At 38.4% G+C, this 56654-nt stretch carries 61 protein-coding genes and 6 pseudogenes (1 of these 67 running past the window's edge); 37 read left to right on the top strand and 30 right to left on the bottom strand.

Features of this window, described 5'->3' with window-relative positions; translation table 11 throughout:
* From KHB02_RS05135 to lspA, 4 genes are all read right to left on the bottom strand, one after another.
* Positions 1 to 62: the 5' portion of a hypothetical protein gene (locus KHB02_RS05135; RefSeq protein WP_213146190.1), read on the bottom strand. 244 nt of this gene lie to the left of the window's left edge; only the first 62 of its 306 coding nucleotides appear in the window; it begins with the start codon at positions 60 to 62; its stop codon lies beyond the left edge, outside the window.
* Positions 63 to 233: 171 nt separating this feature from the next.
* The gene (locus KHB02_RS05130; RefSeq protein WP_213146191.1) at positions 234 to 500 is read right to left on the bottom strand and encodes a hypothetical protein; all 267 of its coding nucleotides are present in this window, start codon (positions 498 to 500) and stop codon (positions 234 to 236) included.
* 100 nt (positions 501 to 600) lie between these two features.
* The gene (locus KHB02_RS05125) at positions 601 to 780 is read right to left on the bottom strand and encodes a hypothetical protein (protein ID WP_213146192.1); all 180 of its coding nucleotides are present in this window, start codon (positions 778 to 780) and stop codon (positions 601 to 603) included.
* Positions 759 to 1196, bottom strand: a complete 438-nt coding sequence (gene lspA / locus KHB02_RS05120; protein WP_213146193.1) for a signal peptidase II — start codon at positions 1194 to 1196, stop codon at positions 759 to 761. The genes KHB02_RS05125 and lspA overlap by 22 nt, the downstream gene beginning before the upstream one ends.
* A 370-nt stretch (positions 1197 to 1566) precedes the next feature.
* On the opposite strand from lspA, the gene KHB02_RS05115 reads away from it, so the two are divergent.
* Positions 1567 to 3144 (top strand): phytoene desaturase family protein, encoded by a 1578-nt coding sequence (locus KHB02_RS05115; RefSeq protein ID WP_213146194.1) that lies wholly within the window; start codon positions 1567 to 1569, stop codon positions 3142 to 3144.
* A 1079-nt stretch (positions 3145 to 4223) separates the two neighbouring features.
* Here KHB02_RS05115 and KHB02_RS05110 read toward each other — a convergent pair.
* Together KHB02_RS05110 and KHB02_RS05105 are read right to left on the bottom strand one after the other, a co-directional pair.
* Complete coding sequence (locus KHB02_RS05110; protein WP_241113729.1) at positions 4224 to 4586, bottom strand: hypothetical protein; 363 nt, start codon at positions 4584 to 4586, stop codon at positions 4224 to 4226.
* Between the two features lie 587 nt (positions 4587 to 5173).
* Positions 5174 to 5404: a hypothetical protein gene (locus KHB02_RS05105; protein ID WP_241113728.1), complete on the bottom strand. Its 231-nt coding sequence runs from the start codon at positions 5402 to 5404 to the stop codon at positions 5174 to 5176.
* A gap of 325 nt (positions 5405 to 5729) precedes the next feature.
* Between KHB02_RS05105 and KHB02_RS05100 the strand changes: the two genes are divergently transcribed.
* The 4 genes from KHB02_RS05100 to KHB02_RS05085 all read left to right on the top strand — a co-directional run bounded on the left by KHB02_RS05100 (position 5730) and on the right by KHB02_RS05085 (position 11348).
* The gene (locus KHB02_RS05100) at positions 5730 to 8315 is read left to right on the top strand and encodes a penicillin-binding protein 1A (protein WP_213146196.1); all 2586 of its coding nucleotides are present in this window, start codon (positions 5730 to 5732) and stop codon (positions 8313 to 8315) included.
* A gap of 433 nt (positions 8316 to 8748) precedes the next feature.
* The gene (locus tag KHB02_RS05095) at positions 8749 to 9234 is read left to right on the top strand and encodes a DinB family protein (RefSeq protein ID WP_213146197.1); all 486 of its coding nucleotides are present in this window, start codon (positions 8749 to 8751) and stop codon (positions 9232 to 9234) included.
* Between the two features lie 420 nt (positions 9235 to 9654).
* A complete protein-coding gene (locus tag KHB02_RS05090) occupies positions 9655 to 10704 on the top strand; it encodes a DUF3231 family protein (protein ID WP_241113727.1) in 1050 nt (349 codons plus the stop codon).
* A gap of 224 nt (positions 10705 to 10928) precedes the next feature.
* Positions 10929 to 11348, top strand: a complete 420-nt coding sequence (locus KHB02_RS05085) for a VOC family protein (protein ID WP_213146198.1) — start codon at positions 10929 to 10931, stop codon at positions 11346 to 11348.
* A 68-nt stretch (positions 11349 to 11416) separates the two neighbouring features.
* Here KHB02_RS05085 and KHB02_RS05080 read toward each other — a convergent pair whose 3' ends face one another.
* Positions 11417 to 11695, bottom strand: a complete 279-nt coding sequence (locus KHB02_RS05080) for an HU family DNA-binding protein (protein ID WP_213146199.1) — start codon at positions 11693 to 11695, stop codon at positions 11417 to 11419.
* Positions 11696 to 11907: 212 nt separating this feature from the next.
* Here KHB02_RS05080 and KHB02_RS05075 point away from each other — a divergent pair, with 212 nt between their 5' ends.
* The 4 genes from KHB02_RS05075 (at position 11908) to KHB02_RS05060 (ending at position 14949) form a co-directional block, all read left to right on the top strand.
* On the top strand, positions 11908 to 12696 hold the full coding sequence (locus tag KHB02_RS05075; RefSeq protein WP_213146200.1) for a hypothetical protein: 789 nt from the start codon (positions 11908 to 11910) through the stop codon (positions 12694 to 12696).
* Between the two features lie 5 nt (positions 12697 to 12701).
* Entirely contained in the window at positions 12702 to 13160 is a 459-nt protein-coding gene (locus KHB02_RS05070; protein ID WP_213146730.1) for a hypothetical protein, read from the top strand.
* 214 nt (positions 13161 to 13374) lie between these two features.
* A complete protein-coding gene (locus KHB02_RS05065) occupies positions 13375 to 13971 on the top strand; it encodes a DJ-1/PfpI family protein (protein ID WP_213146201.1) in 597 nt (198 codons plus the stop codon).
* A 231-nt stretch (positions 13972 to 14202) separates the two neighbouring features.
* Positions 14203 to 14949, top strand: coding sequence for an alpha/beta fold hydrolase (locus KHB02_RS05060; protein WP_213146202.1), 747 nt, complete (start codon positions 14203 to 14205; stop codon positions 14947 to 14949).
* Positions 14950 to 15727: 778 nt separating this feature from the next.
* Here the strand turns inward: KHB02_RS05060 and KHB02_RS05055 are convergent.
* On the bottom strand, positions 15728 to 16609 hold the full coding sequence (locus tag KHB02_RS05055) for a LysR family transcriptional regulator (RefSeq protein ID WP_213146203.1): 882 nt from the start codon (positions 16607 to 16609) through the stop codon (positions 15728 to 15730).
* A gap of 138 nt (positions 16610 to 16747) precedes the next feature.
* Between KHB02_RS05055 and KHB02_RS05050 the strand changes: the two genes are divergently transcribed.
* From KHB02_RS05050 to KHB02_RS05040, 3 genes and pseudogenes are all read left to right on the top strand, one after another.
* Positions 16748 to 18133, top strand: a complete 1386-nt coding sequence (locus tag KHB02_RS05050) for an MFS transporter (RefSeq protein WP_213146204.1) — start codon at positions 16748 to 16750, stop codon at positions 18131 to 18133.
* 22 nt (positions 18134 to 18155) lie between these two features.
* Positions 18156 to 19100: an NADP-dependent oxidoreductase gene (locus tag KHB02_RS05045; protein WP_213146205.1), complete on the top strand. Its 945-nt coding sequence runs from the start codon at positions 18156 to 18158 to the stop codon at positions 19098 to 19100.
* A 202-nt stretch (positions 19101 to 19302) separates the two neighbouring features.
* Positions 19303 to 19476, top strand: a pseudogene (locus KHB02_RS05040) (GNAT family N-acetyltransferase); the annotation flags it as partial.
* Positions 19477 to 19627: 151 nt separating this feature from the next.
* Here KHB02_RS05040 and KHB02_RS05035 read toward each other — a convergent pair.
* From KHB02_RS05035 to KHB02_RS05015, 5 genes are all read right to left on the bottom strand, one after another.
* A complete protein-coding gene (locus KHB02_RS05035; RefSeq protein ID WP_241113726.1) occupies positions 19628 to 19780 on the bottom strand; it encodes a hypothetical protein in 153 nt (50 codons plus the stop codon).
* A 15-nt stretch (positions 19781 to 19795) separates the two neighbouring features.
* A complete protein-coding gene (locus KHB02_RS05030) occupies positions 19796 to 20458 on the bottom strand; it encodes a DUF3995 domain-containing protein (RefSeq protein WP_213146731.1) in 663 nt (220 codons plus the stop codon).
* 19 nt (positions 20459 to 20477) lie between these two features.
* Positions 20478 to 21566 carry a hypothetical protein gene (locus tag KHB02_RS05025; RefSeq protein WP_213146206.1) on the bottom strand — a complete coding sequence of 363 codons (1089 nt, stop codon included), beginning with the start codon at positions 21564 to 21566 and terminating at the stop codon, positions 20478 to 20480.
* A gap of 70 nt (positions 21567 to 21636) precedes the next feature.
* Entirely contained in the window at positions 21637 to 22986 is a 1350-nt protein-coding gene (locus KHB02_RS05020) for a sensor histidine kinase (protein ID WP_213146207.1), read from the bottom strand.
* The gene (locus KHB02_RS05015) at positions 22983 to 23657 is read right to left on the bottom strand and encodes a response regulator transcription factor (protein WP_213146208.1); all 675 of its coding nucleotides are present in this window, start codon (positions 23655 to 23657) and stop codon (positions 22983 to 22985) included. Before KHB02_RS05015 ends, KHB02_RS05020 begins: the two co-directional genes overlap by 4 nt.
* A gap of 295 nt (positions 23658 to 23952) precedes the next feature.
* Here KHB02_RS05015 and KHB02_RS05010 point away from each other — a divergent pair, with 295 nt between their 5' ends.
* The 4 genes from KHB02_RS05010 (at position 23953) to KHB02_RS04995 (ending at position 26228) form a co-directional block, all read left to right on the top strand.
* Complete coding sequence (locus KHB02_RS05010) at positions 23953 to 24393, top strand: hypothetical protein (RefSeq protein ID WP_213146209.1); 441 nt, start codon at positions 23953 to 23955, stop codon at positions 24391 to 24393.
* A gap of 221 nt (positions 24394 to 24614) precedes the next feature.
* Positions 24615 to 24815: a cold-shock protein gene (locus KHB02_RS05005; protein WP_027322326.1), complete on the top strand. Its 201-nt coding sequence runs from the start codon at positions 24615 to 24617 to the stop codon at positions 24813 to 24815.
* 223 nt (positions 24816 to 25038) lie between these two features.
* Positions 25039 to 25200 (top strand): DUF3934 family protein, encoded by a 162-nt coding sequence (locus KHB02_RS05000; RefSeq protein ID WP_213146210.1) that lies wholly within the window; start codon positions 25039 to 25041, stop codon positions 25198 to 25200.
* A gap of 68 nt (positions 25201 to 25268) precedes the next feature.
* Positions 25269 to 26228: an ATP-grasp domain-containing protein gene (locus KHB02_RS04995; protein ID WP_213146211.1), complete on the top strand. Its 960-nt coding sequence runs from the start codon at positions 25269 to 25271 to the stop codon at positions 26226 to 26228.
* A gap of 344 nt (positions 26229 to 26572) precedes the next feature.
* Here the strand turns inward: KHB02_RS04995 and KHB02_RS04990 are convergent, their stop codons facing one another.
* A complete protein-coding gene (locus tag KHB02_RS04990; protein ID WP_213146212.1) occupies positions 26573 to 27238 on the bottom strand; it encodes a DNA-binding response regulator in 666 nt (221 codons plus the stop codon).
* 1111 nt (positions 27239 to 28349) lie between these two features.
* Positions 28350 to 29312: a helix-turn-helix transcriptional regulator gene (locus KHB02_RS04985; RefSeq protein WP_213146213.1), complete on the bottom strand. Its 963-nt coding sequence runs from the start codon at positions 29310 to 29312 to the stop codon at positions 28350 to 28352.
* A gap of 109 nt (positions 29313 to 29421) precedes the next feature.
* On the opposite strand from KHB02_RS04985, the gene KHB02_RS04980 reads away from it, so the two are divergent.
* Positions 29422 to 29901 carry a GyrI-like domain-containing protein gene (locus KHB02_RS04980; protein ID WP_213146214.1) on the top strand — a complete coding sequence of 160 codons (480 nt, stop codon included), beginning with the start codon at positions 29422 to 29424 and terminating at the stop codon, positions 29899 to 29901.
* Positions 29902 to 30094: 193 nt separating this feature from the next.
* Here the strand turns inward: KHB02_RS04980 and KHB02_RS04975 are convergent, their stop codons facing one another.
* On the bottom strand, positions 30095 to 31012 hold the full coding sequence (locus KHB02_RS04975) for a LysR family transcriptional regulator (RefSeq protein ID WP_213146215.1): 918 nt from the start codon (positions 31010 to 31012) through the stop codon (positions 30095 to 30097).
* A 234-nt stretch (positions 31013 to 31246) separates the two neighbouring features.
* Here KHB02_RS04975 and KHB02_RS04970 point away from each other — a divergent pair, with 234 nt between their 5' ends.
* The 3 genes from KHB02_RS04970 (at position 31247) to KHB02_RS04960 (ending at position 33781) form a co-directional block, all read left to right on the top strand.
* Positions 31247 to 32455, top strand: coding sequence for an MFS transporter (locus KHB02_RS04970; protein ID WP_213146216.1), 1209 nt, complete (start codon positions 31247 to 31249; stop codon positions 32453 to 32455).
* Positions 32456 to 32593: 138 nt separating this feature from the next.
* Positions 32594 to 33058: a DinB family protein gene (locus tag KHB02_RS04965; protein ID WP_213146217.1), complete on the top strand. Its 465-nt coding sequence runs from the start codon at positions 32594 to 32596 to the stop codon at positions 33056 to 33058.
* A gap of 303 nt (positions 33059 to 33361) precedes the next feature.
* Positions 33362 to 33781: a GNAT family N-acetyltransferase gene (locus KHB02_RS04960; protein WP_213146218.1), complete on the top strand. Its 420-nt coding sequence runs from the start codon at positions 33362 to 33364 to the stop codon at positions 33779 to 33781.
* Positions 33782 to 34179: 398 nt separating this feature from the next.
* Here KHB02_RS04960 and KHB02_RS04955 read toward each other — a convergent pair whose 3' ends face one another.
* Positions 34180 to 34536 carry a winged helix-turn-helix transcriptional regulator gene (locus KHB02_RS04955; RefSeq protein WP_213146219.1) on the bottom strand — a complete coding sequence of 119 codons (357 nt, stop codon included), beginning with the start codon at positions 34534 to 34536 and terminating at the stop codon, positions 34180 to 34182.
* 168 nt (positions 34537 to 34704) lie between these two features.
* Between KHB02_RS04955 and KHB02_RS04950 the strand changes: the two genes are divergently transcribed.
* Together KHB02_RS04950 and KHB02_RS04945 are read left to right on the top strand one after the other, a co-directional pair.
* Positions 34705 to 35451: an SDR family NAD(P)-dependent oxidoreductase gene (locus tag KHB02_RS04950; protein WP_200508655.1), complete on the top strand. Its 747-nt coding sequence runs from the start codon at positions 34705 to 34707 to the stop codon at positions 35449 to 35451.
* Between the two features lie 455 nt (positions 35452 to 35906).
* Positions 35907 to 36107: a cold-shock protein gene (locus KHB02_RS04945; protein ID WP_046524299.1), complete on the top strand. Its 201-nt coding sequence runs from the start codon at positions 35907 to 35909 to the stop codon at positions 36105 to 36107.
* Between the two features lie 286 nt (positions 36108 to 36393).
* On the opposite strand, the gene KHB02_RS04940 is transcribed toward KHB02_RS04945, so the two are convergent.
* Positions 36394 to 36969, bottom strand: a complete 576-nt coding sequence (locus KHB02_RS04940; RefSeq protein ID WP_213146220.1) for a dihydrofolate reductase family protein — start codon at positions 36967 to 36969, stop codon at positions 36394 to 36396.
* 317 nt (positions 36970 to 37286) lie between these two features.
* On the opposite strand from KHB02_RS04940, the gene KHB02_RS04935 reads away from it, so the two are divergent.
* Positions 37287 to 37955, top strand: a complete 669-nt coding sequence (locus KHB02_RS04935; RefSeq protein WP_213146221.1) for a hypothetical protein — start codon at positions 37287 to 37289, stop codon at positions 37953 to 37955.
* 136 nt (positions 37956 to 38091) lie between these two features.
* Here KHB02_RS04935 and KHB02_RS04930 read toward each other — a convergent pair whose 3' ends face one another.
* A complete protein-coding gene (locus KHB02_RS04930; RefSeq protein WP_241113725.1) occupies positions 38092 to 38475 on the bottom strand; it encodes a hypothetical protein in 384 nt (127 codons plus the stop codon).
* A 361-nt stretch (positions 38476 to 38836) separates the two neighbouring features.
* On the opposite strand from KHB02_RS04930, the gene KHB02_RS04925 reads away from it, so the two are divergent.
* Positions 38837 to 39208, top strand: a complete 372-nt coding sequence (locus tag KHB02_RS04925; RefSeq protein WP_213146222.1) for a DUF2185 domain-containing protein — start codon at positions 38837 to 38839, stop codon at positions 39206 to 39208.
* Between the two features lie 417 nt (positions 39209 to 39625).
* On the opposite strand, the gene KHB02_RS04920 is transcribed toward KHB02_RS04925, so the two are convergent.
* Positions 39626 to 40204 carry a CBO0543 family protein gene (locus KHB02_RS04920; RefSeq protein WP_213146223.1) on the bottom strand — a complete coding sequence of 193 codons (579 nt, stop codon included), beginning with the start codon at positions 40202 to 40204 and terminating at the stop codon, positions 39626 to 39628.
* Positions 40205 to 40541: 337 nt separating this feature from the next.
* Between KHB02_RS04920 and KHB02_RS04915 the strand changes: the two are divergent.
* Positions 40542 to 41655, top strand: a pseudogene (locus KHB02_RS04915) (L-dopachrome tautomerase-related protein).
* Between the two features lie 314 nt (positions 41656 to 41969).
* Here KHB02_RS04915 and KHB02_RS04910 read toward each other — a convergent pair.
* A complete protein-coding gene (locus KHB02_RS04910; protein WP_213146224.1) occupies positions 41970 to 42749 on the bottom strand; it encodes an SDR family NAD(P)-dependent oxidoreductase in 780 nt (259 codons plus the stop codon).
* A gap of 356 nt (positions 42750 to 43105) precedes the next feature.
* Between KHB02_RS04910 and KHB02_RS04905 the strand changes: the two are divergent.
* From KHB02_RS04905 to KHB02_RS04880, 6 genes and pseudogenes are all read left to right on the top strand, one after another.
* Positions 43106 to 43516, top strand: a pseudogene (locus KHB02_RS04905) (SDR family NAD(P)-dependent oxidoreductase); the annotation flags it as partial.
* Positions 43517 to 43807: 291 nt separating this feature from the next.
* Complete coding sequence (locus tag KHB02_RS04900) at positions 43808 to 44059, top strand: ArsR/SmtB family transcription factor (protein ID WP_420848065.1); 252 nt, start codon at positions 43808 to 43810, stop codon at positions 44057 to 44059.
* Positions 44060 to 44097: 38 nt separating this feature from the next.
* On the top strand, positions 44098 to 44529 hold the full coding sequence (locus tag KHB02_RS04895) for an LLM class oxidoreductase (RefSeq protein WP_241113724.1): 432 nt from the start codon (positions 44098 to 44100) through the stop codon (positions 44527 to 44529).
* Between the two features lie 43 nt (positions 44530 to 44572).
* Positions 44573 to 45595: an LLM class flavin-dependent oxidoreductase gene (locus tag KHB02_RS04890; RefSeq protein ID WP_213146226.1), complete on the top strand. Its 1023-nt coding sequence runs from the start codon at positions 44573 to 44575 to the stop codon at positions 45593 to 45595.
* A gap of 199 nt (positions 45596 to 45794) precedes the next feature.
* Entirely contained in the window at positions 45795 to 46511 is a 717-nt protein-coding gene (locus KHB02_RS04885) for an SDR family oxidoreductase (protein WP_213146227.1), read from the top strand.
* A gap of 172 nt (positions 46512 to 46683) precedes the next feature.
* A pseudogene (locus tag KHB02_RS04880) lies at positions 46684 to 46887 on the top strand (aldo/keto reductase); the annotation flags it as partial.
* Positions 46888 to 47031: 144 nt separating this feature from the next.
* Here KHB02_RS04880 and KHB02_RS04875 read toward each other — a convergent pair.
* The 6 genes from KHB02_RS04875 to KHB02_RS04850 form a co-directional block, all read right to left on the bottom strand.
* Positions 47032 to 47466 (bottom strand): ASCH domain-containing protein, encoded by a 435-nt coding sequence (locus KHB02_RS04875; protein ID WP_213146228.1) that lies wholly within the window; start codon positions 47464 to 47466, stop codon positions 47032 to 47034.
* A 335-nt stretch (positions 47467 to 47801) separates the two neighbouring features.
* Positions 47802 to 48101 carry a spore coat protein gene (locus KHB02_RS04870; RefSeq protein ID WP_213146229.1) on the bottom strand — a complete coding sequence of 100 codons (300 nt, stop codon included), beginning with the start codon at positions 48099 to 48101 and terminating at the stop codon, positions 47802 to 47804.
* A 19-nt stretch (positions 48102 to 48120) separates the two neighbouring features.
* Positions 48121 to 48315 (bottom strand): hypothetical protein, encoded by a 195-nt coding sequence (locus KHB02_RS04865; RefSeq protein WP_026576189.1) that lies wholly within the window; start codon positions 48313 to 48315, stop codon positions 48121 to 48123.
* Between the two features lie 17 nt (positions 48316 to 48332).
* The gene (locus KHB02_RS04860; RefSeq protein ID WP_213146230.1) at positions 48333 to 49469 is read right to left on the bottom strand and encodes a zinc-dependent alcohol dehydrogenase; all 1137 of its coding nucleotides are present in this window, start codon (positions 49467 to 49469) and stop codon (positions 48333 to 48335) included.
* A gap of 18 nt (positions 49470 to 49487) precedes the next feature.
* A complete protein-coding gene (locus KHB02_RS04855; protein WP_101648872.1) occupies positions 49488 to 49856 on the bottom strand; it encodes a spore coat protein in 369 nt (122 codons plus the stop codon).
* 16 nt (positions 49857 to 49872) lie between these two features.
* On the bottom strand, positions 49873 to 50118 hold the full coding sequence (locus tag KHB02_RS04850; protein WP_101179642.1) for a spore gernimation protein GerQ: 246 nt from the start codon (positions 50116 to 50118) through the stop codon (positions 49873 to 49875).
* A gap of 605 nt (positions 50119 to 50723) precedes the next feature.
* Here KHB02_RS04850 and KHB02_RS04845 point away from each other — a divergent pair.
* Positions 50724 to 50990, top strand: coding sequence for a hypothetical protein (locus tag KHB02_RS04845; RefSeq protein WP_213119171.1), 267 nt, complete (start codon positions 50724 to 50726; stop codon positions 50988 to 50990).
* A gap of 386 nt (positions 50991 to 51376) precedes the next feature.
* Here the strand turns inward: KHB02_RS04845 and KHB02_RS04840 are convergent, their stop codons facing one another.
* Positions 51377 to 52114: an HAD family hydrolase gene (locus tag KHB02_RS04840; protein ID WP_213146231.1), complete on the bottom strand. Its 738-nt coding sequence runs from the start codon at positions 52112 to 52114 to the stop codon at positions 51377 to 51379.
* Between the two features lie 166 nt (positions 52115 to 52280).
* On the opposite strand from KHB02_RS04840, the gene KHB02_RS04835 reads away from it, so the two are divergent.
* On the top strand, positions 52281 to 52661 hold the full coding sequence (locus tag KHB02_RS04835; RefSeq protein ID WP_213146232.1) for a DUF2185 domain-containing protein: 381 nt from the start codon (positions 52281 to 52283) through the stop codon (positions 52659 to 52661).
* A 585-nt stretch (positions 52662 to 53246) separates the two neighbouring features.
* Positions 53247 to 53510, top strand: coding sequence for a group II intron maturase-specific domain-containing protein (locus KHB02_RS04830; protein ID WP_277398169.1), 264 nt, complete (start codon positions 53247 to 53249; stop codon positions 53508 to 53510).
* 123 nt (positions 53511 to 53633) lie between these two features.
* On the opposite strand, the gene KHB02_RS04825 is transcribed toward KHB02_RS04830, so the two are convergent.
* Both KHB02_RS04825 and KHB02_RS04820 read right to left on the bottom strand, forming a co-directional pair.
* Positions 53634 to 54596, bottom strand: a complete 963-nt coding sequence (locus tag KHB02_RS04825) for a PASTA domain-containing protein (protein WP_213146233.1) — start codon at positions 54594 to 54596, stop codon at positions 53634 to 53636.
* Positions 54597 to 54913: 317 nt separating this feature from the next.
* Positions 54914 to 55026, bottom strand: a pseudogene (locus KHB02_RS04820) (site-specific integrase); the annotation flags it as partial.
* A gap of 87 nt (positions 55027 to 55113) precedes the next feature.
* Here KHB02_RS04820 and KHB02_RS04815 point away from each other — a divergent pair.
* From KHB02_RS04815 to KHB02_RS04805, 3 genes and pseudogenes are all read left to right on the top strand, one after another.
* Positions 55114 to 55614: a GNAT family N-acetyltransferase gene (locus KHB02_RS04815; protein ID WP_213146234.1), complete on the top strand. Its 501-nt coding sequence runs from the start codon at positions 55114 to 55116 to the stop codon at positions 55612 to 55614.
* A 215-nt stretch (positions 55615 to 55829) separates the two neighbouring features.
* A pseudogene (locus KHB02_RS04810) lies at positions 55830 to 55955 on the top strand (ester cyclase); the annotation flags it as partial.
* 196 nt (positions 55956 to 56151) lie between these two features.
* Positions 56152 to 56583, top strand: a complete 432-nt coding sequence (locus tag KHB02_RS04805; RefSeq protein WP_213146235.1) for a MarR family winged helix-turn-helix transcriptional regulator — start codon at positions 56152 to 56154, stop codon at positions 56581 to 56583.
* Positions 56584 to 56654: the final 71 nt, after the last annotated feature.

Raw genomic sequence — 56654 nt, 5'->3', positions numbered from 1 at the left:
CGAAGAGAAATGAGCAGCCCGTCGTCTCCCAAAAGCAATTCTTCCAACGTATCTACATTCATTTGTGTCACCTCTTTTTTTAATATTTCGATTTCAGGTTTACATTCCCCTTTTTCTGTTGCCTAGCTAACACTTAACAATAACCAGATTCACCTATCTCTGATTTTGTATCTTACCGACAAAGATTACAATCCAATGGAAAAGACACTTTCAGTTGAAAGTGCCTTAAGAACTTAATTTTCAGGGCAAGTTCCTTTAAATACGCTCACTTGTCCTCCCTGCTTGAATGCAAATGTACCTGGTGTACCAAGATGTACATGTTCGTGAAATTGATGGTATCCGCCGTGATTTGGATCATCAATTGATGTTTGCCCGCTACCAATGTCACATACAGTTTGACCTGGAGTAACTAAGAAATGTTCGTGTGCAGCAAACGCAGGAGTAGCAGATAATGCACTTACAAAAAAAGATAAGAACAAAACTCGTTTTACTTTTTTCATTTTATCACCTCTTTATAATGTAAATACCTTTTGATTGTACTTTATTAAGAAGTGAATGTGCTAAATAAAAGTTCGACATTTTAAAACAAACCTTCTCCATTTAGCTCTTTCTTTTCAAAGTGGCCATCTGAACTAATTTTACTGAAAGTGTTTGCCATAATAATAATGTAATTGGAAAGGATTGAAGAAAACCAAAATAAAAAATGGGGAAGTATGCCTTTTGTGTTTGTTTAATGGCCAAAGCATTTGCAGGAGAATCTAGTTCTTCTTTTTTAACCATCTAACGACCCCATAAATAATAAGCAGGAACACCCCCATCTCAATCGCATGGTCGGCCAAGTTAAGAATTCCGCCAGAGCGAATGATAAAATCTGTCACCTGCCCAAACAAAAGTCTATCAATGCCATTTCCGATTGCTCCTCCGACAAGGAATCCAAAGCTACAATCGATGAGAGTCCCATTCATTTCTCCGGTTCTGCGAAAATATAAAACACCTATTACGAACAACACAGCCACAATTCCGAAGAGCCGTGCATTGCCTTGAAATAAGCCTCCTGCCATCCCGCTATTTTCGATATGTGTGAGGTGTATTCCCCACAATGTAAATGCTTCATTAATATCAATGTGGGCCCGAATTAGATATTTAGAAAGCTGGTCCAGCACAATAACCAGGATTGCAATGACATAAAATAGCATCTAATAGTCCTTCTCTCTTGCAGAATAACCTGCATCCTAAACATCATTATAATGGGAAGCTTTTTTCTACACTATTTTGGAGCTCACCTTTTACGCGTAAAACTTCCGATTGTCCTACAATCAGATAATAAAAATTTAAATTAGCAGTTCTTCAGCAGTTGGAAATAATTTATTACCGTTTTGCTCTTCGGGTTTTACAAAACGATTATCCCAAGATTTCGATACAAATAGTTAAGATTTTAAAACTTTTAAAAGGGCCTTCCTTAATGGTAGATACGTCCTAAAATATTTTTTATTAATGTCCTAGAATTAGTGCTTATTATCTAAAAACCATAATATCCTTTTACGTAGATATCGTAAAAGGAGAGATATGATGGATCAATTTGATGTCATTATTATTGGAAGCGGCCATAATGCGTTGATAACGGCTGCCTATTTAACACGGGCTGGAAGAAGTGTATTAGTATTAGAGAAAAATGACCGTCCAGGAGGATTTTTGCGCACAGAAGAGCTGACACTGCCAGGTTTCAAACATGATGTCTATGCTGCTGCTCATCCGCTCTTTACAACCGGACCAGCGTACGCAGAGTTAAGAGAGGACTTAGAAGCACGCGGGCTTTGCTATTTAAATACAGACCTGCCGACTGGCGTTTCGATCGAAGACGGACGAACAGCGGTTCTTCCTTCTTCCTTTGAGGAGCTCATCGCTGAGGTAGAACGGTTGGCCCCTGGTGACGGCACAGCGCTGGCAGGCATGTTTGAACAGTTGAATCCTTATGTAAACGATGTTTTTGGGTTATTTAACATGGATCTTTCCAGTCCAGAAGCTGCACCTATCCTCCAGCGTTTACTTCATCAAAAGGGCGGCGTGGGTTATTCACCATTTGCAGCATCGCTCGTTTCAACGGCTCGTAATACGGTTAGTTCGCTTCAGTCACCTGTCACGAGGGCGATGCTTGCTTCCTGGGTTACTCACCTTGGCCGCACACCGGATGAGGTGGGAAGTGGAATTTGGGTGCCGCTCACCGTGATGGCATTGATGGGCGGTGGAATGCCAATACCGGAGGGCGGCAGCGAGAAGTTAGCGCAGGCATTAGCTCAGCTGATCACGGATCAAGGCGGGGAGATTCTTACAGAGATTCAGGTCGAGCGGATTTTAGTGGAAAATGGTAGAGCAGTTGGCGTAAGGACCTCAAAGGGGAAAAAATACCGTGCCAAACAGGCGGTCGTGGCCTCAACTACACCTGACCAGCTGTATCTCTCGCTATTAGCCGATACCGAAATATCACCACCACTGCGCGCGCAAGCAAAACATTATCGATACGGCAGAGGATGTGTACAAATTCATTTAGCTCTGAGTGAGCCGCCAAACTGGCCGGATAAGCGGTTTAACCGTGTCGGTCAGCCACATCTAACAGATGGGCTAGACGGATTTACCTTAGCTATTGCCCAAGGCGCAGCTAATCTGCTTCCGTCAAATCCGACCTTTACCGTAGACTGTTCGACCAATCTTGATCCAACAAGGGCACCGTCAGGAAAGGCCATCATGCGTATTCAAGTACTGGAAGTACCGATAAGGCCAAACGGGGATGCCGCAAATCTCATCGATGTGGGGAATGGGACATGGTCACATGATTTGACAGAGCGTTTTACAGAACGCGTGTTAAACGTGGTCAGCAAGCATATACCAAACATCCCAAGCGCAGTCATTGGAAAATACGTGGTCACACCAGACACAATTGCTAAGTATAACCCAAATGCTGGCCCGGGGGATCCGTATGGTGGTGCACATGATTTAGGGCAGAGTTATCTTTTGAGACCACTACCAGGGCAGCCGGGTCATCAGACAGCAATTCCAAATGTGTATATGCTCGGGGCCGCAACTTGGCCTGGACATGGAGTAAATGGTGGATCGGGGTATATAGTGGCTCAGAAACTATTGACCTAATAAGACTTATTAACTTATGGAATACAATTCCTGAGTGAATGGCTCGTTTGATGGATTAAAACGTTTCATCAAATCTGATAAAGGGTCCCGATTTGGGATCTATCTTAAACGTGGGCGATCCTTCAAGAAGGTCGCCTTTTTTTTTACACAAGAAAGATTGTGAAATGTTGTACTTGAACTATCGTGGCAGGTTAGTGCAATAAGAAGGAATACTGTAAACTGTAATTAAAGGAGAATTTATGCAGGTTTAAATAGGAGACAGTCACTTTTTCATTCAGTAGTACAAAATATGAAGATACAGAGGCGACAGAAACATTTACTTTTAAAGAATTAGGTATTGATGAGGATTTGGATGAGGAAGGACTAAAGATAGAAATAGATAAAATTTTCCAGGCTTGAGTTTGGGATAAACTCAATATTTCTTATAGTATCGTTATAAACGAGGACAAACGCAGATAGTACAGATTATATTCTGTAACAAAAGAGAAACTTCTTATTGTGCAAAATGGGCAGAATAGTGTAAGTAAGAAAAGTCACCGTTTACTGAACATCTCCTTAGACTACCTCAATAAAACAACCACTATAGATACTCATATTTGCTAGGTTTAAAACTATTTTTAATGCTATTTCATAATCTGCCGTTACAAAACTTGTCCAAATTGCATTTCTTATTAATGACTAAATAAGAAAGGAGTGCAAATTTAATGCCTTGTATTCGTTCTGATTTACAGCAACCAGTGTGCTTAACAATTATCTACAATGTAAGCACTGGGGCACTGGTAGATTCTTCAGTTGAGTGTGGAGTTTGTAATCTTGAAACGGAGTTTGATTTTACTACTAAAAATCTAGTAATTAGAGTACCATTAACAGTCCACGGAATCCTCACAATTAACGACCACTTCCAAGCAAGTTGCGTTACGGCTAATATTACACAACCTTAATAAAGGTCTAGTTAATATTTTGGGAATGTAGGAGAGTAGAATCTACATTCCTATTTTTTACTATGAGGACCTTTCTTTAATAAGGAATTAAAAAAGTGGCTAATTATTAGCCACTCTAGCCTTGCGTTAATAAATTGATTATATCGGATGCGGTGGAAGAAATGGAATGGGGCGGATAGAGGCTACGGTATCGCTATTCGGTTTCAGATGAATCTGCACTTTTGCGTCATTAGCTGCTAAGTCGGCTGTAATCGAGGCGAATGTGTCTAGGACGTCAGATGTCGTTGAACCAAATGTAATTGGTCCTTTTACAGTCGAAATTAGTGTGTTCCAGCGTGTAACGATTGGGCGGATTGGGTCAGTGGGGGCGAACCGTTCTAGTGCTGCACGGTGCGGGACAGTCGCCGACACGACTCTCGAAGTCTGTGTGACGCCATTAACGCTATAGGTTAGTGTGCCAGTGCTCGGAGTGAATGAGATAAGCGTGGCAAATACGTTCATACTTGTCCTCCTTTATTATAAGATTCTATTTATCTTATGCTTGTACAACAAATCAGTATGGATTTATATCCAAGTAGATGGGGTTTTCCATAAACTAGAAATAATTATTGGGTCGACCATATTTGTATCAGGATACTAATCAACACCAAAGAGTATAAAGGCAAAAATTTGTGAAGGATTGTGTACTTAAACTAACGGGTAGCTTTAATTTAAGAAGGAGACTGCCAAAGTAAGCACTTTAGGACAGGATTTGGAAGTGCAAATTGAAAGGTTGCAAGCTGAAGGCTGCGACAAGATTAGCCGCCAAGTAAAATCTATGTACGGATAATAGACCAGCACAGGTCCCGGTTTCGAAAAAGTTGCCGTAATGGCAGCTTTTTCTTCTTTTACTACCAGGAAATTAACTTCTGTGAAATTCGAAAAATGGCAATACTTAAATTCATCTTTTTAAAAGGGGAGAGCGTCTGATCCTTGGTGTTTATATACTTGTTTAATGGATTAAGAAGCTTCTGTTATTGTAACCGTATAGCCTAAGTTTTCTAGTCTTCGAACCGAATGGCGTACAATAGATACCTGTCTTTTTTTTATCAAAGTAATCTTCGCCTAAGTCTACATACATTTCTTTTCTTGTTAAAAGGTAATATGCGATCCGCAAAATCGACATGTGCAACTACAATAGCTGCTCTTTTGTTTCCTTTTCCAGCACTTTCATTATGTCTAGATACGAGAGCTGCCCAGGAACAAAGATGTGCCGCAGTTCCATTATAATCATTATTATTTCCTCCGGTTGCCTCTTCATTTAATAAATATTTTTCCATACTTGAAATCGACTCTCCCATAATGACTTTCATTAATTTAGCCAGCTGGCAACCCCATAAATAGTGTCGGGATGGAAATAATAATACTTATACCTTCCCGCTTTTCTGAAGGAAACTAACCCTGCATTTTCTAAGACCTTCAAATGCTTGGTAAAAACTAGTAAAGATATATCAAAAGGTTTCTGCTAATTTTTATATGGTTTTCTCACCCATTGAAAGTTCTTGGATGATAGCAACTTTTATTTTAAAAACACCACAGGAACGGTTCGCCTCGTTCAAATCGGGCCAGTCTTGTCCATGGTCTTGAAAGGTAGGAGAAAGAAACATGACAGAAAATGATTGGTCTCGGACTGAGCGGAGAAAAAACATACAAGAACAACAACAAAGTTCTTCAAAACAGGATGAGAACAAGAGGCCAAGAAGAGGATTTTGGAAAAAATTCTTATACATTTGTCTTACACTAGGAATTGTACTGTTCTTGTTTGGAGTGGGCGCTTTTTACTGGATCATTAAAGACGCTCCTAAGTTTGACGAAACGCTATTAAAGGATCCTTTATCTTCCAAATTTTTTGCTAGTGATGGGAAAACCGTCATTGCCGAAATCGGTAAGGAGAAACGGAATGAAATTAATATTAAGCAAATACCTGATGTCTTAAAAAATGCTGTTTTGGCCACAGAGGATGCCCGTTTTTATCAGCATCATGGAATTGATGTTAAACGTACTCTTGTTGCTGTTTGGACGAATATTACAACTGGTTCTTCTCAAGGCGGCAGTACGATTACACAGCAAGTTGTGAAAAATTCTTTTTTATCAATTGAAAAAACCCCTACAAGAAAAGTGCAGGAATGGTATTTAGCCATTCAATTAGAAAAAAAGTTCTCTAAGGATCAAATTCTAGAAATGTATTTTAACAAGAATTTATATGGCAATGATGTATATGGCGTTGCAAAAGCGGCCGAAAGGTTCTTCGGTCTTGGTCCCGATGAGTTAAATAAATTAACACTGGAACAAGCTGCACTCCTTGCCGGAATTCCACAAAGTCCCAATAACTATACACCTACTGTTGAAAGTAATCTTGATGCAGCAGAAAAACGCAGAAATATGGTTCTTTATTATATGAATAGACATGGATATATTTCCAAATCAGAAATGGAGAAAGCACAAAGTACACCAATTGAAGATACATTAAATATTCAACAAGCGGCATCAAATAAATATCAAGCCTTTGTTGATACGGCCATTTCAGAAGTACAAGAAAAAACCGGTGGGAATATTTTTGAAGATGGCTTAGAAATTTATACAACCATTGACCCAAAAATCCAGCAAGTAACGGAAGATGTTCTTTCAACAAATGATTATATCAATTTTCCAGGTAATGATAAGCTGCAAACAGCTGTTATCATTGCCGAGACCCAGACGGGAGCCATTAAAGCCATTGGCGGAGGAAGAAATTATCAAACCGGCAAATTTAACTATGCAACAAGGATTAAACGTCATCCTGGTTCTACGATTAAACCAATTCTTGACTACGGCCCAGCCATTGAAAAATTCAAATGGTCAACTGGACACATAATAAAAGATGAGAAGTATCAATACTCAAATGGAACCCCTATTCGAAATGCAAGTCATACTTATGCAGGAGATAAAACGATTAGAGATCATCTGGCCTGGTCACGTAATATTCCTGCATTAAAAACATATCAGGAAGTTGGAGCAGACTATGCCACTAATTTTGCCAATAGCCTTGGTTTTCCTATTACAGAATCTCAAAAAGCAAATGAATCGAATGCAATAGGCGCCATTGATGCAGCATCTCCTTTAAATATGGCTGGAGCTTATGCAGCTTTCGGGAATGGAGGTTACTATGCAGAACCATTTACTGTTTCCAAAATAATTTATCCCGATGGAACGGAAAAGAACTTAGCTTCAAGTAAAAAGAAAGTAATGGAAGACTCTACTGCCTTCCTCATCACAGATATGCTACGTACAGTGGTGGATTCAGGTACAGGAACCATGGCAAATGTTAGTAGTCTTGATATAGCTGGAAAAACAGGAACAACCAGCTTCGATCAATCAGCAATAGAAAAATACGGTTTACCTAATAATGCGACAAGAGATGCATGGTTTGTAGGATATACACCGCAGTATACAGGTGCTGTTTGGACAGGCTACACAGAAACTACTTCTTCAGATGACTATTTAGGAGGCAAAACCGAGCACTTCTCTAAATTAGTGTTTAAAGAGATTATGTCACGAGCAGCTACCAGCACGGAAGGATTTATACAACCAAGCAGTGTTGGGAAATTAGGCAAGGAATACTATGTACAAGGCGGAGAAAAGCCACCAACACCTAAGATTGATAAACCAACCAATGCTCAGGCGAAATATGATGAAGCTTCAGATAGCATTCAATTATCATGGAATTATGCTTCTGAAACCAGTTCAGAAACAACCTTTGATGTTTCATATACAGTGGATGGAAATACAACAAAACTAACATCCACAAAAGAAAGCCAAGCAGTACTTCAAAGCCCGGAGAAAGGAAAATCATATACACTTACAATCGTTGCCATTTCTGAAGAGATAAAAAGTGATCCAGCATCTGTTTCGATAACAGTTGAAGAAAAAACAGAAATGCCAAATAGTCCATCCAATTTGCAAGCTTACTTTGATAAAAACTCTAATAATATTGTTATTAGTTGGGACAACAATAATGCCATTACTCAAAATGTCAAATTTACCGTTTGGTTTACTGTGAATGGCCGTACGTATAGATTGAGACCCATCTCAGAAACCCATGCAACGTTAAGTAAGCCTAAACCAGGTCAAACTTATGTTATTTCTGTTACAGCATCAAATGATGCAGGTACCAGTGCTCCTGCCGCTACTTCAGTTACAGTTGAATACTAATACTAAAAGTAGTAACGAGAAACACCACAGGGACGGTTCATTACGGGGGCAATCGGAAGTTTTGCGCGCAAAAAGGCACAACTAGTGGTTCTTAGCTAGTTGTGCCTTTGTTCTATCTTATACCTAAGATATAGTCGCAAATTTTTTATTGAAATGACGCGCAGGCGATTATGAATAATGGTCAGATAGAAATTGTTAATGAATGTGAAATAAGGAATGGTCGAAGAGAGGCTGTTGTCTAATAACCTCAAGGGGTATCTTATTTGTCATGATAAAGGAATAAAAACTGGATGAGTCGAATAAATCATAGTGATCTTGTTTTTTGGTATTCTCAAAATAAATGATTGGAGTATTTCATTGAGGGTAGTTTTTTTCGTTATATGCCCGACAGTCGAAAATGAAGATTACACTATACAGTGAGGAGATTGATTTTATGCAAGTTATAGCCAAACTGTTTTTAGAACAACTCGACATGCATTGCCATGAGAATGAGTGGTTTGCATCCATGAATCAGGCGCTTCATGGAGTCAACGCAGCTGAGGCAGCATGGACAAGTCCGGGCAGCAATTCAATTTGGCAGATTGTCAACCACTTGATATTTTGGAATGAAGACGTGATCCATCGAATTAAGGGCACAGAGAATCCGCATAAGCCAGAAGACAATGAAGAAACCTTTGGAAATCCGGGGGATCCAGAAGACGAAATTGGGTGGGCCCAGACAGTGCAGCGCCTTAATGAAGTCATGAATAAATTAAAAACGGTCATTACGGACCTTGACGATGAAAAGTTAAAAGCTCCGTATGCAGCTAACAGGTACTCTATTGAGCGTTTACTCAGCAATATCATGATGCACGATACGTATCATCTCGGCCAAATTGTTCTGTTACGAAAGTTGCAATCCTCTTGGAGTGGAGTATGATCCTAACGCAATCTAGTACAACGACCTTCCTCGCCTAGCCGATTTATAAGTATTGACGGTGTGAAGCCCTTTTCATTCTCTATGGTGAAGCGGGTGATTTTCCTGCTTTATGGATGGCTAAACGGGTGTGTTAGTCAAATAAATTAGAACGTATTTGCAGAGCGATCTTTCGCATATTTCATTTTTCAACAGTCAGGCGCTTTTCTTAAATAAGAAGGCGTCTTTTTGAATGTACAACACATTTAGGGGGATTGAGTTTAATGAGGTGTAAAAAAAGATTGTGAAATCCTGTACTTAAAGTAAAGGGGCTTTTATTATTTAAGTTTAGAAGCAGAACGTTGAAGATGAAAAGAGTTGATCAGAATTAAATTATTATCCTGCGTTAATCCTAATTAGAAAATAGGAAAAAGGGGATTGGTTATGACCGCCGGTAAAGAATTAAACGCAATGGATATCTTGAAACCAATTAATTTAAGTCCAAAAAAATCGGATGAAGGTCAACCTTTAAAATCTGTCGAAATAGCAAAACTTTGGGCTATGTATGTAGGAAACAGTATGTCAATGCAGTTTCTAAGTTATTTTCTTCAACATTGTAAAGATGAGCACATTAAGACATTATTAGAAAATGGATTAGCTTTATCTAAGAATTTTATCCAGAGGATTGAAGGATTTTTTAAAAAAGATAATTTCCCTATACCTGTTGGATTTACTAAGGACGATGTAAATCTTGAGGCCCCACGTTTATATCAAGATGAATTTTACGTACATTATTTAAAATACGCTGCTAAGGCCGGGCTTAGTATATACGGAGTAGCAATTCCGTTAATGATGAGGGAGGACGTAAGAGAGTTTTTTATTCATTGTAATATGTGCACTGACATCTTTTTGGGGCAAATTAATAATGTTTTAGCCGAAAAAAAATTGATTGTAGACCCTCCTGCTATACAAACGCCAAAAAGAGTCGATTTTGTTCAAAAACAAAGTTACTTAAATGGTTTTGTTGGAGATGTTCGACCATTGAACGCATTAGAAATTACTCATCTTTTTGATAACACTGAGAATAACACGACAAGTAAAGCATTATTATTGGGTTTCTATCAGACAGTTCAAGATGAAAAGATCAAGGCTTTGTTTAAAAGAGGTTTAGACATGACTGATAAATCAGTGAAGCAGTATCAGGGAAAACTTCACATGGAACACATGCAATCACCGTCATACTTAGACCATTTGGTTACAACATCTACATTCCCTCCTTTTTCCGATAAAATAATGCTGTTTCACAAAGTGGACATGTTCTCCATGAAGATAAGGGCTTATGGAAACTCAATAGCAGTTAGTCCAAGAAGAGATTTAGGGTTTTTGTATGGAAGAAATCTTTTGAACGTTGGCTTATTTGCTGATGATGGTGCCAATATCTTAATTGATAAAGGTTGGCTGGAATCACCCCCACAAGCATTTGAAAGAGTATAAGTTAAAAATGTAAAAACATTATATACATACTTAAAACCTATTTTTATGAATTAAAGTAATACCGTAAGCATGTCATGGCTTCCGGTATTACTATCATGTCATCACTAGTGTAATGAACCTAATAATCTACAAAAATAAAGCTAAAAATCAAGGGCAGGCAAATTAACCGTAACAACATTTGTTATTTTTAAATTAAATCAGAAAAATGACGGAAGGGGACGTTTATGAACTTTAAATCTCCACAAATTAATCTATATGTTGATAATTTAGAGAAATCAAAAGGATTTTATCAGAAACTGGGCTTTACACAAACCTTTGTGGCGGAAATTGATGGTAAGCCAGTTCATTATGAATTACTATTGGATGGTTTCAAGTTAGGTATAGCCTCTAAAGAATCTGCAAAAGAAATTCACGGGTTAAACCCTGGTCAAAATAGGGGTTGCGAAATTGTTGTATGGACAGAAGACACCGATTCAGCCATCCAGTATTTAATTGAAAATGGTGCTACTAGGTTATCTCATCCCCATAATTTTTTAAATGATTTAAGGTCGGGTTGGTACAAGACCCTGATGGAAACCCCATTCAAATCGTTTGTAAAAGACAAAAATAAGTTTCTTCAACTAAAGGGTGCTTTAGTAGATTAACAATGTAGAGCCCAAATAAAAAGTGATGGTTCAAGACCATCACTTTTTTTGTTATGTAGTAAGATTACTTATTTACCAGCTACAGCATCCTTTAATTGCTTTCCAGGCTTAAATGCTGGTACTTTGCCAGCTGGGATTTCAATTTCTTCACCAGTCTGTGGGTTGCGTCCCGTACGAGCAGCACGTTCACGAACTTCAAAGTTACCGAAACCGATTAATTGAACTTTGTCTCCATCCTTTAATGCTTGCATAATAGAATTGAAAATTGCATCTACAGCTTTACCAGCATCTTTCTGTGTTAGTTCGGAAGCTTGAGCTACTTGACTCACAAGATCTGTTTTATTCATTGATAACACTCCTTTAAAATACAATGAACCCTTAATGGGCGTACATCATTTTTACCATATCGTACATAAGTTCGCAAGATATAAATATTTTGTATCTTGTTACTTTTTGCTAGAACTTACTTCAACTAACGGGCAGGTTAGCATAATAAGGAATGGATAAATGTATTCCATAATTGGAAATATATTATAAATCGTTTCTGAAGGTGGATTAGATGAACAATTATACAAATGATAATACTGCCAGACGGTATAAAGCTCATGTTAGTATTTTAGGAACAACCCAATTGCATTTAAGAAATCCTTATATCATTGCATGGTGGTCCGCTGCGTTTCCTGGATTCGGGCATTTGCTATTATCTAAATATCTTAGAGGATATGCATTATTTATTTGGGAAGTTGTTGTTAATATTAAATCACATGTTAATTCTTCCATGGTTTATTCCTTTCAGGGGAATATTGACATGGCAAAAGAGGTATTAGATACAAGATGGCTTCTTATGTATATCCCTGTTTACCTTTTCGGTATTTGGGACAGTTACCGGACAACAGTAGATATGAATAAGGTCTATCTTTTAACCGAGCGAGAGGAACACCGTTTTAATTCATTTTCATTAGGAGCGTTAGAGATTAACTACTTAGATAAGCGAAATCCCATTCTTTCCCTTATGTGGTCGTTGTTTATCCCTGGGCTAGGGCAGCTTTATATACATAGGATTTTAACTGCTTTCTTTGTCATCATATGGTTAGTGGTATTTTATTATTATTCTCATGTTCAAGAAGCTGTTGTACTTTTGTTTTTAGGAAAAGTAAAGGAAGCAACTTCGGTTTTAAATCCAGAATGGCTTCTTTTTATCCCTTCACACTATGGGTTTGCAGCTTATGATTCTTATATGAATACGGTTGAGAATAACAAACTATTTGAAAAAGATTTAAGGAATCATTTAACCGAGAATTATCAATCGGATGGTTTCAAAATACTAAAAGGACAAAAAGTGAAGTGATACATGTGCAGTTATTTTCAACATTTGAAACCACAGGATTTTTAGAAATAGCAATTTCAACGTTAGAAAAAAAAGGGATTAAAAAAAATAGTATATTTGCTGTCCCTCTGGATAATAGAGCTGAAGAACGTAAAATTTTTGATACCATTCATCGCTCAGACGGAACAAGCCTGATTGACATTGGAATGGGGATGGGCACTGCATTTTCAGTTATTGGAGCAAGTATTGGGTTTAAATTAGCTTGGGGACCAATTTATTGTGGACTGATAGGTGCGTTTGTTGGATTTGTTCTGGGATTTGCTATTCGGCTTTTTATGGAATTGGTAATAAAGAAAAAGAAAAGAGTTTTAAAAGGAAAACATTCTGAAGTAATCTTAATTGTTGATTGTGAAGAATCACAAGCTGAATTAGTAGAAGATATACTTTGGAGCCATTTTGCATTAGGAGTAGCAAAAGTAAAATGATTCATTATTTGATAAACATTTCTTTAAAACCAAAGATTGTGAAGAATTGCACTTAAACTAAACGGGGGCTTTTCTTGAAGAACAGGGGTTGCTGCAAGCAGCTCTTTTTTAATGTGATAACGGGCAGGTTAGTTAAATAAGGATATGTTCAAATATGGTAAAATTTCTATAAAATTACAAGGTAAGAGAAAATAATCACTAAGGAGGAACGTTTATGAATTCCAAACAGTGGAGAGTGGGAATATTTTTGTTTAACGACGTAGAGGTTTTGGATTTTGCAGGTCCTTTTGAAGTTTTTTCTGTCGCAGCATTAGAGAATGGTCAAAAACCATTTGTAGTTAAAACGGTATCAGAAAAAGGAACAATGATATATGCTCGTAATGGATTGAAGGTTCAACCAGATTTCAGTTTTGATACTATGCCAAAATTTGATATATTGGTTATTCCTGGTGGTCCTGGTGCTAGGGAACGAGAAATAAATAATGATAAAGTAATAACCTGGATTGAAAGTCAAATGAAAAATGTACAATTAATGACTTCTGTTTGTACGGGTGCCCTTCTGTTAGCAAAAGCAGGTTTACTTAAGGATAAAATGGCAACAACCCATTGGGCAAGCTATGAAAGATTAGAAAAAGAATTTCCAGAAGTTGAAGTTCAGAGGGATGTTAAATTTGTAGATGAAGGTAATGTTATTACATCAGGTGGCATCTCAGCAGGTATAAATATGACTTTTCATATTGTGAAACGATTGGTGGGTCCTCAAGTTGCACAAGAAACCGCTAAGCGAATGGAATACGATATTATTATTTAAAAAAATGTCCGTTTTGGCGAACTTGTTTATGAGCTAAATGAATACATTTAGCTCAAGCTGAAACAAAGGTATATTTTCTAAAAATTAAGCATTTACCATACTTATTTGTGGTAAAATATGTAATATGTGTAGGGGTAGGTGTGAGTGAAAACTTAACTTCATGGTTATTTTTCATAATCCTTTCACACGTTCAAATGAAAATATTAAATTATGTTAGGTGGGGGAATATCAATGGATTTGTATTACGAAGTTAATGGTATTGGTCAACCTGTGGTCCTCCTCACTGGTGGGGCTGATGTACGAAATTGGACATTTGTCGCCCCTCTTTTAGCGAAACACTATAAGGTCGTTGCTTTTGACGGACGTGGGACCGGGAAATCACCGTCTCCTATAGAAGATGTCAACCCTGTTGAAGATTTGTTGTCACTGCTTGATCATCTAGAAATCAATCAGGCAACGCTCATCGGTCACTCAATGGGCGGCCAAATTGCCACTGAATTCGCTCTGAATTATCCTGAGAGGGTATCTAAACTAATTTTGCTTGCGCCGGGATTATCTGGGTTTAGCTATTCGAAGGAATTTGGAGAGAGAATGAAGAAGGTTCATGAAGCTGCCCCCGATATCGATAAGATGATTGAGCTTTTACTCTGTGACCCATCTAATCGTGTTGTAGCGGTGAGTCCGCACCGGGATTTGATGGTTCAAATCCTTCGGCACCATATGAACCGAATGTTTGAATGGCCTCCGGTTAAATTAATTTGGCCGCAACCACCGGCCATTGAAAGATTAGGAGAATTAACGGTCAACACATTATTGATTATCGGTAAGGAAGAATCACCCGATAACCTTCTAGTTGCCAATTACTTTCGAATGCACTCAGATGCGAGAATCATAGAAATTCCGGGTGCTGACCATATGGCTAATCTCACCCACCCCGAGAAGCTGTATAGTCTAATTACTGATTTTATGGAGGAATGAAAAGCCTATTATGCTAATGGCTTTGGAAGAGAATGAACGCTTTCTAGATAATATAATGACCTTCGATGAACCCACTTTTTCCATATTGATATAACAATACTTTGGAGTACACATTATTAAACTATCAGCAGTTTAACGCAACAATGAAATAAATAATGAAAAGACAGACCAAATAACAAAATTTTGGTCTGTCTTTTTTATTGCTAAATCAAGGTTTCTGTTGCAAAGAAGAAAAAAATCGGCATATAAAAGTTTAGAATGGATTTGTTTTATTACTGTTTGTTTAATGTAAAAGGTAAAATACTAAAGAAAACGTAGAGGATGCTAAAACCTCTGCGTTTTGTGTGTGATTTTGTTGTCTAAATTTATGCGACTTACCCTGATGTTAACCTTGTTAATTCAGTTTTTCCAAAGTTTATAGAATTGCTTAATGCAAACATGGATGGACTCATGCAAGAAAGTAAAATAAAGTATATGAAAAAGTGGCTGCGGGAAAATGAGCAGAAGTAACAAAGAGGTAGAGATCATAGATAAACAACTGGTGTAAAAGTGGGGATTTCGTAAATACCACCTTCAAAAATTTAGTAGCCTCTCAGGCGCTTTCTTGTGAAAGGTAACAATGCTGCTGGATGAAAGATACAGTAAATATACGTTTGATATCAATTATCCTTTTTTAAAAAAGATTGATTGGAGAACATCATTATCTGAACAAAGAAAAATTAATGGCTATAACCCTCCTATTTTTTTAAGCTAGTCCGCAACGGTAAAAGTTGAGTTATTACTTCTGTAATGTTTTAAAATGCTGGATTAGTAGGTCCCGAAACATACTAGCGGCAAAGGATAAATAACGCTTTTCCGACCATGACAAATAATAGGTACGCTGGCAAACCGGTTCTTGAATGTGTAAATGATGAAATAAATTCTCTCTTTCTAATAAAGTTTCTAACCAAAATGCGATTCCAAGACCTGAGTGAACTAATTCCTTTATTGTTTTTGACTCATCCGTTTCACAGACAATATTCGGTGTAAAACCTGCTTTTTGACACAGTTCATCAGTAGTTTCCCGAAATGAATGGCCCTTCTTAAAGTGGATAAAAGGTTCATTAGCGACTTCACTCAGCTTGATACTCTGTTGATTTGCAAGTCGATGTGTGATGGGGACTGCTAGTAATATTTCTTCTGTCTGTATAGGTATGTTGCAAAATCCTTTTCGTTCAATGGGTTTGCATGAAATACTGAAATCAATTTCACCGTTTTCGAGTAGACGCTCCTTCTTTTCCAACGTGGAAACTTGTGAAATCCTGAAATGGACATCGGGATAAGAGGCTCGAAAAGAGTTTATTACATTAAAAAAATAGGGTAAAAAGGTTGTGTCGATAGAAACGATTCCTCGTTCCAATCCTGCCATATCGGCAATTTTTCGTCGTCCCTCTTCCAAGGCATTTAGTGCGGTTTCTACTTTTTCCAGGAAAACCTCTCCATATTCATTCAGTGAAATCTGTCTCCCTCGCCGATCAAATAGTGGTACCCTAACATCTTTTTCTAACCTCGCGATAGTCTGGCTAAGAGCGGGTTGTGTAATATATAATTCCTGTGCAGCCTTTGTTAAATGTTTCAGTTGTGCAACCTTTTGAAAATACTTTAGCTGAAGCAGATCCATTATTACCTCTTCTCCTTTCATAAGCTCAATCTTATGATTATATAAACAAATATACATTTTTCATTATACGTAATGAATCATACAATGTTGATAGAATAGCATTCATTATTTAAACAGCAGTGAAGGAGGATAGGTAAAATGAATTTATCAGTTGCACAAGAAACTCAACTCATTCGTTTACTTTGCTTCATTGTTCCTTTTGCTGTAATCAATAGTTACATGTTGAATGTGGCTTTACCTGATATATCGGTTCAGTTTGGAATAACTCCTTCCACCTCCAGTTGGGTGGTAACCGTATCGGGAATCATATCAGCTCTTGGCACACTATTATATGGAAAGTTAGCGGATCATTTCGGGATAAAAAATTTGGCTACCTTTGGAGTACTCATGTTTTTCAGCGGTTCCATCCTGTGTTTTCTTGCTCCCAGTTACCTGCTGTTGATTATGGGGCGAGTTATACAAGGAATCGGGGTTTCGTCTATCCCTTCTTTAGCAATGGTCATCCCTGCTCGTTATATTAATGCTGAGAGTCGAGGAAAAGCACTAGGGATGATCGCATCCACCATGGCGTTTTCAGGGGTGGTTGGTCCGATATTGGGCGGGATTCTAACGGGATACTTTCACTGGAGATATTTATTTCTTTTCTCCATGTGCATCATACTGGCGCTGCCCTTTATTCGCAAATGGTTTCCTAATGAGGTTCATAAACAAGATGGGATGATTGATATTTCAAGTGCGGGATTAATAGCAGTCTTCATTATTTGTTTGATGGAAGCCATTACCTTATTGAATCTTTGGTTGCTTATAGTAAGTTTATGTTTCTTTGTTTTCTTCCTCATTCGACAAAAGCATTCAGCTCATCCATTTATTCCCCTGCGTCTTTTTCGGAATGCTTCCTATCGTCATGGAATATTCATGGGTGCATTAAATACCTCTACCAATTTTGGTGTATTCCTGATCACCCCTTTGCTTTTCAACCAAGTTTATGGGTTAAAGGGACATTGGATTGGATTATTATTGGTTCCAGCAGCATTCATCTCCGCTCTATTAGGTAAATATGGGGGTTCTCTGGCCGACCAAAAAGGTAGTCGCTATGTTTTAACGATATCGATCATTCTCTTAAGTGTCGGGTTTCTTTTGCTATCGACTTCTGTTGGGTATGCATCTTGGTGTATCTCCATTTGCCTGATTCTCACAGAAGTTGGATATATTTTCATGCAGCCCTCACTAGCCAATTGGGTATCTAGAAACCTGCCACAGGAGCATTCAGGAATTGGTATGGGTGTATATAGTTTGTCGAATTTTTTATCCATTGCCGTATGTGGAGCTGTCATTACCACGGTAGTGGAATTTGACAAATTGCCTCCACTAAACCCACTTGTTGCTTCTGGACAATCTGGAATTTACAGTAATATATACTTCGGTTTTTTTGTGCTAACATTGTTGAATTTGCTTTTTTTGTACAAATTTATGTATCGGCCTGAACATAAGCTAATTGATACATTCAAACAAACGAAAATTTAATTTGTGAAAGGATGGATCAGTGATGTCAGCTCAGTTAATGAATGCGATTCGTGTCTACCATTACGGTGGTCCAGAAGTGTTAAAGCTAGAACGAATTCCTCTTCCAAGACCTGAAGCCGGAGAGGTATTAATTCGTGTTCATGCAGCTGGAGTTCTTCCATATGATTGGAAATATCGTCAAGGGTTGTTTAAAGATAGTCGCCCCGCAAGTTTTCCGTATATCCCTGGATCGTCATTCTCAGGAACCGTGGAGAAAGTTGGTCCTGATGTACATGAATTCTGCAAAGGACAGGAGGTCTTCGGTCGAAGCCAATATGGAACCTATGCTGAATTTACAGTGGCACCGGCAGCAGGACTTATGCTTAAACCTGCAGCATTGAGCTTTGATGAATCCGTTACAATACCAGGAAGTGCGGTAACTGCATGGTTGACCCTATTTCGAGATGGGGAATTAAAAAAAGGTGAAAAGGTACTGATTCATGGGGCAGCCGGTGGGTTCGGCATGATTGCTGTCCAATTGGCCAAATGGAAGGGGGCATTTGTAATTGGAACCTGTTCAGCGAAAAATGTGGATTTTCTGTACTCATTAGGTGTTGACACTGTCATTGATTATACTTCCAAATCATTTGACAAAATTGTCCAGGATGTGGATCTAGTTGTTGATACTATAGGTGGCGAAACATTAGATCGTTCCTGGTCCGTTGTGAAAATGGGAGGAAAACTTCTGTCGATGGTAGAGCAGCCATCAGTTGAAAAGGTGCAAAGGTTTGGATTAAAGCCTGTTAAACCGTATTCCTTACCTCATCTAGAGGAAATTGAAACCATTTCTAAGATCATTTCTCAAATGATAATTGGGAAACAGGTAAAAGTTTGTATTTTAAAAAAATTCCCCTTAGAAAAAGTGCAAGAAGCTCATGAACTAAGCCAACGAGGACACGGGCGCGGGCGTATTATACTAAACGTATAGTTATGACAAACATTCGGTAAAACGCAAAAAAAATATTGCAACATTTGAACTGGTTAAAGACCGTGATTAAAGTAGTACAGTGAATTAATGTTACGTCGTTCTACACTGAGTAGAGATAATGGGAGTAACATTATTCGAACTGGAAAGGTAGAAGATGCTGAAATTACTTTAGACAAATTCTGCACAAGCATTATTAGAGTAGGCAGAAAAGAATCCATTAATTGAGAAAGTAAGTCTAGGGGTTTTTTCAACAAATCATAGAGCAATATCCTTATACAAAAAGATGGGGTTCATTGAAGAGGGACGAAAAATTAATGAATTTAAATTTAATGATAATAAATATGTGGATGATATTCTAATGTATAAATTAGTTTAGATGCATTAAATTAGCTTTTTTTACGAATGCTTTTCTACATTGTGAAGAAAAAATTAATGAGCAAATATACAAGTTTTTATACATTGCTTGTTTTTAGGGTCAGTCCCCGATATTTTTATGGCTTTACCTGATTGGGGGGCTGACCCAGTTTTTACATTCCTGAACATGTACTAGGGAACGTAATGCGCATTACACCAAACACCACAATTTTTCCACAGGCAACATTAGGGCAAAGCTTTTGTACGCCGCCTAAACCTCCGCCAAGGGACGATAATAATATCCCGATTGTTAGAAGCCATATCAAGAAAAAACATCCCATTTATGAGAGTTTAAAAATGATATAGAATACACAAAACATCGTTAGTAGAAAAACGAACATGAAATAGATGGCCAGGCCTCGTCTAAATGCAGAAAGTGAAATGCCAGAAGCTTGCGCATAATGAGAGGCTGTTAAGCCGGACAAAATGCCCATGATCACAAACCACGGCTCATAAAACAAAAGAGACCATAACGCCAGGCTGTGGACATCAAGTGAAATCCAGCCAGTGAATTGAATGGTAATGACATCTGCCAGAAGAAGGGCTTTTGTAATGATCCCACTGATTCCATGTGCAAGTAAATAAGCAGTACAGGAAAGGGTAGGAATTAAGATGATGAGACGGTGGATGTTTTTTCCTCCAATGAACGGCACCCATGCCGGGACTACTCGTCCCCATGGCCTGACAAGGGCAATTAAAATGAATCCACAGGTCATGATCAGGACGCCCGCAAGGTAACTTGCCATGTACATCGCTTTAGGATCCTCAAACTGCCCGGGGAGACCTATCGTCCCGCCTGCAGCCTGATAAAATCGGACGAAAACGGCATACATGACTGCCCAAAAGCAACCGAGGTAAGCCGGCCATACCGCTTTCTTCGTCCATTGCTCAAAGGCAGTTAGCCTTTCCGTTTGAGCTTTCACGTTGTTTATTTTTTCATTCATGGCCACTCAGTCCTCCTTTTTAACCTCTTCTACAGCGGGAACATCGGCCGCGCCGACGATAATAGTAGGCGATCGCAGCTAGCCCAAGAGCCACTCCCCATGGCACCCAAAAAATCATCGGTCCCATAGCTCCCCAGCCCTGACTGTGTAAAATATTATCTATCGGCCCGAGATGAAGTGACGTGGCAATGATACCGAATGTAAAGACAAAGCCTGCTGCGGTTACCGCTATGGCCACAATGGAAGCAGGAATCACGGCCAGCATGATGGGGACTCTTTTGCCGCCAATGAATGGGAACCAGCGAGGAAAGACTTCACCCCATTTTTGAATCAAGCCAAGTGTAAGGAGACTTCCGATGATACATACAGATCCAAACACCCATTCCGTCAGACGTGCCATCGGATTAGCAGTCGAGAAATCCCTAAGGAATTGCGGATCTACCCCTAAAGGGATATCGAGTGCCCACGTGAAGCGAACAAAGGCATAAGGTATGGGTGCCAACACGGCGATCATGGTCAACCATCTTCCCCAACGAATCCATGGAGATGTTTCTCCGTCATCGTTACGTCCGCAATATTCACATGCATGACGGGCTTTTCTTTGGTAAACAACAGCGGCCATCATCCAAAAAAGGGCTCCAATAATACAAATAATTTGGTTCAACATTTGCCAGTTAAAGTCGAATTTAAATAAAAAAGCGTAAGCCATAGCGGCAATTAACCTGGTATCAGGAATAAACAGGAGCAGCGCAAGTGAGAACCCCCATGAATAGGCAAAAGCAAACCTCCGAGAAAAAGAATTATATTGTGGTCTTTGCATGACAAGACCTATTCCAATGCCCATGAGACATAAGGTGACAAAAATAATACCGCCAACTTGTGCCGGAAGATAGGTCACCATGGCGGCGAACAATCCCATACCGTCATTTCCAAAAGGATATCCAGATCCACCTAATAACCAGTATAGATGTAATCCTCCATACAGTACCGACCATATCATGGCGGCATAACCGATCCATGAGGGCCAGCCGTTCCTGTTTGTTTTTGCCTCTTTTTTCATTAAAGTCGATGTGACATTCAACGTAATCATCCTTTCTTTTTTTTCCAAAATAAATAACCTCACTTTCATCCTAATCAGTAAAGGTTAAAATGAAGGTGAGGTTTCGTTTAAATTTTGTTTAAGTCGTCTTTTTTTCGTACAGATAGATGGCCGTGCCCTTTGGTGAACTAGTTATGTTCCATCCTACTTTCATTTCCTGAAGCATGAGTGACACGATGGAGAGGCCGATGCCGGCCCCCTTTTTGTCTGTTGTTACATCCAAGCCAGGGCCTCTGTCTTCAATCAGAATAGCTGTTTTCCCTTCGTAATTCACGATGCTGACACCGACATACCTCCCCGACTTAGCGTGTCTGATCACGTTTTGGTAGAGATTATCTAGGATGCGCATGAACCAATGGGGATCGATATTCCAGATCAAAGCCTTTTCGGGCAGTCGAACATCTATTTCAAAGCCTTCTTTCTCAAATACCGGATACCATCCTGCCATTGATTCTCGGATGAACCGAATGATGTCCGTTTCTTTTCTTTGTAATGTGTATTTTCCGGCTGATAATAGCGTGTAGGAAAGGAGATTTTCCAGCAGATGGCTTAAGAGATCTACCTTGTTTTCGATTAAATGAAGTGATTCTTTCCCTTTGGATGATAAAGGTTCTTTTTGTAATGAATAGGCATGCCCGCGAATGGCTGTGAGCGGTGTTCGTAAATCATGGGATATATTGGCAATCAGCTGTTTGCGCAGCGTTTCTTCTTCTTGTTCATGCTGCCTGCTTTTGATCAGTTCATCGATCATATGATTAAACGCTTTGCCCAATTCACTAATTTCGTCTTTTTTGTTGATAACGATCTTTTCGGGAATCCCGTTTTCCTGCGTTTCCGTCATGGCGGTTTGTAGATGAACGAGCCGTTTCCGTATCTTGAAGAAAAATAACCAAGAGACCAATAGAAAAAGACCAAATACGAGAAAAGCATAGATTGCCAAGAGCTTGTCATCGATCAAGGAAAGAGTCGGAAGCTTTGAAACGGAGGGCGGTATTTGGAAAACCATAAATCCGTTACTCTGGTCTTTGCCGATAAAAGACACAAAAGTAATGGGGTCTTCTTCGCTATGATTCATAAACCCAATACTGTTTTCTAAGGTCCATTGAGCCGGAATATTCTTTTGTTCGGAAAGTACCAGTTTGGTTTTGCCCGACCCGTCCACCCAGAATATCGATGCGAGCGGATACTGTTCCTTTACTGTGTGAAGCTTCTGATTTACCTGCGCTGGAATGGCTCCATCCAGCTTTGCTGCCTCATGATGCCACATTTTCTTTAATTTGTTCGTATCCATATACTGAGCTCTCTGTGAAAAATCCTTGTCCAGAAAATAGGAGGGGATGTAATAGGCAGGTAAAACAAACGGCCATATGATAAGTGCTACCATAATGATCAGTAAATATTTTGCCAACAGTGAATGTCGAAATTTCATTGCTTCACCCGATATCCGATTCCCCGGATCGTTTCAATAATTTGCGGCTGGCTCGGATTTTCCTCTATTTTTTCGCGTAAATGGCGAATATGGACCATCAACGTTTTATCTCCAGCAATATAGGGGCTTTCCCAAACAGCTTCAAAGATTTGTTCTTTTGTGAGAATTTGGTTTGGATGACGAAGCAAATATGTAAAAATCTGAAACTGCTTTGCGGTTAGGACAATTTCATGATTCGATCTTGTATCGACAATGCGGTTTTGGTCTAAATAAATGCAAAGATGTGATAGTTGAATCAAAGTTAGTGCCATCTTCTCATGCCGTCTTAACAGCACTTCCACACGTGCCGCCAATTCATCGGGATGAAAGGGTTTTGTTACATAATCGTCGGCAAAATGAAGACCTTGCAATTTATCGTCAATAGAGGTTCTAGCAGAAAGGAGAAGAATCGGTGTCTCTGGATATTCCTTTTTTAACCGTAGGCCGATCGAGAATCCGTCCAATCCGGGAAGCATGATATCAAGGATGACTAGGTCGATGTCCTCCATATAATGGGCCGAATTATCTCCCGAGGTAAGCCAGGTCACATGATAGCCTCTTCTTGTTAAATCTTCGCTGACCCAGGCGCCGATTTCCTGATCGTCTTCTATGTATAATAGTTTATTTTTCATGTTCCCCACCTAATGGATTTTTTTCTTTTTAAAAACTGTATGTCCAGCTTTTTCGTCGATTTTATCTATAAGGTATCCATTCCACTCTTAAGTTGGATAATCCTTCTTCATTTTTAATAATGCCAAATGGGCATTTGCAGACATTGCTTGGAAGGATAGTTGTACTTTTAGCAACTATTTTTATGACGGACAATTAAAAAATTATGAATATAAAGGTATCTTCTTTTATCACGTATAAAGTTGTAAATAATTTGTAAACTAAATTTATCCAGATTAAGATTAAGGAATTGATGATATGTTCCAAGATAAGGTGCTGTTAATTGGTTTGTTAGGTGTTCTGTCAACAATACCAGGAGAAATTGCTTCGAGGATATTTGTTTATAATGGCATTGGTAAGTATAGTATTTATGAATTAGCTAGCCTTATTATTACATTTAACAGGCCTGTATTTACCATAGGGTTAATTGTAGATTTTTTAGTTAGTGGTGTTTTTGCAATCTTACTTTACTTTATATTTAAAAAGTTGGGCTCATGCCATTTAGTTATTAAAACTGCTATGGGCAGTTTACTGGCCTGGTTAGTATGTGAACTTTTATTCACAGCAATAGTAGAAGGCAAGTATATACCTATTAGACCGATCAATGATTATTATTCACATATTTTCAGTACCATTATTTTTGGTATTACATTAGGGCTGTTGATGAAAAAATTTATATTCAAGGAGTTAAATTCTTGATAAATTTAACCATTTAAAAACTCCTCAGGTATTACTTTAAGAAGGCATCTTTTGGTTATGTTCCGAGTTCCTTGCAAAAGATTTCAAAAAATGTTATTCTAAGTATGAATTATTTTTGTTCGGTGTAAAGGATAGTATTAGTATAACTTTTCGTCTTGATGATCACTGAGAGCAAGGATAGTAATACATTGTGTGTGTGAACACACTAGGAGGCAACAAACATGGAAAAAGGTAAAGTAAAATGGTTTAATGGCGAAAAAGGCTTCGGATTCATCGAACGTGAAGGTGGAGAAGATGTATTCGTTCATTTCTCAGCTATCCAAGGCGAAGGTTACAAAACATTAGAAGAAGGTCAAGAAGTGACTTTTGATGTTGAGCAAGGTCAACGTGGAGCACAAGCAGCTAACGTTCGTAAGGCTTAATTATAATGGCAAACTTGGACAGACTCTATTTTAGAGTCTGTTTTTTATTTGTCTTAGAAAAACAAATAACCCCACTCGGGAATGAGCAGGGTACTTGAAAACAGTAAATCAAATGGTAAACCAAGTGTAGCATATAAATGGTGGATTACCTAATTTCTTTTTATTTTTTTACAAAGAGACTAACCAGATAGGTAACATGACTAGATAATAATGGGGTGATTGTATGAGTAAAGCTAAAGGAAAAGGTGGAACAGGGCGAGGAACAGGCAAGAAAGGTTGGAATCGTTGGCAAGCCAGCACAAACAAAAAAAAGAGTGCAAAACCTTATATAAGTAAAGGTACAATAAAAACGGCTGTTGAAAATGACCCTACGGGCAATAGTTAAAGTCACTGATCCGAAATAAAGCGAATACTGAATAAACGCAATTAAACAGCTAGAAAGAGGTCGTAAAAATGAGCAAGGTATATGTCATCCATGAAAATAGTGAGTGGACCGTCCATTTGACAAAAAGGTTAGAGGAACTTGGTGTCCCTTATGAAGAATGGCATTTAGACGAAGGGACGCTAGATTTATCAACAGAGCCACCAAAAGGAATCTTCTATAGCAGAATGAGTGCATCCTCTCATACACGTGACCACCGTTTTGCAGCGGAATTTACTGGACAAGTATTAGCCTGGCTTGAAGCGCATGGCCGTACGGTGTTAAATGGAACGAGCGCCCTAAAGCTGGAAGTTAGTAAGGTGTTGCAGTACTTAGAGTTAAACAAGTATGGTGTGAAGACGCCAAAAACCATTGCAGCAGTTGGAAAACAAAATATTATGATGGCAGCCGAAGCATTTGCAGGACAATCCTTTATTACAAAGCATAACCGTGCAGGTAAAGGCTTGGGTGTACAATTATTCCATAGTTTAGAAGCATTAAAAGCTTATGTGGAAGGCCCAACTTTCGAAGAACCGGTCGATGGCATTACCCTGATTCAAGAATACATTAAATCCCCTGAAAGCTATATCACCCGCTGTGAGTTTGTAGGAGGAAACTTTGTTTATGCAGTTAATGTTGATACCTCGGAAGGATTTGAACTTTGCCCAGCGGATGCCTGCCAAATTGGCGATTTATTCTGCCCTGTGGGAGAAGAAGTAGAAGAGAAGCCTAAATTCCAAATTATTGAAGGGTTTGAGGACGAGATCATTGAAAAATATAAAAAGGTTCTAGCTGCTAATCATATTCAAATAGCTGGAATCGAGTTCATCAGAAATGCTGATGGTGAAATTTTTACCTATGATATTAATACAAACACGAACTATAATTCTGATGCAGAAGCAAAAGCCGGAAAATACGGAATGCTCGAACTCGCTTTATTTTTAAAGAAGACTTTAGAAGAAACGTACGTAACGGCTTTATTTGCGATTTAATTTAAACAAGCTGCCATAATTAGCAGCTTGTTTTGTTTGCAGCATCGAAGCGAGCAAAACACCAAATCGTATTTGTGATACGATTCACCGTAACCCATCAAAATGAGGTTTTTATAAATAGAAGTCCTATCCTTAATTAAGTAACCAGAGAAAGTAAAATAAGCGGAGAATTTTCGGTTAGTTGCAGAATGGAGCACGTTTCGGGGTAAATAAGGGAAGTTTTTCCGATTATGCAAAGCAAAATTCCCGATTTTAGCGTTTTTCGAGTCAATAGGCGAAATTTCTCCGTCTATTTAAGCTATTTTTAATATTATTTACTAATTAAGCGAAGTTTTTCCGTCTATTTATCTGATCGGATACTTAACATGATCCCCCAAACGATATGAGCGGATCCTCTTGATCCCAGATGCGGGAATCAGCATCTTTTTATCGACTAGTTGAGTAAGTACTTTTTTTACCGTCTTATCACATAGCTTCAAATACTCCTCGACTTCTTTTGGGGATACGTCTTCTCCTTTTCGAATCGCTAGCCGAAGCACTTCCTTTTCGATAAAGGACAGAGAAGTCTGGTCCAGTTCATCACCCAGCCATTGGCCAATCACTTGCTGAACAATCTGTTGACATTGACGTGGCTTTTCCTTAACTTGATCATAAGAAAATCGGATCACGGTCCATCCATCAATCACTAACTGGTTTTGACGTTCCAGGTTGTCGGAAAATTGCCATCTGCTTATGTTCTTTAAGTGAGGGCCATACCCGTCGACCTCGAAGCAAATCCGGATGGCGGGACGAATATAAGCAAAATCCAAATAACGTTTGCCATCCTTGAAATCATTGACTTCATATTCCGGATGTAGATATCGGAAATGGTAAAATAAGGGCCACCACACTTGCTTCAAAAACAACATTTCAGCCTGGTTGTGACCTTCTTGTAAGCGCCGCAGCCGTTCACCGGTTCTTGCTTGCAAGTGAGCATTCATAAAGGCCTGGTATTCTTCTTCAAATCCCAAATCATCTCTCCTCCATTTCTCCTATTATTAAATGTCCCCTGAAACCAATATGTTTTCGGTATATTTCTCTACTGTTTCGATGTATTAAAAACCGCCCCTCATATAAAAGATGAACTTTATGAGTTTTGTAATAATATCTTCAAATACAAAACGTCCACAACATGGGCATTTAATAGCAAACATATTCTATGCCCCGAATGAAAGGTTTCCATTATGAATTCAGACAGATTCTTAAAATTAATGAGTAATAATACGAGTGAAAGAAGTGTATAATGTGGCTTCAATGGTAGATTGTAAAAACAAATATAGACTTGCGGAATAGTTAATTTAAAAAGAATATTTAGAGAAGAATTTGAGGATAGAACTACTTTTAGTTTAATAGAATTGTTAAGTTTGTCAATCTATTTTCCTTATATTTCGACAACACAGCGACATTTTAAGACACCTCTTATTTAAGTCTTTCAATACGAAATAAAAAAACTACACTCTGATAAAAACAACTAGGTAAGGGGACTCCCTCTTACCTAGTTAAGAAAAGTTATTTAGCCTCCTGAAATACCGTTACTACCTCACCTGTATGCTATCCCAACTCCGGGAGGGGCTTAAGGGCAAACATACCAAACACCACGCAGGCAATAAGCGCAAGGAGGAATGTGAGCATTAATCAAACCAATAATTAGCAGAAGTAAAATAAGCGGAGAATTTTCGGTTAGATGCAGAATGGAGCACGTTTTGGGGTAAATAAGGGAAGTTTTTCCGATTATGCAAAGCAAAATTCCCGATTTTAGCGTTTTTCGAGTCAATAGGCGAAATTTCTCCGTCTATTTAAGCTATTTTTAATATTATTCACTAATTAAGCGGAATTTTTCCGTCTATTTATCAGATCGGATGCTTAACCTGATCCCCCAACCGATAAGAGCGGAACCTCTTGATCCCAGAAGCGGGAATCAGCATCTTTTTATCAACTAGTTGAGAAAGTACTGATTTTACCGTCTTGTCACTTAGCTTCAAATACTTCATGTTCAAGCGTCCCCAACCTTAAGGAGAGAACCTCATTTATTTGTGATACGATTCACTGTAACCCATCTATATGAGGTTTAACGGGCACTGCTTAAGTACAAAATAGAAATACTCTTTCCTGTAAACCTTCTAAGACTTCTTCGGGAACTTCCCTGATCTTGATATCCTCACCTAGGAAAAGAAGCCAATTGGTTATTTCGGTCAATTCTTCTGAATGATTCACATTGATAAAAGTCTTTAGAATGGCTGTGGTTTGGTAAGGATCCGTATAGGAAATGGAAACCTTTAATGGATGGTATTTTTTGAACTGGGCAATCGCCTTTGGACCAAGTTCAACGACAAGGTTAATTACTTCTTCGTGCTTCCTTAGTTTTTCTAAGATCTTTTTCTTACTAACTCTTTTTTCCGTGGGGTATGGTTGTACATCGGTGAGGTTGTCGACAGAGAAAATTTGTCTCTTTTCCTCCTTTAAGTTAAAGCCTTCAATCAGCCAAAGGCCTTTTTCCTGATAAAGGTGTAAGAGATAAATGGGATAAGACTTTATGACCTTCCCTTCTTTAATGGTAATCAATAAATAGCGATCCAAAAGAAGGATTTGAATAAGTTTTTCTAACATCGGATGGGGAAGGTCTGACAGTTCAAGCAGGTCTGGGTTATGGGGATTGGTCCCTTCAAAAAGCAGGATTTGATTTAATAGGACCAGGTCATCCTGCTGGGTTTCTGAAATGAGGCCAAGTAATTTTTCAGCTAAAGACTGACGGCTCTTTAGATAAGGGAGTTGTTGATTTCTTGTGGCCATAAAGGCAATAAAGAGAGCTTTAATCTCATTATCGGTAAAGCGGACGGTGGGCAGGACCGAATTGTTCATGACAAAATAGCCGCCATCCCTGCCAACTTCAGCGACAAGCGGCATCCCCATGGCTTCAATTTCCCGAATATCTCGAATCGCGGTCGAACGAGAGATGTTAAATTCTTGCATGATCTCAGAAATGGTAAAGTGGGATCGGTTGTTGATATACCGCATGATGGTATTAATCCGTTCAACTTTTTTCATCGGGGTCTCCTAAACAGTTTCATTTTTTGACATGATTAAAGATTATTATAAACTCATCAAGTGAAAAGATAAATCATTTGATAAATTTTAAAAAAGGGATGGATTGAATATGACAAATTATACGTTAGAAGAAAAGGAAAGCTTCACCGTTTTAGGTATTGGAACAGAGCTTAAGAGCCACTACACAGACTATGCTGGCATCACCAAAGAAAAGGCAGACTTTTGGTCGGCCGTCAATCAAGATGGAAGGCTTGACAAGTTAAAAGCCGTTGCCGCAAATGACTACATTTTTGTCGTGAATGAAGCAGTGAATAACAAGATGATGCATTATGCCGGCGTCATGACAGAGGCATCCTTACCAGAAGCATCCAGAGTGATTCAATTTCCTAAAAGTGAATACCTCGTTGTAAAAGGGGAAGCAGAGACGGCTGAACAGTTGAGTAATATGGTTACTGGCATTGCCTTTGGTCAAGTATTGCCAGAAGCAAAGGATTTTGCCTATGTGGGCGGGCCAAATACAGCGGTCATCATGGGGCAGCGAAACGGCTCTGTATTTGGTGAAATGTGGATTCCGGTTGTTAGGAAATAGAGAGATAACTATAGGGAGATTAAAATTAGAGACCACTATAAATTATATACGGGCTAGTCAACAAATGGGCGCAATTGTTGAATAAATGAATCCCAATTTCTCATTTATAGCACTGAGAGATTGGGATTTTTAATTTTTGAATATCCTTAACGCTGTAAATCCGTATATAAAACGCTGAGTATTGAATGACTTTTCAGCTCGTGTGATCATTGATTACTTCTGCATGATTTATCGCTGTTTCGATGTAGGTATTCAAAGTGTCGATAAACGCTCGGGCTGCAAATCCCAAGTACTTTTCAGTGCGATAAACTATACAAATATTTTGACTCGGTGTGGGATTAGTTAACTTAATAATTTTAATATCTTTGTTATCAAGATTTTCAAGTAACAATTTTGGCAGAACACTTACCCCAATTCCTTGCTGTACCATGTTAATTAGAGAGGATATTGTTGTAGTTTCAATCTTTGGATGTAGATGAAATCCTAGTTCCGTGCAAAATTTATCAACTAATTTACGACACTGATGATTAGAAGGAAACATTACTGTTTCCATGTATTGTAGATCCTTTAGTTGAACAGTCCTTTTATTTGCAAAGGAACTCTCTACTGGAACAGCTAAAGAAAACTCTTCATTAAATAGAGGAATTTGCACAATTCGATCATCATGAACGGAGGAAGTGGTTACGCCGATATCGATATTTCCCTTTATGACTTGTTCTGTCACTTCGGTTGTTTCTATTACTGATAAAGATAATTTAGGGTAGGTTCGGTGAAATTCTACCAGCAAAGCATTAAATAACAGATCCGCATCTCCTGGCAAGACACCGATCGTAAGCGTTCCACCTTGAATATTTTTCATTTCTGCAATCGCATCACGAGCGTATTTAATATGTGAAAAAACATGATTACTTTGTTCTAACAACACTTTTCCGGCATCTGTCAAGGTAATGCGTTTTCCCATGCGATCAAATAAAGGAACCCCTAACTCCTTCTCTAAAAATTTAATCTGTTGGCTGAGATTGGACTGTGTGGTAAAAAGCTTCTCCGATGCCCTTGAAAAATGCATCTCTTCACAAATGGCAATAAAATACTCCAATTGTCTTAGCTCCATTTATACATCCCCCCAACGGTGATCATCATCACTTTTACTTATCATTATAATCGGAAATACATGATTGTTGGAATTTTTTACAAGAGGTAAACTTATTTTGAAAATAAGCGCGCAGTAAATAAAAGGAAAAGAGGTTTTCTCATGTTGTAATTGAGAAATATTAAGCAAATTTATCCATGCCTGCTTGAATCTTTATTAAGTTGTTATCTAACTAATAAACATGGAGGTGGAAAAGTGTACACTAAATTAACTATATTTTTCTTATTGATGTTTTTAATCGCATCTAACTCATATCTCCTATCACCGCTTTTGCCCGTTTTACAGATTGAATTTCAGATTACAACCGTGCAGGCTGGCTGGATGATTAGCTCCTATGCCTTAACTTATGCTGTTTTCTCTTTGTTATTTGGTCCTATTTCAGACAAATGGAATCGTAAGAAGGTAATGATTTATGGTCTGGTCGGTTATGCAATGGCTATTTTCTTATGTGGATTTTCCTCTAGTTGGTTAGAAATAATCCTATATCAAGCTATAGCTGGTTTATTTGCTGCTTTGATTACTCCTCAAGTGTGGGCATCTATCACTATACTAATTCCTCCTGATCGTTTAGTTATGGGGGTGGGGGTTGTAATAGGAGGTGTGTCAGCAGCCCAAGTGTTAGGACACCCTTTCGGAAGTTTTTTAGCAAGCATTAGTTGGTCGATTCCTTATTTTGTGCTCTCCCTTGAAGCGATCGTAATCATTATATTGCTTATTTGGTTGATTCCTAGTTTACCCCCACCATCGGGTGAAAAGAAGCCGAACCCATTTGTCGAGCCTTATCGTCAACTATTGAAATCGAGCAAAGCACGCTTTGGTTTTTTGGCTTACTTAATCTTTGCCATCGGTTATTATGCAACTTTCACCTTTTTTGGCAAGTGGCTTGCTGATCGTTTTCAGCTTGATGTAACAACTGCAGGGATGGTGTTTCTTTTTTTCGGATTAGGCAGTTTAATCGGCAGTCTGTTTGGTAGTCCCTTGGTGACAAAGTTGACCCGTTTCCATACATTAAATATTGGGGCTGTATTGATGTCCATTTTGTACATTATTCTTCCTATGTCGAAAACGGTTTTGTATGTTGAAGTATTGCTCTTTACAATCGCTGCCATCGGTGGTGTCTTAATTTCAGTTATCCTTAGTTCCCTACAAACTCTTTCTAGTAAGCAAAGAGGAACGGTTGCGGCATTATCTAACTCTTGCCAATATTTTGGTTCAATGATTGGAACGGGAATAGCAGGTGTATTATATAGCACATTGAATGGTTTTTTCTCGGTCAGTTTATTTGCATCACTTATGTTTCTCTTATCCATTTTTCTTTTCATAAAGAGCAAAATAACGGATGATAAAACTTCTGAGCAAAAGGGGATAAAGGAAGCAGCGGGGATAACTGGTTTAATTAAATAAAGCGGTAGACTCATTATGTATTTCATCTATAAAATAAACAACTTTTATTTTGCAGAGCAAGAGGCACCTTAATTATATTCTTAGCTATTTATTAATATTATAAAATGCACAATTGTATCAGTGAGAGGAGAGAAAGAAATGAATAAACTTGTGTTCAAGCAATTTGAAATGACAAGAGAGTACTTCATCAAGATCATAGGGTCTGTTTCTAAGGGCCAAACTGATGTGCAGCCAGATGGTTTCAACAACACCATTCACTGGCATACAGGTCACGTTTTGACAGTTACCGAACAAACTATGTTTGGTTTTCCTCATGCAACAACACATCTTCCCCCAATCTATATGGAATTGTTCGGGAACGGTACTAAACCAGCTGATTGGACGGGGAATGTACCTACTATGGATGAGCTTATGGTACAGCTAAAAGATCAATTGGATCGTCTTCAGCAAATTCCAGCTGAACAACTAAACATTTCCTTGGAAACACCATTAATGGGATGTAAAACCATTGGAGAGCTGGCAGGTTTAACACTGATGCATGAAGCAGCCCACATGGGACAGATTCAGGCAATGATTCGAGTCATTGAACATATGAGTGTATAATAATTACGAACCAGAGACTATTTCGCAATCGTGCGCTTTTCTTTAGTAAGAAGGCGTCTTGGTGGTATGCTCCTGCACATAAAGGGATTAGATTATGTTAAGGTGAAAAAATGTGAACATTTTCACTTAAACTCGGATGCTTATGTTAAAGACGGGATGGCTGCGGCGATCCCCTTTTTCTTGTGCTAACGGAGGAGGTTAGTTTAATGATAAGTAATTGCAATATTTAGAGTTTTTGTACAAAACACCATCAGTAAAAAGGATTTATATTATAATATGAATGTTTAATAAAGGAGGAAAAGTATGCAAATTTATAAGCAGTGGATTCAAGAAGATAGTGATTATATACGAAAAAAGGTAATTGAATACAACCTTTCGTTACTACCTGATGAAGTAAAACAGCCATCAATGAAAGTTAGCTCCGTACTTAGAAATGATGAGGGCAAAATTGTTGGGGGGATTACTGGAACGATTTTCTGGTACCATCTACATATTGAGTATCTATGGGTTGATAATTCATTAAGAGGAAAAGGATATGGAAAAGAGTTATTAAATCATATTGAAAAAACGGCAATAGAGAATAATTGCAGGTTAATATTATTAGATACCTTTAGCTTCCAGGCACCAGACTTTTATCAGAAATGTGGATATAAGATTGTTGGAAAAGTTGAAGATCACCCAAAAGGCTATAACCAGTATTATTTAGAAAAAAAATTGACCTAACAGTCATGAATAAAAAATTAAGCTTCAAAAATGAAGAACGGCTTTTGCTTATTCAAGTAATGGAGGCTTTGTTCAACAAAGGAGCAAGGCTTTGAGGTTGCACGGTCTATGAAGTAGTCATGATAGAACAAAATAATCAGAAGCGTGGGTCAAAGCGGGACTGACGCTTTTTTGTGGAATTTCTTATTTAACAAACGGGGCAGTTTTGTTCAATAAGACGATGTTAAATAGTAGTTAAAAGGTGATGCGAAAATGCCAATATTCCCAGATTAAATTGACCTTCTATCAATATTTGAATCGGAACCAATATTATTAGATTCTACATTAAAGGATTTGGACAAATCTTAGTACAACAATAAAATACCTTACATATAAGGTGTTATAAGTTGGTTTCCTCATTAAGAAGCCTCTTCTGGTTGTGCGATTTCAAATTCACCTTCTCCATACTCTTGCTCCGCATAATGGCTTCCCCATTGACAGAGCTCCTGCAAGATAGGTTTAAGAGATTCTCCAAGTTCAGTGGATGAATATTCAACCTTCGGTGGTACTTGATTATACATCTTTCTGCTCACAAGTCCACTGTCTTCAAGCTCTCTAAGTGTTTGAATCAGCATTTTCTGAGTTATATTTGGGACAATGCGCTTTAATTCACTCGTTCTCTTTGGTCCATTCATTAAAAAGTATAATACAAGACCTTTCCATTTTCCGCCAATAACTTCCTTTGTCACTTCAAAACCACAACTAAATTTTTTCAAGTCTAAACCTCTCCATTCCACATTTATTACTTTTTAGTTACTATATCACAAAAAAGTGGGTACTTCCTTTAATGTGCTTACTGAAGGATACTATATCTTGTAAGTTGTTCTTCAAGTACTTAAAGGTATTAGACATAAAATAAAATTAATTCTAAAGGAGTGTTAAGTATGGGTAAATTTGAAGGTAAAATAGCGCTTGTAACGGGTGGAACAAGTGGGATTGGTCTTGCTACAGCACAAAAGTTTGTAAACGAAGGTGCATATGTTTATATCACGGGACGCAGACAAAACGAACTTGATAAAGCTGTTAACCAAATTGGTAAGAACGTAACCGGTGTACAAGGGGATATTTCTAAGCTTGAAGACTTAGACAAACTATATGACCTTATAAAGCAGGAAAAAGGTAAGTTGGACATTCTTTTTGCTAATGCAGGAATTGGAAACTTCCTTCCATTAGGTGGAATTACTGAAGAGCAGGTTGATAGAACGTTCGACATTAACGTTAAAGGAACCATCTTTACTGTTCAAAAAGCGTTATCACTATTCCCGAACAAAGTAGGTTCTATTATTGTAACTGGCTCTACTGCTGGTTCAATTGGCAACCCAGCGTTTAGTGTATATGGAGCATCTAAAGCAGCATTAAGAGCACTAGTTCGCAGCTGGATTCTTGACCTAAAAGGTACTGAAATCCGTGTAAATGTGGTTAGTCCAGGAGGTATTCTTACACCTGCATACGATGAGCTTTTTGGTGATGCACTTGAAGAGGTACTGGAAAATAGCAGAAATACCGTTCCAGCTGGAAAAGTTGGGACACCTGAAGAAGTAGCAAACGTTGTATCTTTCCTTGCTTCAGACGAAAGCAGTTACTTGACGGGTGCTGAATTATTCGTAGATGGCGGGCTAGCACAGGTTTAATTTCACTGCGCAGAGATTACAAATAGTCCCCAAAAAAGGTTAATGGGGATTTACTTGAAGAAGTCGTATAAAAAAGTCGTTTTCCTTAAAGGACAGGGAATTCGACTTTTTTATGTTTGAATTTGATTAACGTTTTAAATTCGCATTTTCCTGGGGCTACCACTAAATGACCTGTAAAAAAGATTACTTTGTGAATAAATGTACTTAAAGTAACGGGTGCTTTGGTGGAACAACAGGTTAGTCCATAATCTTTTAAAAGAATTCTAGCTGAATAGGACTTATTTATGAGCCCTCATTTCTATAGAGATTTGCAATCGCTTTCATAAAATGGTATTATATGGGGGATTATTTTTGTTCAGTGTACAGGAAAGGTATAAGTTTAAACTTTTCGTTTTGATGATCACTGAGAGCAAGAATAGTAAAACAATGTGTTAAGGCACTAGGAGGCAACAAAAATGGAAAAAGGTAAAGTAAAATGGTTTAATGCAGAAAAAGGCTTCGGATTCATCGAACGTGAAGGTGGAGACGATGTATTCGTTCATTTCTCAGCGATCCAAAGCGAAGGTTTCAAATCTCTCGACGAAGGTCAAGAAGTAACTTTTGACGTAGAACAAGGTCAACGTGGACCCCAGGCTTCTAACGTACGTAAAGCTTAAAGTACAATAGGCGAATATAGACGGACTCTGAAATAAGAGTCTGTCTTTTTATTTTTTTAAAATTAAAATACCCCACTCAAGAATGAGCAGGGTAGATAAAACAGTAAAGAAAATGGTAGATACAGTGTAACATATGTATCAAGAATTTCCTAATTTTGGTTAAAGTGAATAAAAAGCCGAGCTTTATTAAATCCTGATGTTGATCTTTACGATAAGAATACCGCCTCGTTGAAGAGGCGGCTTATTGAGCTATCGTATCCGTCGTAATCTGCCTTAGGAGAAAAGGTCATCTTACCGTCTGGTAAACGAGGGCTATGGCTCCAGAATCAAATGTCTTGTTTTCAATCAGTTTAAGATTGATCTTCTCCTTGAGACCTTGGAATAACGGCAACCCGCTGCCGATCAGGACGGGAGAAACCGTAATTTTATACTCATCTATTAGATCAAGCTGCATAAGGTAGTGTGCTAACCTAGGACTGCCGAGGATGACCATATCCTGGCCTGGCTGCTGTTTGAGGTTTTTGATCTCTTCCTCGACATCTTCTTTCACCAGTCTGGAATTGTTCCATTCGACTTTCTCCAACGTCGTGGAAAACACGATTTTGGGTGTCTTTTCGATCCACTCGGCATGATTCCGTTCATGCTGCGAAGCTGAGGGGTCAGATGGCACAGATGTCCAGTAACTGTGCATCATCTGATAAGTCTCACGTCCCCATATGACAGTGTCGGCAGTACTCAGAATTTCTTTCGCGTGTTTCTCCAAGTCAGCATCGTATGAAACCCAGCCAATGTCCATTTCACCGTTCGGACCTTCTACAAAACCGTCAAGCGATGCGTGCAGAAACAGAACGAGTTTTCTCATTTTTAGTCTCCTTTGTTCATGAGGGATATTTTTTTTCTTACTTCTTTACCTCCAATGTAAGTATAACCAATTTTTATAAATTTTGGTAAAAGGTTCTATAAGTTACACTAATTAAAATAAAATGGGACGGTACCAGCATTAGTCCCGTTTTGTTTTGTTAAAGAGAAGATTGTGAAGAACTACACTTAAACAAACGGGGGCAAGAGTTTAAGATCGGCCTGCCATTTTAGGCGGCTTTTCTTATTTGACTAACTAATAGGTTACTTCAAGAAGGAAAAAATTTGTAGGTGGTAGAATTTTTATTTAGGTGATTAAAAATGATATTAAAACATTTTCTTTTATATTCGGAAAACGACAATGGCGTTGCTGATGTGGAAAAAAATTTTTCATTCCAATCAAGATGTATTACTTCCCTTTACGAAAAGTGCTTTTCTAAATTCTCAACTGAAAATATTAAGCAAATCAACATCTTTTGTGTTAAAGAATCCCCAAAGCTCAATTTAACAATTGTTGATGGATTCTGTGATGTAGAAATTCTTTATGATGTAAGAGATTTTTTCCAACTTGATGACCAGCAAAGAAAAGAAGTAATACTAGAGGTTTTGAAACAAGGTATTGATAAAGTAATTAAATTATATAATTGGGATAACAGACCATTCGATAATGCCTATAACTGTGTGAAAAAAGCAAGTTACAAAAACGAATATGTTTGGAAGAAGAAACCAAAGAGTAGCCCCAACCGTTGCCTTAAAGCTGAAGTTTTAATAAACCACGACCTTTATTTATGCGAAATATATTTGGTGGTCAAGGATAAGAACGGTAATGAAATAGTAAAAAGACTTGTCTCAACAACTAAACCAGATGAGATTATATTTAGTCATTTTCTTGGGGAATTGAATTGGTTATCAAATAATGAGGTTGCTTTATTTAATAGACCAAAATCCAAATATATTTCTGTTCATCTAAAAGAGGTCTTATTCAAGTAACGTGGGCAAGAATTTAAGATGGATCGCTGCGGCGGTCTTTTTTGCTTGTTGTGCTAACGGCATGAAAAAGGAGAATGAATTCATTATGAAATCATATCTTCAAATAGTTTGAATATGCTTATACTGATATTATTCATCAATAACTCGCTAAACGTTTTTCAAAATCCGCCTTAAACAACAGAATAGCATCAATATTTACAGCAAAATCGTGGTCACTGATATTAAAATTAGTTATAAACTTGTCAGACTTCTTACGAACCATAATTGTCGGACGGATATGATCTCCAATAGCGTCCTTAGTTACAGCACTTCCATAGAAATACCAGTTAGTTTGAGTAGGCACATTTGCTGCATTCTTAGATAAGTCATTTTTTATTATTTCGCATAATTGAACCATAAAATCTTCATTAAGCTTAATGGTTTTTCCATGCTGACCATCAACAGATATATCAGCATATCCATACCAAATATTCCTGCTTGTATACTTTCCGTCATTTGAAGTGTATGTTTCATCAAACAAAATCTTAATTTCATTACCCTCCGTTAGTATAAAATTTCTTCAAACTATTATAAACCATTTAGAAAATGTAAAATAGCTTGCTGTTAGTCTCACTAAACTTGTAAGAGTTTGGCAAGCTAACATCATGATAGGGTTCCTCCTAAAGTTGTGAGTTAGAGTGGTGTCTATACTCATATCTTACTGAGGAGCCCTATTTTTTTCAAAGTCGAAAAATAACGAACTACAGGGAATGCTATCGGGGGATTTGATGAAAGAAAACGGTTGCCAGAAACGTGGTATTGAAGTAATGGAGCAGGGTACTTGAAGAAGGAAATATTTTTCTAAATGTCGAATTTAGATGAAATGGAACAGGAGTGAGGAAATGTTTAGGTTTAAAAAGAAGGCAAAAAAATTCTACATACCAGGTGACAAAATTATACGATTAATCCACTCTGAGGAGGGGTGCATTGCTTCTGATAGAATAACAGTTGATGGCTGCAAAGTGGGATTTATGTATAGAGAAGAACCATACCAAAACGGAAATCCAGATAGTGGTTGGAGATTTCTTGCTGGTGAAGAAAGTGATGAATATATGGATAATGCTGAGAACCATTCAGTTTTTCAAGTTAATACAATATGTAATTACGATAACGAAATAATTCCGTTTCTTAATTCCCCTCCAGGTACGGCATATATCCGTGATGAAGAGGGTAAACTCGTCCTTGATGAAGAGTGGGAACAACCAGAAGATTAAAATGAAGTTCTTCCGCTAACGGGGGCGATACTTCAATACTGAAGGTCGCTTTTTTCTTCTTCAAGTAACTGGCAGTTTAGTTGAAGAAGAAAAACTAATAATGCGTATTTGACTCAAAATGAGAAGCAAGAAGGTGACTGAATGTTTGAAAATTGTTACGGAAAATGGAGTCGTTTAGAAGCTTTTGAAAAATGATAAAGAAAAGTATGTTAATAGTGACTTTCTATACTTCAAACTATGCTTTCTTGAGTTCGGTTATTGGAAAGACCATAATCGGACTGAAAAGTGTGAAGAGGATGAACAGGAATATAGGATACGGCCCTTCGCTTATGTTGGACTGATAATAGACTATTATTACGTATTAAGTGTACGAACTGGAAAATATGGAAAAAGCACCTATATTTTATGAGTACTTTACTATTGTCTATTCTGAGCTGAGAATTTAGGTTTATGTAAAATATGAAATAACCAGGTTATAACTTTTGCTATCAAAAGTACAAATACGTATCCAAAAAATAAGTGAAAATAATTAATTTCACCGTACATTCTAAAAAGACCAGTACCTACTAAAATAGGCTTTAAAATAAATGCAAATATAGCAGCAGTTATTATAGCATATAGGTAATAATTTTTTTGATTATTTAATGTCCATTGGTAAATGAGCATGAAGGCCACAGGGACCATGGAAGTGTCCAATGAGATGCTTGGCAGTGCAGGGATAATCTGATAAGGGTAATGCCAATACCCTCTATTTATACCGTATAAATCGATAAATGTAAAAAAAACATGAACGTTATATCCATAAAAACCAATTAGAAATACTTTACTTCGGTCAATTTTAATATAAAGAATAACCAACGGGACTAAAAGAATAGCGATTAAAACCCAAAACTGCCACGTAGAAGGGTTAGAATAGTCTGTCCAATAATTAATTAAAGAATCGGTATTCTCTTTTCTACCGTATAGAATCTTGTCAAATTCATGTAAACGTTCCATTAAACTTCCTCCCTAATGTTTGCCAATTATACAGTTAGAATAACCTAATATATTTAGTTTATTAGTTATTAAATAAAGAAGATAATTATTTCGCATTTGATGATATTGTGAAGAAATGTACTTAAGCTATCGGGGGCAATCCTTCAAGATCGGCTGCTTGAAAAACAGGCAGCCGTTATTGCGTTACAGGAGACCTTTAATTTAAAATGTTTCCTCTTCTGACAGACTTATTAAATTTCGAAAACAATCCATTCAATCATCTTTTCGTATAGAAAAACTTATTAAGAAACATGCACTAGAAAAAATATAAATCATATATAGGTGATATCCCGTTTGAATGCTTGAGGAGGATATTAAACCTATGTTACCTAGTGAAAAATATTTCGGTAATTTAGAACTAGTTTATGCATTTTATGGGGCTATGCCTACAGGTGTTACTGTTTCAGAAACCGGTCGTATTTTCATTTGCTTTCCGAAATGGGGAGACGATGTTAAATTTACGGTGGGGGAAATTGTTGAGGATAAATTGCAGCCTTATCCTAATTTACAAACCAATTTGGTTAATCCCGAGAATATCACAATGACTTTCATCAGTGTCCAAAGTGTAGTTGCTGATGGAAGGGGAACGCTTTGGATATTAGATACAGCGGCACCCAATTTTTCTGAACCTATTAAAGGGGGGGGCAAAATTAGTCGCTGTTGATTTAGAAACCAATACAATAAGAAAAGTATATACTTTTACAGAAGATGTTGTCCTGCCTACAACTTATCTGAATGATGTCCGTTTTGATTTTCGTGTAGGAAACGCAGGTTATGCCTATATAACGGATTCTTCTTCAAGAGGACCAGGAGCTATTATCGTCGTAGATTTATCAAATGGAAACGCGTTTAGACGGTTAAATGGGGCAAATTCAACTTCACCCGATCCTTATTTCTTACCGAAAGTAGAAGGTCAAATTTTAATGAATCGAAACAAAGACGGTTCAACTTCTCCATTTAGATTGGCGTCTGATAGTCTTGCGATTTCTCCCGATGGAAAGATATTATTTTTTGCTCCACTAACCAGTCGTCATTTGTTCTCAATCTCTACAGAAGCCCTGAGAGACAGATTGATACCGGACATGGATTTACCTTATCATGTGGAGTATTGGGGAGAAAAAGGTGCGTCTGATGGAATGATCACCGATGCAAAGGGAAGTGTTTATGCTGGAGATTATGAAAACAACAGTATCCGTAAGATATTGCCAAATGGCATAATGGAAACTATTGCACATGATCCGAGAATTTTGTGGCCGGATACTTTTTCAATTGGTCCGGATCAATATTTGTATGTCATTGTGAACCAATTACATCGACAGCCTAGATTTCATTATGGAAAAGACTTACGTCAGAAACCTTATAGTTTACTTCGTATCAAAATTGATGAATTTCCTGCTCCGACCTTTTCATAATAAAAATAGTCTATTAATTGTTTTCATTATATAGTGAAAATATTTACTTCTGCGAAATAAACTCAAAATGGTTTACTAGGAACAGTTTATTGATGAGAATTAAACTGTTCCTGGGAATTTTTTATAATTTCGGTAAGTTCAAATACTGTATTGATATTATTTAAATCCAAACTGATGAGAGGCGTGAGTCTTGACAAGCTGGCGAGAAGGTTTGCTCTTTAGTCTTCTTGACGGATTGGCTTATAACCGCCGCGCCAGAGCTAGACAGCTCAACTTCTTCAAAGAGGAAAGAATCTGTCCCTGTGATAAAAAACTTATTTTCTTTTGAGAAACCAGTCTTGAAAATCGGTGGCAATTATTCTTTCACCTGTAATTTCCTCTGCAGCAGCTGAAGCTAAAAAAACAATCGGCTCGGCCATAACACTTGGATCTAATAGCTGTGATTTTGATTCAATCTCTTTTCGAACTTCGTCCGGAATCATCCCGGTAGTAGTGGCACCACCCGGTAAAAGCATATTCACCATAATGCCATATTCCTTTAAATCTTCTGCCATTATATATGAGAGTGATTCAGTGGCTGCCCTCGATGGTCCATAAGGTACAAAACCCTTCCTTTTCATAGTCTCATGATTCATAGAAATATTAATGATTCGCCCATGACCTTGTTCCATCATTAAAGGAGCAAACCCTCGAGCTACTAAAAAATATCCTGTCAGATTGGTATCAATTAAATCTCGAAACCCCTCTGGTGTTACTTTGAAAAATGGCTGAGGCTCGACTAAAAAACGCGGGTTTACTGTCCTCATCCCAATTCCCGCATTATTGACGAGAACATCCAGCTTCCCCCATTCTCTTTTCACCCATTCGACCGCCTTATTGACGGATTGTTCTGATCGAACATCCAAAGGAATTCCAATAGCAGGATAACCCTCGCGCTTTAACTTCTCTACTGCTCGATCCAATTTAGTTCCACCTCTAGAAGCTAACGCCACCGTGGCCCCAGCGTGAAGCAAAGCCTCCGCCATTGAAAATCCTAGGCCGCTTGAAGCACCTGTTACAAGGGCATGAATATTTCTTAACTCTTTTGTATTCATGGCATTTTTCCTCCGAAATGTTATTAGACCACTGACTAATACAGTATTCTATCTAATCATCACTTTTATACTTTGCCACAAAAGTAAGCTAGAGAGTTCTCGGACCAGTATAAAAGGGGCAGATTAGGGAAAAATCCATTTTTAAGTGAGGCGGATCACGGTTTCGAGCAACCACTGAACAATTAACTATCTGGTGGCGCCTAAAGATCAGTTCATTAAAGAAAAAAGGTGTCTCTTTTGAGGAAGAATACGCTTCTGTATTGAAAGTAAACAACTTTTTTCACATTTTTCCACTTTATTTGTAGTGAACAACATATACATTCTTAGAATTAAAATTATTTCTATAGGAGGTTTCCATGGATCAAAAGGATCAAAGTCGTCAATTAGACCAAATAAAACAAATGCAACAAATGTTTAAAGCGAACATGAAAACTGAACCTTATCCCATGTACCCTAACTATGGGAAAATCACACGTTACGAAGAAATTCCGATAAGTTTACCTGAACAGCGCCAGCTACGCCATCCCGGAGTGGAAAAATTAATGGTACCCCTTCCAATTATCGAAAATCCGAACTATAAAGGGAGTGGAAAGTTATCAGGAAAAGTAGCACTTATTACAGGGGGTGACAGTGGTATTGGTGCTGCAGTAGCAATTGCGTTTGCTAAAGAAGGCGCAGATGTTGCTATTTCATACTTAGATGAACATGAGGATGCAAATAGAACAAAAACGAGGATTGAACAACTCGGACAACGTTGTTTTCTAATGTGTTATATGCAGGTTTTTTTGTTGTCTTTTTTAAGATGGGAGCTTTTCGCTGTATCTCCTTCGAACAAATCTTTTGATTTGAACGGACCAGATGGGTAATATATTAATATCGCGAATTACCGATTTGGCGTGATGCTTTCAGATCATCTATCCAGCTTCCATTTGGATAGTGATAATCGATATAGAAAGAGGCAAATGACATTGAAGCAGGAATTGGAACGCTTAAATGATGAACAAGCCGTTGAAATTTTTAAGGCATTGTCGAACCAGACAAGGGTGTGCATTCTTCAAATGTTAAAAGATCCCAACAGTCATTTTTCACCGCAGGCCCATATTATTGCTGATGAAGGATTTGAAGGCGGGGTTTGCGTAGGGGATATCCGAAGCAAGGCCGGGATTTCGCAATCCACTACTTCACAGTATTTATCGATTCTGCTGCAAAGCGGACTGGTTGAAATGAAGCGAATCGGACAATGGACGTATTATCGCCGTAATGAGGAGACGATTAAAAAGTTCGAAAAATACATTGGTACAAAAATTTAAGGAGAATTGAATTGAAGTGAGTTTACGATGGAACGGATATGAGAATGATTCCCAAGCCTTTTTCTTCGATTCCGACCATGGTGACAGGATTCAGCAATCAATCGATTGAATGGATCCCCCAGAATGGGGACGGCTGGATCCAGTACCCGAGGATTATCCCACAACAAACTCAATTGATTAACGAGTACCTCGAGTTGTCGGAAATTCACGCCCCAGGAGTGTTTAAACCTTTTACTCAGACTTTATTTATCGATTTATCGAAAAATCCCGATGCGTCTCCTGTTCCGATTCCGTTAGGATTTCGTGTAGGGCGCAAACAGTTATTAGAAATTCTATATCAATTTCAATCCATTGGTGTCAAGCACCTGGCATTTGTATTGTATTTTTCAAAGCGCCCTCCCGAGGAAGTCATACAGGAGCTTGGAGAGTTTGTGCGGCCTTACTTTCCGACTCATGAAATTCCAGTATGAGATTAGTTTATAGAAAAATTAGATAAGGGAAGAAGATGAACGTATGTCTAAACATGCAAAAAAACTAAACGAAATTCCATTCTCGGTGCTTGATCTTTCACCGATAACAGCCGGAAGTACCCCTGCTGACTCTTTCCGCCATACATTGGAACTCGCACAGCTTGCTGAAAAACTTGATTACAACCGTTTTTGGCTCGCTGAACATCATAATATGCCGTTTATCGCCAGTTCCGCCACTTCTGTGGTGATGTCCCATGTGGCAGCCGGTACATCAAAAATCAGGATTGGTTCAGGAGGAATCATGCTGCCGAATCACGCACCGCTCGTCATCGCTGAGCAGTTTGGCACTCTTGAATCATTATATCCTGGGCGAATTGACCTTGGTCTGGGGCGGGCACCCGGTACAGATCAGAGGACCGCTCGTGCATTGAGACGCGACTTGGGAAGTACCGGAGATGACTTTCCTGAGCAATTAGCGGAACTCCGCGGTTACTTTGATCCATCCCTGGCACAAGGGAACCCTATAAAAGCGATTCCAGGTGAAGGTTTGAATATTCCAGTCTGGCTGCTGGGTTCAAGCGGCTTCAGTGCGCAGCTGGCCGGAGAACTGGGGTTGCCATTTGCGTTTGCCGCCCATTTTTCGCCACTTAACACTCTGGGTGCTCTACAGATCTATCGCAATGCGTTTAAGCCTTCGAATGTTCTCGATAAGCCGTATGCGATGGTGGCATTGAATATCATTACAGCAGATACGGATAAAGAGGCAAAGCGCCTTTTTACAACAATACAGCAGCAATTTTTGAATCTGATGAGTGGCAACCTTACACCGCTTCAACCACCGGTAGATGACATATCCGAAGTGGCCAGCAGCTACCAATTAAAAGCTCTCGAGCAGCAATTAGGCTCATCGATTGTTGGCAGCCAGCAGACGGTAAAGGACAAGCTGGATACATTTTTGGAGGAGAGCCAGGCAGATGAAATCATGGCCATTGCCCAAGTTTACGACCACAAAGCTCGCCTGCATTCATACGAGCTTCTGGCAGAAATTACAAAAAGTGAAAGGTAAAAAGGCCATCGGCAAGGAAACCTTTTTGATTTTTCTAAGGCATTATTCCCTCAAATAACTAGCAGAAACATATACTAAACACGGTAGATTACTTGTAATAATTGTGTTAAATGAGAATAATACCAACCATGCTTTATAATTTTAAATTTCAAAATGAATTTCAATACAAAAAAGTTTTTAAGAAGAAAGGGGTTTTACTATGTCATTAAATGGTAAACGAGTAGTAGTTTTAGGGGGTACTTCTGGTATTGGTTTAGCAACTGCCAAAGCGTTTCTCGATCAATCAGCTCAAGTGATCATTGCCAGCCGTTCTGTTTCCAAATTAAATGAAGCAAAACAAGTTCTTGGTGGCAATGTAGAAGGAAATGAAATCGATTTTCGAAGCGAAGAAAAAGTAGGAGGATTTTTCAGCAAGGTTGGAAAATTTGACCACCTTGTGGTAACAGCAGGAGAAGGCGCAATGGGGCACTTTAGCGAATTGCCTGTGGCAAGTGCTAAAGAGGCGTTTGAAAGTAAGTTCTGGGGCCAATATATTACCGTCCGTTCAGCACTTCCATATTTAAACAATGAGAGCTCAATCACCTTAACCTCTGGTGTATATGGCGTTCGTCCTCCTCAAGGCGCTACTACGTTAGCGGCAATCAATTCAGCCATTGAAGGATTGGTTCGAGGACTTTCCGTAGACCTAGCCCCTATTAGGGTAAACGTGGTTTCACCTGGAATTGTAGACACTCCAATCTATGCTGGAATGCCAGATAATCAGAGGCAAGCACTGTTCAACGGCATTGCACAACAGCTCCCTGTTGGACGGATTGCAAAGCCGGAAGACATAGCTGAAACCTATGTATACCTTGCTAAAAATGGTTTTACTACTGGTACAGCTGTTCTTATTGATGGTGGAGCCCACTTAGTATAATGGCCTAAATGGATGTTGAACGGAAGCTTATCACCCTGCCAAGCAGCGGTTCTAACTAAAATAGAAATAAGTTAAGAATTAAGTAATTTACTGGTGGCAATACTGCAAAAGAGTTGCCGCCTTTTTTGTTATTAGGTATATAAAAAGATACAAAAGGAAGTGTTAATTTTTAATGAGTGTACAGGACGAAAATAAATTAACAAAAATAAAAAATTCCCTTGAAAGTCGTGTAGTTACATTGCCTGATGGAACTTCTATGCCAAGAATAGGACAAGGAACTTGGTACATGGGAGAAAATCCTCAAATGAGAGAAAGGGAAATCAAAGCTTTACAACTGGGGATAGAATTAGGCATGAAACTAATAGATACTGCGGAAACCCGATACTTCTTTTGTGTTAACAAGAATACGACTACCACAAGGTGAGCGCTGCTCTCCTAGCAACTACTGGATTACATTTTAGGTAACACATTCGCCGTATTGCCAGTTAGGAAGTCTTGCTGACTTAACTAAGACGAGTTTTTAATGAATTATTCCGGGATACTCCCACAGACCAAGCTGCCCTTTTGCCGGAATAGACTCCTCAAACGTGCGCATCCCTTCCACTTCCCAGGCGTAACCGCCTACCCGATAATCACCTAACAAAAATTCAATACCGGAAACAACTCGCCCATCTTCCAGTACAGCCCAAGTTTCATTGTTTTCAATCACTCTTATACAATTTTTCAGCTCACAAACGCCAATTATCACACCTGTCGGGAGGTCTTCTCCTGAATATCCGTGTTTTTGGAGCAGCTCCTGGACCCTCGGGTAGCCGCAGGCGGCCTTGTCCGGTTTTTTGCTCGTATGAATCGCTAATGGACCTCGATAGTTGGTTCTCCATGTCCTCGTTTCATATTTGGACTCGCCAAGGACAAACAAACTAGCCCAGGGCTGAATCATTGATAGAATTTTCATTTAGCCCGTCCCCAATTAGAAAAATGTATGACTAGGGTTCCCTTACCGAAGAAAAGTATACACTTGCTTCGTTTACACTGATGGTAAGGCGAACCCATCGGACCTTTACGGTCAGTTGATCCCCCACTATCTTCTTCGGGTTCCATAGAATCTGTGGGGGTCTTACTGCCCGTTATGAGTGGGATAAACAATCAAAATTTAACCGGCCTTTCTTATATAGAAATAGCCGGGTTTTTTGTTAATGTATGTTTTAAAAGTGGGTAGGCTTCTTCTTTAGATACCCTTATGACTAGGAACAGTTTATTTGATGAGTGTTAAACTGTTCCTGGAAATTTTTATAATGTCGGTAAGTTCAATGCTGTATTGATATTATTTAAATCCAAACTGATCTGTTCGTTTGTATCCCAAGCATGGTACCATCCTTTTTCTACCATATATGTGGATATTTGTTCATGCATATCAAGAGCTTCCACTAAATGGCGAGTGAGCATTTCTTTAATTTCCGGTGTTCCTGCCTCAGTAGCTGCCATGGCATAATTTCTAATTCCACTTTTAGCTGAAATGAGTAGATCCATTGTAACGACTTGATCCGATAGTCCGTCCATGCCCGTTAAAGTTTCAATGATTGGATTCATGTTCATTCATCTCCTAAATTTACTGCTTAGCGTTGGAAAGGATAGAAGCATATTCTTGTAATTGTCTCGTAGATACATCAATGTCTTGCTGCATAATATCTTTTAATAGCGGATCTGTGACTAACGCTTTCATCGTTTTGGATTTAGTTAAACAAGTGGTCTTAAATGCAGCCATCTCATGGACCTCAAGAACTTCATGTAAGGCGTAGTTCATTTTTTATATCTCCTTCCTCAAGGTTTCAACACGACTTTTATACAATCATCCATTTTTGTGTCAAAAATCTCATAGCCACGCTTTGCTTCACTAAGTGGAAGTACATGACTTACGACATCTCCTGGATCAATTTTTCCGGTCGAAACTAATTCAAACATATATGGCATATAGTGAATCACAGGTGCTTGCCCAGAGCGGATATTGATATTTCGCTGCATAATATCTCCAAGAGGGAAACCATTATATCTGCCGCCGTAAACGCCAGTAACTTGAATTGTCCCGCCTTTACGCACTGCTTGTGAAGCCATGATAAACGCACTTAATGCTCCGCCATGAAGCTTCATTCCGCTCGCAAGGAACTCCATATCAGTCATTTTACCGTCCATACCAACTGCATCAATGACAACATCAGCGCCGCCTTTGGTGATTTCCTTCAGGTAACTTCCTACATTCTCATGGTCCTCAAAGTTAACAATTTCTACTTTGTTGGTGCGTTTGGCGTGCTGCAGGCGATAATTGACATAATCAACGGCAATGACTCGCTTTGCCCCTTTTAACCAACAGAATTTTTGAGCAAAAAGACCAACCGGACCACAGCCAAGAACAATAACTGTATCTCCATCCTTTACACCTGCATTGTCAACACTCCAAAAACCAGTAGTCATCGCATCGGCAATAACTGCTAACTTTTCATCTGGTTCTTCACAAGTCTCTGGAATTTTGAAATGAGTAAAGTTGGCAAATGGAACTCTTAAATATTCAGCTTGCCCACCTGGATAGCCACCCGTCGTACCAGAATATCCGAAATAGGCACCCATATCACCATTATCATTTGAATTATCACATTGGCTTTCCAAATGGTTTTTACAGTAATGGCATTCACCGCATGCTATATTAAAAGGAATAATGACACGATCTCCCTTTTTTAACTTAGTCACACCTGGACCAACTTCTTCGACGATTCCCATTGGTTCATGGCCAATAACATAGTTTTCTTGCAGGTTAGGAATCATGCCATGAATTAAATGTAAATCAGACCCACATATAGCTGTACTTGTTACTTTAATAATCATGTCATCTGGTTTTTCAATCTTTGGATCTGGAACTTCTTTGACTACAACATTTTTAATACCCTGATACGTTACTGCCTTCATTGGTTACAGCCTCCAGTGTTAGTGTTCATCAGGTGTCCGGTCAAACATACCTTTTCTATTGGTCTCAACAGGGAATAGATTCATTTTGCCAATCATCAATGTATTGTTGGCAGAGAGTTGGTCTAATTGATATTGTTCACTTAGTTCGTATGGATGGAACCATTTTTTACTAATCATTAGTTCTGTAATTTCTTGGTGCATGGCAATCCCTTGCATTAACTGGTTTCGTAAGAGCGTTCTAACATCAGGTGACGCGGACTCCGTTAATGCAACCGCAATATTGCGCACACCTTCTTTGGCACGAAGAAGTAAATCCATCGCAAATGTGGTATCTGCTAGCTCTGGTACGTGTAGCGAGTTTATAGGGTCTAAATAGTCATTGTTCAATGAATTTGCCTTCCTTTCAATTTATTATTGGTGTTGGCCGGTTTTGAGGAACAGGCGCTTGAAAAGGTGCACGTTGATAAATTGCCTGTAATTCTCCAAGCGCTTGCATGGATTGTTCAACATCTTTTTGCATTAATGCTCTCAAATCATGATCAAATACCAGTCCTTGCATTAGTTTTGATTTCGCTAAGCAAAGGGTTTTAAAATTAATAACTTCATGTAGATCCAATGACTCATGATCGGCTAATTTTTGAATATCCATTTCTAATTAACCTCCTTATTCGTTAATACAATCAAATGTATTGTTCCAAAAATAGGGGGAAACATTCTTTACGGTTTTTTTAAATGGTGAATTATCTTCAATCGTTGAAAGATTCATAAAGTGGGGGGGATTCATATATTGTGATGGCTGAGGATAATTGCAGCGGTGGTCTTTTTTTTTGTACCTAAAAAAATGTTCAACCAGAAATATCTGGTTGAACTTATAATACGAAAGGAAGAAGAAATGCCTCTTCCTTTTTACTCTTATTGTTGATTAAGAACCTCCATCTAAGAAAAATCGTATTTATTATTGAAGAGACGTCTTATAACAGACATTGAAAATCTGACCAATAAAAAGGAAAAAGAAAGCGAATAAAAAGTGGTTTTCCAATTCCACCCCTTTTTATATTTAACATAAAAGACACAAGAAATTGGGAAAAGTATGATCATTTTTTATTTAATCCATTATAGGGTGCCATTCTTAAAAAGACCTTTTTGAATTGGGCCAAATATTGTTCTTCAACTTTCTAGCAGTGGTCTTTAATATGGATTTGACATTTTTGGTTAAACTAACAGAAACTAACCTTATGGTTTAGGAGTGATCACATGTTGCTGACGGGGAGCATTATTTCGGGCGAGTTTGATGAACTCATGAACGAATTTTCTTTACAGAAAGTAAAACATTTCACCACAGAATCGACTATTAAACAAAGCCAGTTAAAAAGTCTTTATGATTATTTGAAAAAACACCGGAATGACATAGATGGTCAAATCATTACTTTATATGATCAAATGCCCATACTGTTGAGCCAAGAGGAAATTAACCTCTTTATAAGTGATCTTGAAAAAGTTCAGTTAATGTACCGGCAATGAGATTAGACAAGAATAAATAAAAATGTAAATTTAGTTACACCCCCTAAAGATTTACTAATAATAAATCCAACAATCGGGCGCTTTTCTTTAATAAGAAGGCGTCTTTTTGCATGGACAACACATTTAGAGGATTGAATTTATTGAGGTAAAAAAATGATTGTGAAGTATTGTACTTAAAGTAATGGTGCTAGAGTTGAAGAACAAGCTGCCTTTTTGGTGGCTTTTCTTATTGAAGTAACGGGGCAGTTTAGTTTAAGTATATTTCTTCACAAATTTAAAAGCCGATTTTCCAACTACGGAACTCGTCGGGTTAAGAAGTCTTTCCACTTTCAAGAAAGGTGGGGTGTACTAAACCTTGCTCTTAAAATAAGGTTATTTCTATCCACTTACATTATTGGATCTTGGATACGTTTATAAATTACATCAGGAACTTCTTTAAGTGAATCTACTGTTATAAAAAGACTACTATGCTCAACGTTAATTTCAACCAGGTTATATTTCCATTCACTTTCTGCTGGAATGTATATTGCATGGATACCCGTTTCCAGAGCTGGGACAATATCCGTTCTTAATGAATTTCCAACCATCCATGTTACATTAGGGTCAGCCATAATGGTTTTTAAAATATCGGATAGAGCTGTTGTATCCTTATGCTCCGAAATAAAAATGCGATGTTCAAAATATGTAGTCAATTCTAACTGGGTAATTTTTCTGTGTTGATTAGCCTCATCTCCTCCTGTATGCAAATATAATTCATGTCCCTCTTCTTTTAAACGTTGTAGAGTTTCATTCATATACGGAATAGGTTCAACAGGAATCTCGAATACCTTAAAACCCAACTCTCTTAAATATTGGATTTCATCTTTTTTCTTTTCCCTCCCAGTTAAGTCACAATAGTATTTATAAGTACCAACAAATGACTCAGGAAACCGATCTGACTTTAGTCCGTGCTCACTAATCGCTGCAACATCAAGTTGAAGCTGCTTCTGTTTTATATCTTCCTCGGTAATCGATTCAAACCAAGCCATCATTTGGTCAGCGAACTCGTCTATTACTAGGCTAAAATATCTATTACAGTATGATAATGTATCATCAAGGTTAAATAAGATGTTTTGTTTATGCATTTTTAACTCCTTTTCAAGTATATAGCTTTGACTATTGTTCCACTTTGACTAAGTTAATATTACTAAGATAAGTAAGCAGAATGTCAGAGTTATTCAACTAATGGGCAGGTAACTTGAAGAAGGAAATACTTTTCTCAATGTCGAATTTAGATGAAATGGAACAGGAGTGAGGAAATGTTTAGGTTTAAAAAGAAGGCAAAAAAAATTCTACATACCAGGTGACAAAATTATACGATTAATCCACTCTGAAGAGGGGTGCATTGCTTCTGATAGAATAACAGTTGATGGCTGCAAAGTGGGATTTATGTATAGAGAAGAACCATACCAAAACGGAAATCCAGATAGTGGTTGGAGATTTCTTGCTGGTGATGAAAGTGATGAATATATGGATAATGCTGAGAACCATTCAGTTTTTCAAGTTAATACAATATGTAATTACGATAACGAAATAATTCCGTTTCTTAGTTCCCCTCCAGGTACGGCATATATCCGTGATGAAGAGGGTAAACTCGTCCTTGATGAAGAGTGGGAACAACCAGAAGATTAAAATGCAGTTCTTCAGCTAACGGGGGCGATTGTTCAATGAGGGCAGTCGCTTTTTTTGTTCCGCTAATGGGGCAGGATTATTGAATAAGCAAGGGGTGGGTTTTATTAAGGTAGATATTTCTAAATCGTAAAGTTCTGGTAGGTCAAACAGGCTTTCTTGTCGAAACTTAGACATATGAAGTTCATTAAATTGGAGGAAAAAACGATGGCAGAAGTTTTGTTGTTACACCATGTTTTAGGCCGAACGAAGGGGATTGAAGCCATCGCCGATCAACTGAGAGATGCAGGGTACACCTCCTGCCACGATTCCGAACCCTAAAGTAACGGAAAGCAAGGGTTTTACTAAAACACTCTTCATGGTTATCCTCCTTTTGTTATGGAATATATTTCCTTATCTATCACCATATTAATTTACCATTTTTATTTCAAATTTGGAAATAAACTGTACTAGGCACATCAATCAACAATGCAAAATAGGCGAAATTGTTTATTGGATAGGAGATGTTTTTGGGGGACAAGGACTTCCCACGGAAGCAGCTAAAACAGTAATAGAAAATGGCTCTTTTGTGATGTTTATAAGGAATAGTTGAAGATTAATAGAAATAAAGATATTCATATAATTATGGATAGATTTAGACGCTCACTGATAGGTTATTACAATTATTATTGCATCACAGATAATACCCAAAGTGTAAACAAATTCAGAGACAAAATTGGATATTTACTGTTTAAATGGCTCAATAGAAGAAGTCAGAGGAAATCATTTACTTGGGATAAATTCAGACTCTTATTTAATAAATACCCATTACCTTACGCAAGAGTTAAGCATGCGCTTTGTAGAGGGTATTAGGTATTATTTTGGACATTGGGGTTTCTATGACTAAAGAAAAAACGGATCTCCTTCGTGGAGATCCATTGTCTACTGACCAGAAAATGGTTACAATTGGTAGCCTTTTTGGAGTGTAAACTTGTGCTAGGGCACGTTGAGCGTGACCTGTACTCCTCCAGAGTCTCCGCGCGCGCCCCAGGAGAACCTCTGACAGCTGACGTTTTCTGGCCTACCATCGGTGCAATTAGTGAGGCCCCGGTCTACTGCAACAACCTGGTATAACCGACCCGAGGCCAGGGAAAGTGTTGTGCTAGCGCCGAAATTGAGCATACCTTTGTTGCTCCAGGTGCCCACTGCTGAGTCCCAGAGGAACACTTCCACCGAACGACCCTGCTGGTGGCGGTTCACAAGCAAGACCGACTTGACACCTTGTTGTTGTTGTGCCAGCTCCACGCTGTAGTTGACATTCGTTCCCTCGTCGACACTCGTTCCGGCCGTGGGGTCCTGCCCCTTAACACGGAGGAGATCACTCCGGATCTCGCCCGTACCATTCAAGACATACCCTGTCCGCAACTTGGCTGCCATAATTGCCTGGGAAGCCTGGCTTGAGAGCAATCCTACTATGTTCGGGACGGTGGTCTTCGTCTTTGGGTCTGGTACTCGTGGAATGGGCTCTGGAAGACCAAGTTCGCGTCCCCGGATGTCTCTCCATTCTGCTTTACCCTTAGGGAACAGGAACACACCACAAACATAGCCCTGCCCGTAGTTGGCATAGTGGCCATTAGGCATTGCAGCTGCATAGTTATGCTTTGAAGCATAGTCTGACGCGCCTCTGAACCAATTTTCCATAGGTATTTTGCTGGGATCACCCGTGCCCAACCCTAGTTCTTTCGCTGGGACATCTCGCCATTCGCACGTACCCGGCTTGATAAGAAAGGTGCCATACACTACACCCTTACCGTAATTTGCCTCATGGAAGTTGGGAAATCCATGCTGGTACCCATTTCTGCGTGCGTAATCATGTGCCCCGGTAAACCTGGTCCTTATGTCCTTGGCATTGTACTCCGATGCAGGTACATCGCGCCAGTCAACTACGTCTTGCTTCAACAGAAAATGTCCGTACACCGTTCGCTGAGGGTCCTGGTACGTGGCTTGGTGACAGTTTGGCCATCCTGCCCTGTAAGTGCCATTCTTGACACACCAATCGTTTGCGGCTCGAAAGTGCTTTCCAATATCTAATGTCATACGCTCATCCTTTATTTTGAATAATATATTTCATATAAGAAGATGCATATTCTTGGATAATTAGAACCATGTATAGAAAAAAATAAATCTACCCTTTTAGTTAGAACATTGTTGGATTTATTTGAGTGGTTTAAATGAAGCGGTGTGAAGTTGCACTCCACCTTATTTCGATATTGTCATTACAGTACAAAGTTATTTAAGCTATCCTCAATTTCCTATGGGTAATTCCGATATACAGCAGCGTGATCTCCGGCTTGGAATGGTTTAAGATGGTTTGCAACTTGGCGATGTCTTAAGCTAAAGGGGCAGTTGAAGAAGGAATTTCTCCAAACTTGGAAGAATTTATATTCAACAATATGTTAAGGAGCTTGTGAATTATATGGAATCCATTAGCAAAAGCGAAGTGAAGCTACGAGATATCACAGAGGAAGATCTTCCTATCTTTTTCGAACAACAACTAGATTCAATGGCGAACTATATGGCTGCCTTTACAGCTAAAGACCCCACTGATAAGGACGCATTTTTTGACCATTGGAAAAAAATTATCGCTGACGAGACTATCACAATTAAGACTATATTATTCAATGGCATTGTCACTGGACACGTCTCAAACTTTGAACAGTTCGGCAAACCCGAAGTAAGCTACTGGATTGGGAAGGAATATTGGGGTCATGGTATTGCAACTAAAGCGTTGTCAAAGTTTCTGGAGTATATTAAGGTACGCCCGCTCTATGCTCGTGCCGCTAAAGATAACCTCGCCTCCATTAGGGTATTGGAAAAATGCAGGTTTAAAATCATCTCTGAAGATAAGGGTTTTTCCAACGCAAGAAGCAAGGATGTTGAAGAATTTATTTTGAAGCTCGAACCTTATGATAGGTAATTTAATCCCGTAATAGGATTGGAGCGGTTCTTGACTAAGAAACCTTCTGATGTTTAACTACCATGAAAGAATGTAATTATCATTCAAATTCTGTGGTGAAGCACTGCTTCATGGCTGGCTAACGGGGGCAAGAGTTCAAGAAAAGGGATGCTGTGGCAATCCCTTTTTCTTATTGCATTAACGGAGGTTTTAATAAAATCAATCACCTATAATCAGTAATACAAATGGCAAGTGCGGTGTATAGAATAGAATCTGAAAAAATTTCAGAGTATTGGATTCAGATTGATAGGTTAGGAATTCAAAAACAATTAGAGTGCAATAAAAATATTAAAAGTGTTTAATTTTCAATGTATTTGTTAATAAACTCTTGTTCAACTAATGGGTGCAAGAGTTGAAGATGGGATCGCTGGAGGCGGTCCTTTAAGTATTTACAACTATAAACCAAGTTTTCTTATGTCTGCGGTAACTTACAACTATTGCAAAAGTACAATAGTTTTGATATACAAGTTATAAAACACAATAAACAGGTGATGAAAAATGAGACAGGAAATATTTGGTGAATTCTTATTGTCTATTATTAAAATGTCGGGTGTACTCGGTGGTGATAAGTCTTTTGTTGAAGGGCTGACCCCAAAACAATTGCATCTTTTAATGGAAATAGGTTCTAATACTTACCGTCACGGAGATTTGGCTGGCATTCTTGGTGTGGAGCCTTCCACTTTGACAAGGACACTGGATCCGCTTGTGAAATCCGGCCTAGTGGAAAGGCAACACAACCTTGACAATAGAAGGGAAGTACTTATCAAACTTACCGGAAACGGCTTGGAAGCAGTAGCGAATGCTCATGAGAAACATCATCAGTTGTTTGCGGACATTTTAAAACAAGTTCCGGAAAACAAGCGAAAGCAAGTAGATGAAAGTGTAGCTATATTGTTGGAGATTATCAAGAAGACAAACGTTAAGCATTAAAAAATAGAACGGCTGCCTGGATATTGAACCGAAGTTTAATTTTCAGGCAGCCGTTTTTATATAAAATAATT

The organism is Neobacillus citreus (assembly GCF_018343545.2).
Taxonomy (GTDB): Bacteria; Bacillota; Bacilli; order Bacillales; family Cytobacillaceae; genus Neobacillus; species Neobacillus citreus.
The sequence above is the reverse complement of the archived record's forward strand: the minus strand, read 5'-3'. Positions and strand labels throughout refer to the sequence as shown.

Bases quoted from the DNA above. Each gene is read 5' to 3' on its own strand.
- KHB02_RS05130 (WP_213146191.1), bottom strand. From the start codon at position 500: ATGAAAAAAGTAAAACGAGTTTTGTTCTTATCTTTTTTTGTAAGTGCA.
- KHB02_RS05125 (WP_213146192.1), bottom strand. From the start codon at position 780: ATGGTTAAAAAAGAAGAACTAGATTCTCCTGCAAATGCTTTGGCCATT.
- lspA (WP_213146193.1), bottom strand. From the start codon at position 1,196: ATGCTATTTTATGTCATTGCAATCCTGGTTATTGTGCTGGACCAGCTT.
- KHB02_RS05115 (WP_213146194.1), top strand. From the start codon at position 1,567: ATGATGGATCAATTTGATGTCATTATTATTGGAAGCGGCCATAATGCG.
- KHB02_RS05110 (WP_241113729.1), bottom strand. From the start codon at position 4,586: ATGAACGTATTTGCCACGCTTATCTCATTCACTCCGAGCACTGGCACA.
- KHB02_RS05105 (WP_241113728.1), bottom strand. From the start codon at position 5,404: ATGGAAAAATATTTATTAAATGAAGAGGCAACCGGAGGAAATAATAAT.
- KHB02_RS05100 (WP_213146196.1), top strand. From the start codon at position 5,730: ATGACAGAAAATGATTGGTCTCGGACTGAGCGGAGAAAAAACATACAA.
- KHB02_RS05095 (WP_213146197.1), top strand. From the start codon at position 8,749: ATGCAAGTTATAGCCAAACTGTTTTTAGAACAACTCGACATGCATTGC.
- KHB02_RS05090 (WP_241113727.1), top strand. From the start codon at position 9,655: ATGACCGCCGGTAAAGAATTAAACGCAATGGATATCTTGAAACCAATT.
- KHB02_RS05085 (WP_213146198.1), top strand. From the start codon at position 10,929: ATGAACTTTAAATCTCCACAAATTAATCTATATGTTGATAATTTAGAG.
- KHB02_RS05080 (WP_213146199.1), bottom strand. From the start codon at position 11,695: ATGAATAAAACAGATCTTGTGAGTCAAGTAGCTCAAGCTTCCGAACTA.
- KHB02_RS05075 (WP_213146200.1), top strand. From the start codon at position 11,908: ATGAACAATTATACAAATGATAATACTGCCAGACGGTATAAAGCTCAT.
- KHB02_RS05065 (WP_213146201.1), top strand. From the start codon at position 13,375: ATGAATTCCAAACAGTGGAGAGTGGGAATATTTTTGTTTAACGACGTA.
- KHB02_RS05060 (WP_213146202.1), top strand. From the start codon at position 14,203: ATGGATTTGTATTACGAAGTTAATGGTATTGGTCAACCTGTGGTCCTC.
- KHB02_RS05055 (WP_213146203.1), bottom strand. From the start codon at position 16,609: ATGGATCTGCTTCAGCTAAAGTATTTTCAAAAGGTTGCACAACTGAAA.
- KHB02_RS05050 (WP_213146204.1), top strand. From the start codon at position 16,748: ATGAATTTATCAGTTGCACAAGAAACTCAACTCATTCGTTTACTTTGC.
- KHB02_RS05045 (WP_213146205.1), top strand. From the start codon at position 18,156: ATGTCAGCTCAGTTAATGAATGCGATTCGTGTCTACCATTACGGTGGT.
- KHB02_RS05030 (WP_213146731.1), bottom strand. From the start codon at position 20,458: ATGAATGAAAAAATAAACAACGTGAAAGCTCAAACGGAAAGGCTAACT.
- KHB02_RS05020 (WP_213146207.1), bottom strand. From the start codon at position 22,986: ATGAAATTTCGACATTCACTGTTGGCAAAATATTTACTGATCATTATG.
- KHB02_RS05015 (WP_213146208.1), bottom strand. From the start codon at position 23,657: ATGAAAAATAAACTATTATACATAGAAGACGATCAGGAAATCGGCGCC.
- KHB02_RS05010 (WP_213146209.1), top strand. From the start codon at position 23,953: ATGTTCCAAGATAAGGTGCTGTTAATTGGTTTGTTAGGTGTTCTGTCA.
- KHB02_RS05005 (WP_027322326.1), top strand. From the start codon at position 24,615: ATGGAAAAAGGTAAAGTAAAATGGTTTAATGGCGAAAAAGGCTTCGGA.
- KHB02_RS05000 (WP_213146210.1), top strand. From the start codon at position 25,039: ATGAGTAAAGCTAAAGGAAAAGGTGGAACAGGGCGAGGAACAGGCAAG.
- KHB02_RS04995 (WP_213146211.1), top strand. From the start codon at position 25,269: ATGAGCAAGGTATATGTCATCCATGAAAATAGTGAGTGGACCGTCCAT.
- KHB02_RS04985 (WP_213146213.1), bottom strand. From the start codon at position 29,312: ATGAAAAAAGTTGAACGGATTAATACCATCATGCGGTATATCAACAAC.
- KHB02_RS04980 (WP_213146214.1), top strand. From the start codon at position 29,422: ATGACAAATTATACGTTAGAAGAAAAGGAAAGCTTCACCGTTTTAGGT.
- KHB02_RS04975 (WP_213146215.1), bottom strand. From the start codon at position 31,012: ATGGAGCTAAGACAATTGGAGTATTTTATTGCCATTTGTGAAGAGATG.
- KHB02_RS04965 (WP_213146217.1), top strand. From the start codon at position 32,594: ATGAATAAACTTGTGTTCAAGCAATTTGAAATGACAAGAGAGTACTTC.
- KHB02_RS04960 (WP_213146218.1), top strand. From the start codon at position 33,362: ATGCAAATTTATAAGCAGTGGATTCAAGAAGATAGTGATTATATACGA.
- KHB02_RS04950 (WP_200508655.1), top strand. From the start codon at position 34,705: ATGGGTAAATTTGAAGGTAAAATAGCGCTTGTAACGGGTGGAACAAGT.
- KHB02_RS04945 (WP_046524299.1), top strand. From the start codon at position 35,907: ATGGAAAAAGGTAAAGTAAAATGGTTTAATGCAGAAAAAGGCTTCGGA.
- KHB02_RS04940 (WP_213146220.1), bottom strand. From the start codon at position 36,969: ATGAGAAAACTCGTTCTGTTTCTGCACGCATCGCTTGACGGTTTTGTA.
- KHB02_RS04935 (WP_213146221.1), top strand. From the start codon at position 37,287: ATGATATTAAAACATTTTCTTTTATATTCGGAAAACGACAATGGCGTT.
- KHB02_RS04925 (WP_213146222.1), top strand. From the start codon at position 38,837: ATGTTTAGGTTTAAAAAGAAGGCAAAAAAATTCTACATACCAGGTGAC.
- KHB02_RS04920 (WP_213146223.1), bottom strand. From the start codon at position 40,204: ATGGAACGTTTACATGAATTTGACAAGATTCTATACGGTAGAAAAGAG.
- KHB02_RS04910 (WP_213146224.1), bottom strand. From the start codon at position 42,749: ATGAATACAAAAGAGTTAAGAAATATTCATGCCCTTGTAACAGGTGCT.
- KHB02_RS04900 (WP_420848065.1), top strand. From the start codon at position 43,808: ATGTTAAAAGATCCCAACAGTCATTTTTCACCGCAGGCCCATATTATT.
- KHB02_RS04895 (WP_241113724.1), top strand. From the start codon at position 44,098: ATGAGAATGATTCCCAAGCCTTTTTCTTCGATTCCGACCATGGTGACA.
- KHB02_RS04890 (WP_213146226.1), top strand. From the start codon at position 44,573: ATGTCTAAACATGCAAAAAAACTAAACGAAATTCCATTCTCGGTGCTT.
- KHB02_RS04885 (WP_213146227.1), top strand. From the start codon at position 45,795: ATGTCATTAAATGGTAAACGAGTAGTAGTTTTAGGGGGTACTTCTGGT.
- KHB02_RS04875 (WP_213146228.1), bottom strand. From the start codon at position 47,466: ATGAAAATTCTATCAATGATTCAGCCCTGGGCTAGTTTGTTTGTCCTT.
- KHB02_RS04870 (WP_213146229.1), bottom strand. From the start codon at position 48,101: ATGAATCCAATCATTGAAACTTTAACGGGCATGGACGGACTATCGGAT.
- KHB02_RS04865 (WP_026576189.1), bottom strand. From the start codon at position 48,315: ATGAACTACGCCTTACATGAAGTTCTTGAGGTCCATGAGATGGCTGCA.
- KHB02_RS04860 (WP_213146230.1), bottom strand. From the start codon at position 49,469: ATGAAGGCAGTAACGTATCAGGGTATTAAAAATGTTGTAGTCAAAGAA.
- KHB02_RS04850 (WP_101179642.1), bottom strand. From the start codon at position 50,118: ATGGATATTCAAAAATTAGCCGATCATGAGTCATTGGATCTACATGAA.
- KHB02_RS04845 (WP_213119171.1), top strand. From the start codon at position 50,724: ATGTTGCTGACGGGGAGCATTATTTCGGGCGAGTTTGATGAACTCATG.
- KHB02_RS04840 (WP_213146231.1), bottom strand. From the start codon at position 52,114: ATGCATAAACAAAACATCTTATTTAACCTTGATGATACATTATCATAC.
- KHB02_RS04815 (WP_213146234.1), top strand. From the start codon at position 55,114: ATGGAATCCATTAGCAAAAGCGAAGTGAAGCTACGAGATATCACAGAG.
- KHB02_RS04805 (WP_213146235.1), top strand. From the start codon at position 56,152: ATGAGACAGGAAATATTTGGTGAATTCTTATTGTCTATTATTAAAATG.